This is a genomic window from Streptomyces sp. NPDC015532, from assembly GCF_043078065.1.
In the GTDB taxonomy this organism is placed as follows: domain Bacteria; phylum Actinomycetota; class Actinomycetes; order Streptomycetales; family Streptomycetaceae; genus Streptomyces.
Map to the genome: position 1 here is coordinate 327,707 of NZ_JBIBSY010000003.1, position 57,671 is coordinate 385,377.

Here is a 57,671-nt window from a genome sequence, read left to right on the forward strand (position 1 = left end):
TGGCGACGCCCCCGCCACCGGGGGTTAACCCGCGGTCACCCGCTTACGCCCCGCCGCGGCGCACCGGCCGGGGGGCCCCCCCGCCCCCGCCGGAGCCCCACCGCGACCTGTGTCTGCCGGGGGTCCGGGCCTGCCGTCCCACGGCGGCCGGTGCGGGCCCGTCCCCGGCGGCGGCGCCTTGTAGGCTCGTATGTGCCGGAGCCCGGCCCGACTGTGACGCGGGCCGGTCTCCGGTATCGCGCACCGCACCCCCGTACGCCGGCACTCGGCCCAGTGCCCGGCTTCGCGACGAGGCGTGAGCCCTGCCTTCGGGCCGCCTTGAGCCGGGCCACGTGTCCGGTCGCCGCCGATGGCCCTCTTGCTCGCGGTGGGTCGGCAGCAACTTCCGGCCATGGTCTATCCGGGTGGCCGATTGTGGTGCATCGTTGGGCGTGCGGGTTCCACAGCTCCTGGGTGTCGGCCTCCGCACGGGTCCTGCCTGAACCGCGGTTCCGGCCGGCCCGCCGCTCCTCCCGGCTCCCCACGGGAGGTTTCGCGGCTGCCCTCGACCCGCCCGGGCCGTCCGTCGCGCCGTCTCGCGCACGACGGAGCCGGCCCCGCGGCCGGCAGGGCAGGGCCCTGGTGCCGGGTGTCTACTGATCGGCGAGACGGTACGTGGCGCTGTCCGGGTCGGTCTTCACGAGGAGGCCGGCCTCCGCGAGGTCGCGGAGCGCCCGCCGCGCCCGCTTCTCCTGCTGGATCCGGTCCCCGTCGCCGATCCCGGCGTCCCGGAGCGCGGTGACCGCCCGCTGGGTGTCCCAGGTGCCGCCGAGTGCGCGGACGGACTGCGCGAGAACCTGCTGATGCGTCATGGGGCCCCACTGCCTCTCCTGCTGGGAAGGGGTACGTGCGCCGGTGGACGGCGACGCCGGCGGGCGGGCCGGGCTGTTGTCGGTGGCGCCGGTTACGGTAGTCGCACAGGCATCCGTTCCGAGCAAGTCGGGGATGCTGCTGAGGCCCCGCCCGGAGTGATGCCCGGTGCGGGGCCTGCTGCTGTCCCGGGCCGCCGGTGCTTCGCGCGGTCCCGCCGGGCGGCTGTCAGCTATAGGTCCAGCGCCACGCGTTGGAGCGGTACGAGCAGGTGATCCTCGTGCCGCCCGCGGTGGTCGTGCTGGCGCCGTGGTCGCTGTTGCGGCAGAACTGGCCCGCCGCATAGCAGTTGCCGGCGTTCGACTTGATCGAGCAGGTGCTGACGCCGGTTCCGCCGCCGCTGGTCGTGCTGCCGCCGGAGCCGTTGTTCGAGGCGGCGTGCGCGGTGACGGTGACCTTCACCTTGACGGTCTTCGTCGCGGTCACCGTCGGTGCCGGTTCCGGCTCCGCGGTCACCGTCGCGGTCGCCGTCGCCGTCGCGGTGACAGTGACGGTGGGCCGCACCTTGGCGGCCGCGACCTTCGTGGTGCCGCTCTTGTCGTCGCCACTGCCGGTGCCGCAGGCGCCGACGCCGAGGAGGACCGCGACGGCGATCACCGGCAGCAGGTGGCGCCTTCGTGCCTTACGGGCCCTCGTCGGCTCCGGCGCGGATCCGGCTGCTACAGGCATCCGCTCGTGCTCGTACGGCGGCTTGTCGTGCGACATGGTCCCCCCAGGGATGGTTCGTGGTGGGGTGACGATATCGAGGGATGTGAAGAAAGTGTGAGGTATGGGTGAAGGGGGTGACGTAGTTGTGATCATCGCGGGCGTCCGGGCCGCTCGGGGGCACCCGTCCGACCCCGTGAGGCCGGCGGACGGGCACCCCCGACGGAGGCGGTTCAGGGGCTCAACTCACCGCACAGGACTCATCCCCCAGCTTGAAGGCCGTCGGTTTCGTGTTCGCCCCCGTCCAGCTCCCCGTGAAGCCGAAGGCGACCGTCGAACCCGCCGCCACGTTCGCGTTCCAGCCGACGTTCTTCGCCGTCACCGTCACCCCCGACTGGGTGTAGTCGGCGTTCCAGAGCTGCGTGACCTTCTGGCCGTCGGAGAAGGACCAGCCCAGGTTCCAGCCACTCCAGGCCGTGGAGCCGGTGTTGGTGAGAGTCACGTCGGCCTGGAAGCCGCCCTGCCACTGGTTCGTGATCTTGTACGTGACCGTGCAGGCCCCCGTCGAGGGAGGTGTCGGGTCCGTACCGCCGCCCCCGTCACCACCCCCGGTGTCCGACGTGTCGCCGTAGACGATCCCGCGCCCGTTCGTCGCGACGTACACACGTCCGTAGACGCGCGGGTCCCCGGTGATGGCCGCGCCGGTCCAACCCCACTGGTGGGCGTCGTCGTTGATCCGCGTCCAGCTCGCGCCCTTGTCGGTGGAGCGGAAGATCCCGCGTACGCCCCCGATCTTCGCGCTGGTGTAGAGCGTCTGGTACGAGGCTCCGGTCGCCGCCTTGCCGAAGCCGACGGTGTCGGCCTGCTCGACATTCGACAGCTTGGTGAAGTTCACGCCGCCGTCCGTCGAGTGCCACAGCCCGTACGCCCCGTCGCTCGCGCCGCCCGCGAGCCACACGTCGCCCTTGGTGCCTGGCAGCGCCTTGAAGCGCACACTGTCCCCGCCGGGCAGATGGGCGGCCGAGGACGCCGTGAAGGTCGCGCCGCCGTCCGAACTGACGTAGAACGTGCCCGACTTGAAGCCGTAGAAGGTCTTCGGATCGGCCCGGTCCGACTCGACGACCGCGCCCGCGGGGATACCGCTCGACGCGGACCACGACGTACCGAACCCGGTGGTGTACTGCACCCCGGTGCCCGCCGGGCTCCACACGAAGCGGCTGCCGTCGGAGGCCGCGGCGACCGTTCCGCCGCCGGTGACACCCGAAGGGTCGCTGCCCGCGAACCAGTTGGCGCCGTTGTCCGTCGAGAAGCCGATGTGCGGCCCGGAGTCGAGGTTGCCGACGCGGACCACCGTGTTCGGGTTGGTCTCGGCGAAGTCGAGGCTGGTCGTGCTGGTGAGGTTCGGCGAGGTGTACATCATCGACGGGACCTTGGTGAGATCCGTGTGCCGGAAGCCGCCGATGTCACCGAGCGCGCTGAGCAGCGGAGCACCCGACGGGGGAGAGGCGAGGTCGTTGACGGCCGTCTCCTCCAGCCCCTGGACCATGGGCTTGACGGTGAACTGGCTTCCGGTGTCCCAGTTGGTGAGGTTCTCGGTGCCGTAGATCGTGGCGCCCGTCCCGTACATCATCCGGGCGGAGTCGAACGGGTCGATCTCCAGCCCCTCGGTCATCCAGCCGAGCTTGGGCGTCTGTTCGGGCGGCGAGGGATTCGCGCCGAAGGTGAGCCAGGGCACCGACGAGACGTCCATCGTGTAGCGGTTCGAGCGGTTGGGATACGACGTGTAGTCCCACGCCTTGGTCCAGGTCCCGCCGCTGTCCGTGGACCGGAAGATCTGGGTGTCCGGCCACCAGGAGCTGTACGCCGTCGCCATCACGGTGCCCGGGTGCTGCCGGTCGACACTCAGCCCGCTGAAGCCGTAATAGGTGTCGGCCTCCGCCACCGGGCTGATGTCCGTCCACGTCCCGGTCTTCGTCGCGTACCGCCACAACTGGCCCTTGCCGCCGTCGTACGGGCCGCCCGTGTCGCTGTAGGCGAGGTAGAGGTAGCCGTTCGCCGCGTCGAGGACACCCTTGTGGGCGAGGTGACCGGTCGGCTGGCCGGCGAGCCTGGACCAGGTCGCCCCGCCGTCCGTCGAGCGGTAGACCGCGTTGTCCTTGTCGGCGACCCCCACGTAGATCGTCTGCGTGGCGCTGCCCGAGGTACCGGTCGGCTCGTCGAAGGTGACCCAGACGACGCCCTGGTTGTCGGAGGCGTAGCCGCTGGTGTCCGTCGCGTCCTGGACGTAGTTGCCGGGGTTGGGGAAGCTGGTGACCTGTGACCAGGTCACTCCGGAGTCGGTGGACCGCCACAGCCCCTTGCCGCTGGGCGCGCCGAGATACAGCACGCTGTTCCTGCGGGGGTCGACGGCCAGCCGCTCGCCCATGCCCCGTCCGGGCATGTTGCCGCCCAGCTTGAAGGGCAGGTCGGTCTTCTGCCAGCTCGCGCCCCGGTCGGCGGAGCGCAGCACGGCCCCGTTGGTCGGGTCCCAGCTGTTGGTGTACGTGCCGACGGCCGCGTACACCTTGTCCGGGGCGACGGAGTCGGAGGCGAGACTGACCACTCCCGAGTGGCCCCACTCGTTCCAGCCGACCGAGTCGAGCAGCGGCGTCCAGCTCTTCGTCGCCTGCACCCACCGGTAGGCGCCGCCGATGTCCGTACGGGCGTAGGCGAGGTTCTTCTCGGAGCGGTTGAAGACGATGCCGGGGACGAAGCCGCCGCCGTCGACACGGGCGTTCTTCCAGGTGTACGTGTCGGCCGCGACCGTCGTCGTGGGGGTGCTCGCGGCCAGTGCGGGCGGGGTGCCGGCCAAGAGCCCGGCGGCGAGGGCGAGTACGGCCGTGAGGATGCGTGTTCTTCGCACGGGGGGAGTCCTCTCCGGTGCGCAGGAGGAGTCGGGAAGGGACGAAAGGACGGCCGGGCGGCCCTCAGTGCGGTGAGGGACCGCCCGGCCGGTGGCCCTGCCGTCAGGGACAGGACCGCGTACCCGGAGCCACAGCGGGGACTATTCGAGAAGCTCCGCGTACGAACCCATGGCGAGGGCGATGTCCGCCTGCGCCCAGAACCGGTGATACGTGAAGGAGGGCGCGGCGCCGCCCGCCAGATAGCTCTGGATCTTCGACCAGGCCGGGTCGTTCTTGTAGAAGGACCGCAGTGAGGCGAAAGTGGAGGCGGAGTTGACCGCGTCACCGTTCGGCATCGTGCCGGTGAAGGTGCTCGGCACGTACACGCTGTCGTCGAAGCGGTTGTAGTCGGCGCGGGTCTCCGGGACGGCGATGCCCAGACCGTCCTGGTAGTTGTTCCACATGCCGTCCAGGAGCGCCTTGGCCGTCGTCTTCGCCTGGGTGTTGCCGGACTTGGCGGCGTAGTACGACAGGGTCTTGGCGTACGCGGCGGCCACCCCCACGTCGTTCGTGTAGTCGGCGACGGTGACATGAAGTCCGGTGTTGGCGCCGGGACTTGAGGCGTTCCAGGTGTCCGGTGCGCCGGACCACTGGAGGGTGGAGGGGATCTGGTAGGTGCCGTCCGGGTTGATCGTGGTCTTGGACAGCGCCCACGTGACCCACTTGTCGAGGACCGCCTTGGCGCTCGCGTTCCCCGTCTGCTGGTAGTACTCGGCGACCCGCTCCATGGACCACGCCTGGAAGCCGAACCACTGGTTGGACGGCGGGTCGTGGTACACCGGCTGCTGGTCGTAGTACATGCCGTAGAAGGTCGGCGTCCCGGTGGGGGGCGTCGCGTAGCGGCCGGCCCAGCTGTTGGTCGCGCCGCCCGCGATGGCGCCCTCGCTCGACTGGAGCCAGCGGTAGAACTCCAGCTGCCGGGTCAGCGAGGTGGCCCAGTCCGAGGCGCCGGTCGCCGACTTGGGCTTCAGGTCGGCGTTGCTGCTGAGCGCGTAGGCGGCCAGCGGGTTCTGGTAGCCGCCGTGGGTGTGGCTGGATCCGATGCGCCAGGCCCAGCCCGCCGAGGTGTCGTTCGCGCCGCCCCAGGCGTAGTACCAGGAGAGCAGGTAGTGCGAGGCGTCCTTGCCGGTACCCGCGGCGCAGGTCGACGGGCCGACGCAATTGCCTATTTTCTTGAAGTACTTGTCGTACATGGCGTAGCGCAGGTAGTCGCCCATCTTCGCCGCCTTGCCGACGGTCGCCGACACGTCGGCGCTCTTGCCCTGGGCCTTGGCCCACACGTCGGCCCAGTACGCGGCCTGCACCGCACGCGCGTCGGCGTCCGGGGCGTCCGTGTACTTCCACTGCTTGGCGTACGAGGAGTCCCCGGTGAAGAGGTCCAAGTATCCGTTCTTCCCGCCGTACTTGAAGGCGTCACAGGTCGGCTGCGGCACCGTCTCCCACACCGACTCCTGCGCGCCGCGCTGGAAGGTGTTGATGTACGACGGGCCCGTGGCGGTCGGACCGGCCTCGCACTTGCCGGGCTCGTTGCCGTAGCCGTAGGTGTTGTCCACGTCCTGGAGCCAGTGCATGCCGTACACGTCGTCCGTGCCGTACGCACTCTTCAGCTCGGAGGCGATCGGGTCCGGACCGACCGATACACCGGTGTCGAGCTTGGCCGGGTACTCGTTCGGAGTGTCCAGCTCGGGCGCGTAGGTGGCCGGCTTGGAGGCGTTGTAGAAGGAGTTCGTGGGCTGGTCGGCGTGCGTGGGGATCATGTACGTCTCCATGGTCGTCCACGCGGCGTTGAACTTCGACCAGTCGCCGGTGACCTTCCCGTACATCGCCTGGAGCCAGATCAGATAGCTGTACGCCTCGGACGTCGTCTCGTGTCCCTGGTCCGGGGCCTCGACGATCAGCGTCTCCACCGAGTGATAGGGAATGCCCTCGGGGGAGAAGTAGCCGTTCGCCGGGTTGGTGATCTTGCCGTAGAGGTCCAGGAAGCGCGCGTCGTACGCCTTCGACGCGGCCAGTTCCGTCACGGTGACCGTGGCCTTGGCCTGACCGGTCGCCGAGGCCGTGAAGGTCGCGGCCCCGGTGCCCGAGGCGTCGGCGGTGATCGTCACCGTCTGGGCGGTGTTCCAGTTGGACGGAGTGAACGTCAGACTCGAACCGCCGGTGACGGACAGTCCGGTGTTGCCGTCCGTGCGGGCCACCGCGACCGTCACGTTGGCGCTCGGCTGGGTCGAGAGCTTGACCGCGAACGTCCCCGACTTGCCCTGCTGCACGCCGAGTTGGGTCGGTGAGGCGACGATCGCCGGACCCGAGGCGACCGTGATGCCGGCCGGCACGGACTCCGCCGAGGCACCCAGGCTGTCGTACGCCTTCGCGACGACGGAATGACTGCCCACGGCCAGTCCGGACGCCGACAGCGTGTACGGCGAGCTGGTGTCGGTGCCGAGCAGGGTCGTGTCGTCGTAGAACTCGACCTTGGTGATGGTCGCTCCGTCGGCCGCCGCCGCGGTCGCGGCCATCGGGACGGCGTCGCCCTGGGTGTAGACGGCGCCCGCAACCGGGCTGGTCAGCACGGTGAGCGGCGGCTGGTGCGCGCCGGCGCAGGTGGTGCCGTTGACGGCGTAGGACGCGGGGGCGGTGTTGGTGCCGCTGTAGGTGAACTGCGCGCCGGTGGTCACGGCGGTCCCGGCGCCGATCGTCCCGTTCCACGAGGCGTTCTTCGCGGTGACCGTCTTGCCGGACTGGGACCAGGTGCCGTTCCAGCCGTTGGTGAGGGTCTGGTTGCCCGTGTAGGCGTAGGTCAGGGTCCAGCCGCTGATGGCCTCGGCGCCCCGGTTGGTGATCGTCAGATCCGCGGTGAAGCCGGAGCCCCAGTCGTTGGTCTTGTAGTCGACGCTGCATTGAACCGTGGCCGCGTGTGCGGGAGTCGTACCGGTCGCCAGAGTCGCGAGCGGAAGGGCCAGAGCCGCCACTACAGCGGTCCACAGGCGCCGTGAGCTGCGGCGACGTCTCCATCGAGGGCTGGGATCCATGGTGCTGGTTCCTCCTTGCGGCTCGGAGAATGGGGGGAGGAGCAACAAGCCTTGAACCAGTGGGAGCGCTCCCATATTGGAGAGAGGGGTGTGAGGGGTCAAGGTGCTTGAAGAGTCGAAATGATTCGATTGATCAACAGTGCAACTCCTCTGTGCAACAACGGAAGTTGGCGCTAGCTTCATCGGCACCAGTGGGAGCGGTTCCATCAGTCGACGTGTCGATCAAGGCGCGCCAGATCTGCAAGGAGTCGCTTCATGCGTCACCCCCCGCGTTTGTCTCTTTTAGTGATCGGCGCCGCGGTCGCCCTCGTGGGCACGGCTGTCGCGCCGGTCGTCACGGCCTCGGGAGCAACTCCCGCGTGCACGGTGGAGTATTCGGTCACCGGCCAGTGGGACACCGGCTTCCAGGGCGCCGTGAAAATCACCAACAACATGGCCGCGCTGAGCGGTTGGAGCCTCGGCTTCGACTTCGCCGCCGGTCAGAAGGTCACCCAGGGCTGGAACGCCAAGTGGTCCCAGTCCGGTACGACGGTGACCGCGTCCAACGAGAGCTGGAACGGCTCGCTCGCGAGCGGCGCGAGCGTCAGCGCCGGGTTCCTCGCCTCCTGGTCGGGAAGCAACGCGGTGCCGACGGCCTTCAAGCTCAACGGCACCACCTGCAATGTGGACACGCAGCCGACGCCCACACCCACCCCGACCGACCCGCCGCCGACCGGCGGTGAGGCGCCGAAGCTGCACGTCTCGGGCAACAAGCTGGTCGACTCCGCCGGAGCCACCCGCAGGATGCTCGGGGTCAACCGCTCCGGCGGCGAGTTCATGTGTGTCCAGGGCTACGGCTTCTTCGACGGTCCCGTCGACGACGCCTCGGTCAAGGCGATCGCCGACTGGAAGGTCAACACGGTCCGCATTCCGCTGAACGAGGAGTGCTGGCTCGGCCTGTCCAACATCAAACCGGAGTACGCCGGCGCCAACTACATCGCCGCGGTCAAGGACCTGGTGGCCAAGGTCGAGGCGCACGGCATGACCCCGCTCGTCGAACTGCACTGGACGTACGGCCAGTACACCGGCAACTCGGCGGGCTGCGCCGACGTGCACGCCACCTGCCAGAAGCCGATGCCCGACGCGCAGTACACCCCGTCCTTCTGGGCCTCGGTCGCGAGCACCTTCAAGGACGACCCGGCCGTCGCGTTCGACCTGTTCAACGAGCCCTACCCCGACCGCGCGACCTCCACGACCGCCCAGGCGTGGACCTGCTGGCGCGACGGCGGAACCTGCCCCGGCATCTCCTACGAGGTCGCCGGAATGCAGGACCTGGTCGACGCCGTTCGCGGCACCGGCGCCAAGAACCTGATCCTGGCCGGCGGTCTCGCGTACTCCAACGACCTGAGCCAGTGGCTGACGTACAGGCCCAGCGATCCGACGGGCAATCTCGTCGCCGCGTACCACGTCTACAACTTCAACACCTGCGCGAGTGAGAGCTGCTGGAACTCGACCCTCGCCCCCGTTGCCGCCCAAGTGCCCCTCGTGGCCGGGGAGATCGGGGAGAACACCTGCTCCCACGCCTTCGTCGACACCGTCATGAAGTGGTTCGACGACCGGGGCCTGTCCTATCTCGGCTGGACCTGGAACACCTGGGACTGTTCCTCAGGTCCGTCGCTGATCTCGAACTACGACGGAACTCCGACGTCCTACGGCATCGGGCTGCGCGACCACCTGCGCGCCCTCAACGGATAAGGAACCCGCACATGAGCCGTGCACGAACAGCCATTCTCGGGGCGCTCGCCCTGATCGCCGCGGGGGCCGGCGGAGCCGCCGCGGCCGTCCCGGCCGACGTCGGCACCAACGCCGTCGCCTCCATTCCCTGCACCGTCGACTACAAGGTGCAGAGCCAGTGGGACACCGGCTTCACCGCCGCCGTCACCGTCACCAACAACAGCGCCGCCAAGTCCTCCTGGGCGGTCAAGTGGTCGTACGCCGGGAACCAGAAGGTCACCTCCGGCTGGAACGCGAAGATCACCCAGAGCGGGACGGCCGTCACCGCGGCCAACGAGACGTACAACGGGACACTGGCGACCGGGAGTTCGGTGAGCTTCGGCTTCAACGGCTCCTACAGCGGCACCAACGCGCTCCCGACCTCCTTCACCCTCGACGGCGTCACCTGCAACGTCGATGACGGAGGCGGCGGAGGGGGCGGCGGGGGAGGCGGCGGCACCGGCACCCGCGTCGACAACCCGTACTCCGGCGCCAAGGTGTACGTGAACCCGGAATGGTCGGCGAAGGCCGCCGCCGAGAGCGGCGGCAGCCGGATCTCCAACCAGCCCACCGGCGTCTGGCTCGACCGGATAGCGGCGATCAACGGCTCGTCCACCAGCATGGGCCTGCGCGCCCACCTCGACGCGGCGCTCGCCCAGAAGGGCAGCGGCGAAGAGGTCGTCCAGCTCGTCGTCTACGACCTGCCCGGACGGGACTGCGCCGCCCTCGCCTCCAACGGCGAACTCGGCGCCACGGAGATCGACAAGTACAAGGCACAGTTCATCGACCCGATCGCGGCGATCCTCGCCGACAGCAAGTACGCCTCGCTGCGCATCGTCACGACCATCGAGATCGACTCGCTGCCGAACCTCGTCACCAACACCGGCAGCCGCGCGACCGCGACGGCCAACTGCGACACCATGCTGGCCAACGGCAACTACGTGAAGGGTGTCGGCTACGCGCTCGCCAAGCTCGGCGCGATCCCGAACGTCTACAACTACCTCGACGCCGGCCACCACGGATGGCTCGGCTGGGACGACAACTTCGCCCCCGCCGCCACCATCTTCAAGCAGGCGGCGACCGCCGAGGGCGCGACCGTCGACGACGTGGCGGGCTTCATCACCAACACGGCGAACTACAGCGCGCTCAAGGAGAACAACTTCACCATCAACGACACGGTGAACGGCACCTCGGTGCGCCAGTCCAAGTGGGTGGACTGGAACCGCTATGTCGACGAGCTCTCCTTCGCGCAGGCCTTCCGCACCCAGCTCGTCTCGGTCGGATTCAACTCCGGTATCGGCATGCTGATCGACACCTCCAGGAACGGCTGGGGCGGGACCGCGCGGCCCGGCGGCCCCGGCGCGACGACCAGCGTCGACACCTATGTCGACGGAGGGCGCTACGACCGCCGTATCCACATCGGCAACTGGTGCAACCAGTCGGGCGCGGGCCTCGGCGAGCGGCCGAAGGCGGCACCGGCGACCGGCATCGACGCCTACGTGTGGATGAAGCCTCCGGGCGAGTCCGACGGCTCCAGCTCGGCGATCGCGAACGACGAGGGCAAGGGCTTCGACCGGATGTGCGACCCGACGTACACGGGCAACGCCCGCAACGGGAACAGCCTCTCCGGCGCGCTGCCGAACGCCCCGCTCTCCGGGCACTGGTTCTCCGCGCAGTTCCAGGAGCTCATGAAGAACGCGTACCCGGCACTGTGACCGGCTGACCGCGTGCGGTCCGCCAGGGGTCGGCTTCCCTTCCCCAGCCCCTGGCGGACCGCGAACACCGCCGTCGGGCGGAGCCCCGGTCCTCCGGTGGCGCTCGCCCTTCTTTTTTGCTGTTAGAGCAACACGACTGGCCGTTTCCGGGAGTGGCGGAGCAGGCTGTCCTCATCCCGAGAGAGAGGCTTGTCCCATGGCGGCGCAGGACCACGACCACGACCACGGCAGCGGCTACGGCCCCGCGCACCACCAGGGCGGGGCGCACGAGCACGGCGGGCACCCCGGCTCCGGGCCGAGCCACGGTCACGGGCAGGGCGGCTCCCACGACCACACCCACGTGGACTTCTCCCAGATGCTGCCCATGCTGGTGCAGGAGGCGGAGCTGTTCAGCCCGGCGTACCGCCAAGCCACCGAGTGGCTGCGGGAGCAGCGGCCCGATCCCGGGCTGATCGTGGACGCGGGCAGCGGTCCCGGGGTCATCTCCGGCCTGCTCGCCGAGAGGTTCCCCGGTGCGCGGGTCGTCGCCGTGGACGGCGCCGAGACCCTGCTGGCGGAGGCCCGCGCCCGTGCCGGGCGGCTCGGCTTCGCCGACCGGTTCAGCACGATCGAGGCCGAACTCTCCGAGGGCGTGGGTGACCTGGAGTACCCCGCGGACCTGCTGTGGGCCAGTAGGTCGCTGCACCATGTCGGCGACCAGCGGGCCGCCCTCACCGGCTTCGTCCGCAGCCTCGCCCCCGGCGGCACCCTCGCCCTGCTGGAAGGCGGTCTGCCGACGCGTTTCCTCCCGCGCGACACCGGCATCGGCCGGCCCGGCCTGGAGGCCCGCATCGACGCGGTGCACGACGAGTGGTTCACCCGGATGCGGGCCGAGCTGCCCGGATCGGTGGCGGAGACGGAGGACTGGGCCGCCCTGCTCAACGCCGTCGGGCTGCGCCACACGGCGACCCGCACCTTCCTGCTCGATCTTCCCGCCCCGGTCTCGGACGAGGCCCGCTCCTTCGTCGTCACCGCTCTCACCCGCAGGCGGGAGGGTCTCGCCGAGGGGCTCGACGCCGAGGACCTCGCGGCGCTCGACCGGCTCCTCGATCCGGACGACAAGGCGAGCGTGCACCACCGCTCGGACGTGTTCCTCCTGACGGCGATGACGGTGTACGTGGGCGTCAAGCCGGAGTAGTTCCCGGCGGACCTTGACATCGAGCGTGCTCCAAGTGATGAACTCCCGGAGTCCGACGCACGGTCGGCCCGCTCCGGGCCGGTCACTCCTGGGGGTACGCCATGACCGATTCTCCTGTCGCGCTCATCACCGGGGGCGGAAGCGGCATCGGAGCCGCCGTCGCCCGCAGGCTGCTCGACGCCGGGCACCGGGTGGCCGTCACCGGTCGCGGAGAGGAACGGCTGAACGCCTTCGCCGAGGAACTCGGCCGCCCCGAGGGGCTGTTGACGATCGTCGGACACGCGGCCGAGTACGACCAGGTGAGGGCCGCGGTCGAGGCGACGCTCAAGGAGTTCGGGCGGATCGACATCGTCGTCGCCAACGCGGGGTTCGCCACCCACGACACGGTCGCGGACGGGGACCCCGCCGGCTGGTCCGAGATGGTGCTGACCAATGTGCTGGGGCCCGCGCTGCTCATCAGGGCGTCCATCGACGCGCTGAAGGAGTCCCGCGGCCGCATCGTCCTGATCGGCAGTGTCGCCGGGCATGTGAACACGCCCGGCAACATCTACGGCGCGACCAAGTGGGCGGTGACCGGGCTCGCCGAGAACACCAGGCGCCAGGTCACCGAGTACGGCGTGGGCGTGACCCTGGTGTCGCCCGGCCGCGTGGAGACGCCGTTCTGGGACAGCTACGGCAGCCTCCCGCCGGGGCAGCTCCTGACGGCGGACCAGCTCGCCGACTCGATCGTCTGGGCGGTCGGGCAGCCGACGGGTGTCGACGTGAACACGGTCGTCGTCCGCCCGATCGGCCAGCCCGTCTGATCCCCGCCCGGGGGCGGGTCTCCCCGCCCCCGAGCCGCCCCCCGGGCCGTCCCCGTCCCTCGGACTCTCAGTTGTTGGCGAGGAACTGCCTGGCCAGTGAGTCCCCGAGCGACACGGCCGCGCTGTGGCTCTCGATGGGGGACACCTGCGCGTTCTTGAACAGGATGTACGTCACGCCCGAGTCGGTCCCGCCCGTCTCGGGGTCGGGGTCGATGCCGAGCGCGTTCGCCGTGGCGTACGACGCCTCACCGATGATCTGCGTCGGTCCGGTGTCGCCGACCACCGCGTACTCGACCTTGCCGTTGTAGACGACGGCGACCACGCCGCCGCCCTTGATGCCCGAACTCGTGTACTTCCAGATGCCGCTGGTGCTCGGCACGACGACGTAGGGCAGCGAGTCGGCGCGCAGCGGCCGGCCGTCGGACTGGTGGAAGGCCGTGTCGTCCTGGAACCAGGGGTCGGTGTCGCCGTTGCACTTGGCGGTGACCTGGCCGTCGCAGTCGATGTCCAGGTCGGCCTTCCAGAACACGGCGCCGTTCTTGCCGCAGACGGGGACGGTGGCCGAAGTCTCCTCGTCGGTCCTGTACTTGCCGCTCGATATCTGTGAGCAGGACGTCACCTTGGCGAGGAGGGCGGCCGCGCTGACCGAACCCTCCTGCGTCGAGCGGGGGTTGGCTGTGCCCGTTGCGCCGGCCGGGAGCGCGGTGACGGCGAGCAGCGCCGCTCCGACGGCCGCGGACAGGGTCAGTGTTCGAGTGCGCACTGTGGGGGAACCCTTCTGTTAGGAAACTTTCCTTACCGGGTTGCCTACAAAGTGGCCCCGCTTGCATGACCGCGTCAAGACCTGTCCCCGGGTTGGTCCGGTCCAAGGGGCACGAAAAAGCCGCCGGCCCGGATGCGATGAGCATCCGGGCCGGCGGCTTGGTGTCGGCGGCTTGGTGCCGGCCGGGCCGGCCGGCGCGCCGCAGCGGGCGGGCCGGTCAGCCGATGTCGAACGTGGCCGGGTCGGGGCCCAGACGGCGGTCCTCGTTCAGTGCCGAGATCGCCGCGATGTCCTCGGTGTCCAGGGAGAACTCGAAGACGTCGATGTTCTCCTTGATCCGGGACGGGGTCACGGACTTCGGGATCACGACGTTGCCCAGCTGGAGGTGCCAGCGCAGGACGATCTGGGCCGGGGTGCGGCCGTGCTTCTGGGCGATGGCGACGATCGCCGGGACCTCCAGGAGGCCCTTGCCCTGGCCGAGCGGCGACCAGGCCTCGGTCGCGATGCCCTGCTCGGCGTGGAACTCGCGGGCCGCGCGCTGCTGGAGGTGCGGGTGCAGCTCGATCTGGTTGACGGCCGGGATGACGGACGTCTCGTCGATCAGCTTCGCCAGGTGCTCCGGCAGGAAGTTCGAGGTGCCGATGGCCTTGGCACGGCCGTCGGCGTAGATCTTCTCGAACGCCTTGAACGTGTCGACGTACGCGCCCTTGGACGGCGTCGGCCAGTGGATCAGGTACAGGTCGACGTAGTCCAGGCCGAGCTTGTCCAGCGAGGTGTCGAAGGCGCGCAGGGTGGAGTCGTAACCCTGGTCGCTGTTCCACAGCTTGGTGGTGACGAAGAGCTCCTCGCGGGCGATGCCGGAGGAGTTGACGGCCTTGCCGGTGCCCTCTTCGTTGCCGTAGATCGCCGCTGTGTCGATGCTGCGGTACCCGGACTCCAGTGCGGTGGCGACCGCCCGCTCCGCCTCGTCGTCCGGCACCTGCCAGACGCCGAAGCCCAGCTGCGGCATCTCGACGCCGTTGTTCAGGATGATCGGGGGGACCTTGCTCACGAGCTCTCGATCCTTAAGTCGTCGGGTGGTATCCGTATCGTCAACGATCACGGGCCGTGATGCATTCCTGACCGGGCTCCGGGCGCGGGGAATCGAAGATTGGCTGAAATAGTCCGATCAATCACGCCGACGCTTGCGCCGGAGACCGATCCGGGCCTCTGCGCTCCTGCCCCGCGGCCCGCCCGGGGTCACGTCCGGTAGAGCGCCTCGACCTCGGTCGCGTACGCCTTCTCGATCGCCTTGCGCTTCAGCTTCAGCGACGGCGTCAGCAGGCCGTGTTCCTCGGTGAACTGGTTGGCCAGTATCCGGAACGTGCGGATCGACTCGGCCTGCGAGACGAGCGTGTTCGCGGCGACCACGGCGCGCCGCACCTCGGTCTCCAGATCCGGGTCGCGCACCAGATCGCCGGCGGACAGCGGAGGCTTGCCGCGCATCTGGAGCCAGTGCTCGACGGCCTCGGAGTCCAGGGTGACGAGCGCGGCGATGTAGGGCCGGTCGTTGCCGACCACTATGCACTGCGCGACCAGCGGATGGTCCCGCACCCGCTCCTCCAGCACGCCGGGCGAGACGCTCTTGCCGCCGGAGGTCACCAGGATCTCCTTCTTGCGGCCGGTGATCGTGAGGTAGCCGTCCTCGTCCAGGGACCCGAGGTCCCCGGTGGCCAGCCAGCCGTCGTGCAGGGTGGCGTCGGTGGCCTTGTCGTTGTTCAGGTAGCCCTGGAACACGTTGCCGCCGTTCAGCCAGATCTCGCCGTCGTCCGCGATGTGCACGGTGGTGCCGGGGATCGCCTGCCCGACGGTGCCGAACCGGGTGAGCTCGGGCGGGTTGGCGGTGGCGGCGGCCGTGGACTCGGTGAGTCCGTACCCCTCGTAGATGGTGACGCCGGCGCCCGCGAAGAACAGCCCGAGCCGCCGGTCCATCGCCGAACCGCCCGACATCGCGTGTCTGACCCGGCCGCCCATGGCGGCCCGCACCTTGGAGTAGACGAGCTTGTCGAAGACCTGGTGCTGCATCCGCAGGCTCGCCGAGGGGCCCGGGCCGATGCCCCACGCCTTGGACTCGACGGCGTCGGCGTAGCGCACGGCGATGTCCACGGCCTTCTCGAAGGGCGCGGACCTGCCCTCCTTCTCGGCCTTGCGGCGCGCGGCGTTGAAGACCTTCTCGAAGATGTACGGCACGGCCAGGAAGAAGGTGGGCCGGAACGCGGCGAGGTCCGGCAGCAGCGCGGACGCGTTGAGCTGGGGCTGGTGCCCGAACTTGACCCGCCCGCGGAACGCGGCGATCTGCACCATCCGCCCGAAGACGTGGGCGAGCGGCAGGAACAGCAGGGTGGTCGCCTCGTCGCCGCGCTTGGAGTGGAACACGGGCTCCCAGCGCTCGATGACGGTGTCCGCCTCGAACATGAAGTTCGCGTGCGAGATGACACAGCCCTTGGGGCGCCCTGTGGTGCCGGAGGTGTAGATGATCGTCGCGATGGAGTCGGGGGTGACCGCGCGGCGGTGCCGGTGGACCACCTCGTCGTCGATGTGCGCGCCCGCCTCGTACAGCTCGTGCACCGCGCCCACGTCGAGCTGCCACAGCTTGTGCAGCTGGGGCAGCCGGTCGACGACCGTGGCGATGGTCATCGCGTGGTCCTCGTGCTCCACCATGACCGCCGACACCTGGGCGTCGTGCAGCATCCAGAAGACCTGCTCGGCCGAGGAGGTGGGGTAGATGGGCACGACCTGGGCGCCGATCGTCCACAGGGCGAAGTCGAAGAGGGTCCACTCGTAGCGGGTGCGGCACATGATGGCGACCCGGTCGCCGAAGCGGATGCCCTGGGACAGCATGCCCTTGGCCAGCGCCAGGACCTCGTCCCGGAACTCGGCCGAGGTGACGTCGCGCCACTGTCCCTGCTCGTCCTTGCGGCCGAGGGCGACGTGGAGCGGGTCCACCTGGGCATACTCGAACACGGCGTCGGCCAGGCCGCCCACCGGCGGCGCCGACGCCAACGGGGGGTTGGTGAACTCGCGCAATACCGCTCCTCGTGGCCTCCGCACAGCGCCGTGAAAGCTACCCCACCACGCGAGCGGACGGGAGGGGGGCCGAACCGCCGACGGGTACGGCGTCCGCACAGGTCAGCCACGGAAATGCCGCACAAGGGGAAGGGTCGGACAGAATCCCTTACGGTTCCGTAGGTTTCGGGTCCGTAATCTCCACGGAATCGCTACGTCCGGGAACGGTGATCCGACGTCACGGAGAGTCAATTCGGAATCTCTGATTCCGAACGTTCCGGCCCGCCGGGACCAGGCGATCCGGCCCCGGACCAGGCGAGCCGGACCCCCGGGGGCGGGGCCCGCACGACAGGTCCTAGTGCTGCTGCCCCCGGTGCAGCCGGTCTCCGCCCGCGAGGATCGCCGTCGCGAGCGCGTCCGCGGCGTCCTGCGCGGACGGTCGCCGACGGCCGTGCACCAGGACGAAGTCGACCTCACCGAGCTCCGGGAGCCCGGCCCGCTCCGGCACCCGGACCAGGCCGGGCGGCACCAGCCCCCGCGAGTGGGCCATCACGCCGAGGCCCGCGCGGGCCGCCGCGATCAGGCCGTTGAGGCTCCCGCTGGTGCAGGCGACGCGCCACGGCCTGCCCTGGCGCTCCAGCGCTTCGAGGGCGAGCGCGCGGGTGATGCCCGGCGGCGGGTAGACGATCAGCGGGACCGGGCGGTCCGGGTCGAGCCGGAGCCGCTGGGCGCCGATCCACACGAGACGGTCGTGCCAGACGAGCTCGCCGCGCGGGTCCTCGGGCCGCCGCTTCGCCAGCACCAGATCGAGATGCCCGGCGGCGAGCTGTTCGTGGAGGGTGCCGGACAGCTCGACCGTCAGCTCCAGGTCCACCTCGGGGTGGTCGGTCCTGAACCCCTCCAGGATCTCCGGCAGCCGGGTCAGCACGAAGTCCTCGGACGCGCCGAAGCGCAGCCGGCCCCGCAGCCGGGTCCCGGTGAAGAACGCCGTCGCCTGTTCCTGCACCTCCAGGATCCGCCGCGCGAACCCGAGCATCGCCTCACCGTCCTCGGTGAGCTCGACGGAGTGGGTGTCGCGGGAGAAGAACTGCCGTCCGGCGGCGTCCTCCAGCCGGCGCACGTGCTGGCTGACCGTGGACTGGCGCACCCCCAGCCGCCTGGCGGCCCGGGTGAAGCTCAGCGTCTGGGCCACCGCCAGGAACGTACGCAGCTGGGAAGGGTCGTACACGGTCCCAGGTTATCGCGATACGTGATGACAGTCAGAGCGGTATGACGGATTCCCGATCGCGGTCCTGGAGGGGACGATGGAGAGGGCACGATCCGCCGACGACGATCACCCGCACCGAACCGAGCAACCGAGCAGTGGAGCACCGTGAAACGCCTGAAGTGGCCGAGCTGGATGCCGGTCGACCCCTACATCCTGCTGCTGCTCGGCACCGTGGGCCTCGCCGCCCTGTTCCCGGCGAGCGGCGGGGCGGCGGATGTCGCCTCGGGCGCGTCCACGGCGGCCATCGCCTTCCTCTTCTTCCTGTACGGCGCCCGCCTGTCCACCCGTGAGGCGATGGACGGCCTCAAACACTGGCGGCTGCACGGTACGGTCCTGATCTGCACCTTCGTGGTGTTCCCGCTGCTCGGCCTCGCCGCCCGCGGCCTGGAGCCGGTGTTCCTGACGCACGACCTCTACACCGGCCTGCTCTTCCTCACGCTCGTCCCCTCGACCATCCAGTCGTCCATCGCCTTCACCTCGATGGCCCGCGGCAATGTGCCCGCCGCCATCTGCGCGGGCTCCTTCTCGTCGCTCGCGGGCATCGTCATCACCCCGCTGCTCGCCGCCGTCCTCCTCGGCAACAGCGGCGGCGGCTTCTCCACGGACTCGGTCGTCAGGATCGTGCTGCAACTGCTGGTGCCGTTCATGGCCGGACAGCTGCTGCGCCCCTGGATCGGCGCCTTCATCACCCGCCACAAGAAGGTCCTCGGCCTCGTCGACCGCGGCTCGATCCTGCTCGTCGTCTACACCGCGTTCAGCGAGGGCATGGTGCAGGGCATCTGGAGCCAGGTCAGCGTCGGCCGGCTGGCGGGGCTCCTCGTCGTGGAGGCGCTGCTGCTCGGCGTGATGCTCCTGCTGACCTGGTACGGAGCGAAGGCCCTGCGCTTCGGCCGGGAGGACCGGATCGCCATCCAGTTCGCCGGGTCCAAGAAGTCGCTGGCCTCGGGTCTGCCCATGGCCGGCGTCCTGTTCGGCGCCCATGCCTCCCTCGCCGTGCTCCCGTTGATGCTCTTCCACCAGATGCAGCTCATGGTGTGCGCGGTGATCGCCAAACGCCGGGCCCGTGATCCCGAGGTGAGCGGTCGGCCCGGCCCGGACGAGCCGTCCGGTACCGGGGGCGCGACGGGCGCCGGCGGCACGGCCGGGGGAACGGGCCGCGCCAGCGGCTCGGCCCGCTCCTTCGGGTCCCCGCTCTCCCCGGTCGCGACGGGACGCTAGGTCCTGTCCGGCGACGGGACACAGACTCCTGTCCCACGACGGGACACGAGGACCTTTCCCACGACGGGACACGAGGACCTGTCCGACGGCGGGTGGGTTCCTAGCGGTCCCCGCTCACCCGGTCCATGGGGAGCCACAGGACGGTGTCCCGGGTCACCTTCCGTGAGGGCGGCGCCGCCAGTTCCCCATCGCTCAACGCGCGGTCGTAGACCCTTACCTCGTCGATCGCCCCGGTGAAGTAGGCCCGGCTGTCCATCCGTTGGCCGATGTGCACACCGAACGGCGAGTTCCGGCTCACCGATCCGGGCACGTCCGCCGTACTGACGGTCGTCCCGTCGATGAACAGGGTGAGCAGGCCCCCGCCGCGGCGCAGCGCCAGCTGGTGCCACCGGCCGTCGTTGAAGGCGCCCGCGGTGCGGACGAACGCCGTGGCCGGGGGCGACGCGCCGTTCCTGGTCGTGACGAGTCCGGTGATCCGGCCGGACGCGGGTTCCCCGCGCAGCCACACCTGGGGCTGGCTCGTACCGATCCCGCCCATCCACAGCAGCGGCTGTTCGCCGCCGGTGGCCGTGTAGCGGAACCACAGGGACGCGGTGAAGTCCCTCGTCCCCAGCGGCAGCCGGTCCTGGTAGGGCAGCCGTACGGCGTCGTCGGTGCCGTCGAACTCCAGCGCGCCGCCGAGGACGCCGGCGGTCCCGCCCGCGCCGCCGAGGACCGCTGCCCGCCGGGTGAGCGGAGCGAGGTCGGCCGTCGTGGGGTCAGGGCCCCGGCGCGGCCGGAGCCAGTCGTCGGTGAAGCGGGCGAAGCGGATCTCGTCGCGGGCGTCGACCGCGCCGCCCTCGTACATCAGGCCCACGGTGTCGCCGTCGACGCGCACCAGGTCGGAGTAGCCGGACCAGTCGGTGGTGACGACCGTTCCGCGGTCCACGCTGTCCCAGGTGCGTCCGCCGTCGTAGGAGGAGCGGATCGTCATCGTCCGGCGGCGGTCCGGGTCGGCGGGGCAGGACAGCAGGATCCGGTCGCCGACCCGCAGCGTCGAGCCCTGGACCTGGGGCGCGTAGAGGTCGGGGACGTCACGGAAGGGGGAGCGGAAGCTGTCGCCGCCGTCCCCGCTGACCGCCTGGGTGCGGTGCCCGAGGTCGGTGCCGTCCTGCTCGCGGCCGCTGACCAGGATCGAACCGTCGGCGCGCTCGGCGAGTGTCATCTCGGACGGCTTCTGCCGGAAGGTGCCGTCGGCCGCGATCGGCCAGGAGTCGCTCGCCCCGATGCCCCAGTGGTCGCCGCCGTCGTCGCTGGTGACGAGGGCGGCGTTGTTGGCGGTGACCCGGCCGCCCTCCCAGGTCTCGGTGTTGACGGCGAACACGAGCCGTCCCGCGTGCCGGCCGCGGGTGAGCTGGATGCCGTGCACCGGACCGGTGGCGTACCAGGAGTTCGCGTTCGCGGGCAGGATCTCGTCGCTCAGATCGCGCGGCCGTGACCAGCTCAGGCCGTCGTCGTCGCTGTACTGGAGATGCGGGGTGCGGTCGCAGGGCACCGAACAGCTCGCGCTGTCCGTGCGGCCCGTGTTGTAGGTCTCCGCCAGCACGATCCGGCCGGTCGCGCGGTCCACGATCGGTGTGGGGTTGCCGTGGGTGTCCCCGTTCCCGTCGTTGACGACCTGGAGCGGGCTCCAGGTGCGGCCGCCGTCGGTCGAGCGCTTCACGACGATGTCGATGTCGGCCGCGTCGCCGCAGTTCAGGACGCGTCCCTCGGCGAACGCCAGCAACGTTCCCGCGGTCGTCCGGACGACCGCGGGGATACGGAAGCAGGCATAGCCCGGATCCTGGGAGGCCTTGAACAGCACCTGCTGCTCGAACTCGCCTCGGGCGGCGGCCGGTTCGGCCCGCGCCGTGCCCGGGAGCGCGAGCAGCGCGGCGATGCCGAGGGCGGACGTCAGGGCGGCGGTGAGGCGGGTCCGGGAACGAGGTCCGGGCGGCCGGGCGCCTAAGGAGGGTCGAGTGCGAGTGCGAGTGCGAGTGCGGGGGTCGGGGCCGGGCCGGACGGAGGGGACGGGGTGCGGACGCGTCCGGGAGTGGCGTCCGGGGAGGGCTGCGAGGGCGGATCTCAGACGGGTGGCGAGGCGTGACGGCATGGTGCGACCTGCCCTTCGTACGGCGACTGGGCAATCCGGATTCTCCGGACATCCCACGTCCAACGTTCGCGCCGCAGAGGCTACTTGGGCTTCCAGGACCCCACAAGGAGCATGGGCCGGTCGTGTTCACGCCAGATTCGCGTGCCCGCGCGTCCGCCCGGCGGGGTGCAGTTCACGGGCTTGTCGACCCGGATTTCCGGTACGGACGGCTGATGCGGGCTAACGTTCCGTCATGACCGCACCCGAAACCGAACCCCGCCTCGCCCTCGACCCGGCGCGCACCGCACTCGTGCTCGTCGATCTGATGGAGCGCCTCGTGGCGTTGCCCCTGGAGCCGCACAAGGGGACCGAAGTTCTGGCCACCGCCGAGGAGTTGGCGGAATCCTTCCGGAAAGCGGGCGCGCTCGTCGTGCTCATCCGGGTCGAGCGGTCCGGAGTCGTGGAGCAGCCGCCCGGGAGCGGCCTGGTCCCCGGACTCGTGGCGGAGGGTGACCTGGAGATCGTGAAGCGGACCATCGGCGGGTTCCAGGGCACCGGCCTCGACGAGCGTCTGCGCGAACACGGCGTCTCCACCCTGGTGTTCGGCGGAATCGCCACCAACCTCGGGGTGGAGTCGACCGCGCGCGCCGCCGGGGATCTCGGCTACGGCCTCGTCTTCGTCGAGGACGCGATGGCCGCGTTCACCGCCGCCGAGCACGACGCCTCCGTCAGGCTGGACTTCCCGCGCCTCGGCACGGTCGTGACCGCCGGTGAGGTGCGCTTCTCGGTCCGGTGAACCCCGGGCACGGGCGAAGCCCGTCGCGTACGGCGGCGGTCGTGGTCCGGGCCGAGGCGGGGCCCCCTCCGGCGCAGGGGGCGCTCCCCGCCGTTCGGGGCCCCGCCGCCGTGTCGCGGGGGAGCCGGGGTCAGCCCTGTCCGGCCGTGGCCCGCAGGGTGACGCGGTGCTCGCCCGCGTACACGTTCATGTTGGCTCCGCGCAGGAAGCCGATCAGGGTCAGGCCGGTCTCCACCGCCAGGTCGACGGCCAGGGACGACGGAGCGGAGACGGCCGCCAGCACCGGGATACCCGCCATCACGGCCTTCTGCGCCAGCTCGAAGGAGGCCCGGCCGGAGACCAGCAGAACCGTCCGGGTGAGCGGGAGCGTGCCGTTCTGCAGGGCGCGGCCGACCAGCTTGTCGACCGCGTTGTGCCGGCCCACGTCCTCGCGGATGTCGACCAGCTCGCCGTCCTCGGTGAACAGCGCCGCCGCGTGCAGGCCCCCGGTCCGGTCGAAGACCCGCTGGGCCGCGCGCAGCCGGTCGGGGAGGCTCGCGAGCAGGTCGGGCTCCAGCCGCACCGGGGGAGTGGTGCCGCCCGCCGTGTCGTCGATGGTCCAGCGGGCCGTCGTACGGACCGCGTCCAGGCTCGCCTTGCCGCACAGGCCGCACGAGGACGTCGTGTACACATTGCGTTCGAGCGTGATGTCGGGGATGACCACACCGGGCGCCGTCCGCACGTCGACGACGTTGTACGTGTTGGAGCCGTCCTCCGTGGCTCCCGCGCAGTACACGATGTTCTGGAGCTCGTCGGCCCGGCCCAGCACCCCCTCGCTCACCAGGAAGCCCGCGGCCAGCGCGAAGTCGTCGCCCGGGGTGCGCATGGTGATCGCGAGAGGCTTTCCGTTGAGCCGGATCTCCAGCGGCTCCTCCGCCACGAGCGTGTCCGGGCGGGCGCTCACGGCGCCGTTCCGGACGCGGATCACCTTGCGTCGTTCCGTGACTCGTCCCATGTCCTGATCAGTCCCGCTTCCGTACGTGCGGCCGGCCGGATCGGCCGTCGCGATCGCCGGTTGGCGTTCGGGTCACCCGCGGGCGTGCCGCAGGGGCGACCTTCACGTTCTCATTGTCCTGCACCCGCTGAGCGGGCCGCGGGGTGCCTCGCCGGGCGGGCGGCCCGCTCCGCGCTCATGCCGCGGTCCGCAGCGCGAGCAGATCCGAGATGGCGTGCACGGTGCGCAGGGTCGGGACCGGTACCCCGGTGATCTCCGCCAGTTCCACGACGGCCGCGAGCAGCACGTCGAGTTCCAGCGGCTTGCCGCGCTCCAGGTCCTGGAGCGTGGAGGTGCGGTGGTCGCCGACCCGCTCGGCACCCGCCAGGCGCCGCTCGATGGACACCCCCACCTCGCAGCCGAGCGCCCGGGCGACGGTCAGCGTCTCGGTCATCATGATCTCGATGACCCTGCGTGTCCCGCCGTGCAGGCACATCTGCCGCATCGTGGCGCGGGCCAGCGCGCTGATCGGGTTGAAGGAGATGTTGCCGAGCAGCTTGAGCCAGATGTCATTGCGCAGGTCCGGTTCGACCGGGCACTTCAGCCCGCCCTCCCGCATGGCGTCGCTGAACGACCGGCAGCGCGCCGAGACGGACCGGTCCGGTTCCCCGAGGGAGAACCGGGTGCCTTCGAGGTGGCGGACGACGCCCGGTCCCTCCAGTTCGGTCGCGGCGTACACGACGCACCCGACGGTCCGCTCCGGGGCCAGTACCGCGCTGACCGCGCCGCCCGGGTCCACGCTCTCCACCCGGTGGCCGTCCCAGGGTCCGCCGTGCCGGTGGAAGTACCACCAGGGAATGCCGTTCTGGGCGGCGACGACCGCCGTGGTGTCGTGCAGCAGGGGCTCGATCAGCGGCCCGCACGCCGCGTACGAGTTGGCCTTCAGGCCGAGGAAGACGTAGTCGACCGGACCGATCTCGGCCGGGTCGTCGGTGGCGTGGGCGCGCGCGGTGAAGTCACCGCGTGGACTGAGGACGTGGACGCCGTGCCGCCTCATGGCCGCGAGATGCGGTCCACGGGCGACGAGGTGCACGTCGGCGCCCGCACGGTGCAGAGCGGCGCCGACGTAGGCGCCGATCGCACCGGCGCCGAGAACTGCGACTCTCACTGTGTGGTGCTCCGTTCGGTCGAGGGTACCGAGGAACTGCCGAACTCTGTCGACGAAATATTGTCTACAGGATGGAATGGTGGCCGACAAGGGCCGTGACCGGACCGGCGCCCGCGGCCGGCGCGATGGGGGCCGCCGCGATGGCCGGGCCGGGGGGCGGGGCGATGGGGGCCGGGCCGGAGCGGCGGCTCGGGAGGACCGGTGGGGGCGACCGTCGCTCCGGCCCGGGTGACCGCCGCCGGACGGGCCCGGGTTCGGGTGCCGCCGCCGAGTGATCGCCGGCGCCCGGTCGGGCGACCGTTCGTCGCGTCAGGGATACCGCTCATCGCATACGGTCGACGGGTTTTGGTCACGCCGCTTCACAGCCGGGCGACCGCTTTCTATCGTCCCGGATCATGAGCCCTCCTGTCGCACCCCCCGGTTGGAGCCGCTGGCTCGTCCCGCCGGCCGCCCTGTCGGTCCATCTCTCCATAGGCCAGGCCTACGCCTGGAGTGTCTTCAAGCCGCCACTCGAATCGGCGCTCGGTCTCAGCGGGACCCAGAGCGCCCTGCCCTTCCAGCTCGCCATCGTGATGCTCGGCCTGTCGGCCGCGTTCGGCGGCACCCTCGTCGAGCGCAACGGCCCGCGCTGGGCCATGACCGTCGCCCTCGTCTGCTTCTCGTCCGGCTTCCTCATCTCCGCCCTCGGCGCGGCCACCGAGCAGTACTGGCTGATCGTCCTCGGCTACGGCTTCGTCGGCGGCACAGGCCTCGGCATCGGCTACATCTCGCCCGTCTCCACCCTGATCAAGTGGTTCCCGGACAGGCCCGGAATGGCCACCGGCATCGCGATCATGGGCTTCGGCGGCGGCGCGCTGATCGCCTCGCCCTGGTCCGCCCAGATGCTGAAGTCGTTCGGCTCCGACTCCTCCGGGATCGCGGTCGCCTTCCTCGTCCACGGGCTGACTTATGCCGTGTTCATGACCCTCGGCGTGCTGCTGGTGCGCGTGCCGCGCGGCGAGAGGCCGTCCCCATCGGCTCCGAGCGCGCTCGACGGGGTCCAGGTCTCGGCCCGCAACGCCGTCCGCACCCCGCAGTTCTGGTGCCTGTGGGTCGTTCTGTGCATGAACGTCACCGCCGGGATCGGCATCCTGGAGAAGGCCGCACCGATGATCACGGACTTCTTCGCGGACACCTCCACCCCGGTCACCGCCTCCGCCGCCGCCGGATTCGTCGCCCTGCTCTCCGCCGCCAACATGGCCGGCCGGATCGGCTGGTCCTCGACCTCCGATCTGATCGGACGCAAGAACATCTACCGGGTCTACCTCGGGGGCGGCGCCCTGATGTACGCGCTCATCGCCTGGTTGGGGGACTCCTCGAAGCCGCTGTTCATCCTGAGCGCGCTGGTGATCCTCTCCTTCTACGGCGGAGGCTTCGCCACGGTCCCCGCGTATCTGAAGGACCTGTTCGGCACCTACCAGGTCGGCGCCATCCACGGCAGGCTGCTCACCGCCTGGTCCACCGCCGGTGTCCTCGGACCGCTGATCGTGAACCGGATCGCCGACCACCAGGAGGCGGCGGGCAGACACGGCTCGTCCCTGTACGGAACGTCGTTCCTGATCATGATCGGGCTGCTCGCCGTAGGCTTCGTCGCCAACGAGCTCGTACGCCCCGTGGACGCCCGCCATCACATCCCCGCACCGAGGGAGGCCGCCGATGTCGCACGACAGCAGCCCGAGTCCGCCTGACCGGCGGGTCCTGACCGCCTTCGCCTGGCTGTGGGTGGGCGCGCCCCTGTGCTACGGCGTCTACGAGCTCGTACAGAAGGCCACGCAACTGTTCTCGGGGTAGGTGTTCGGGCGTCCCAAGGTCTGACAGAAGCCGACAAGCCTGGCGCCGCAATCCTGTGGCTTCACCTGCCGCCGTACTCGTGAGTCATTGATCAGACTGGTGGATCCCGCTACCGAAGCACGAGGGGGACCACTCATGAACGGCTCACGGATCGCCGCCGTCGGTCATTATCAGCCCGCCAAGGTCATCACCAACGAGGACCTGGCGGGCATGGTCGACACCAGTGACGAGTGGATCCGGAGCCGTGTGGGCATCCGGACCCGCCATGTCGCCGGGCCCGACGAACCGGTCGACGAGCTGGCCGCGCACGCCGCCGCCAAGGCGCTCGCCTCCGCCGGTCTGACGCCCGGCGACATCGACCTCGTCCTCGTCGCCACCTCCACGGCCGTCGACCGCTCCCCGAACATGGCCGCCCGGGTCGCCGCCCGCCTCGGCATCCCCTCGCCGGCCGCGATGGACGTCAACGTGGTCTGCGCCGGGTTCACCCACGCCCTGGCCACCGCCGACCACGCCGTCCGCGCCGGCGCCGCGACCCGGGCGCTGGTCATCGGCGCCGACAAGATGACCGACGTGGCGGACTGGACCGACCGCACCACGTGCGTCCTCGTCGGGGACGGCGCGGGGGCCGCCGTCGTCGAGGCCTGTGCCGACGGCGAGGAACCCGGCATCGGACCGGTGCTGTGGGGCTCGGTGCCCGAGATGGGGCACGCGGTCCGCATCGAGGGCACCCCCTCGCGGTTCGCGCAGGAGGGGCAGAGCGTCTACCGCTGGGCCACCACGCAGCTCCCGCCGCTCGCCCGCAAGGCCTGCGAGAAGGCCGGCCTCGTGCCCGAGGACCTCGCCGGAGTCGTCCTGCACCAGGCCAACCTGCGCATCATCGAGCCGCTCGCCCTGAAGATCGGCGCGGTCAACGCCGTCGTCGCGCGGGATGTCGTCGACTCCGGGAACACCTCCGCCGCGAGCATCCCGCTCGCCTTCTCCAAGCTCGTCGAGCGCGGGGAGATCTCCACCGGCGACCCGGTCCTGCTGTTCGGCTTCGGCGGCAACCTCTCCTACGCGGGGCAGGTCGTCCGCTGCCCGTGAGACGGCCCGAGCCGTCCGTGAGGCGGCCCGAGCCGTCCGTGAGGCGGCCCGAGCCGTCCGCCGGACCCCCGCGTTCCCGGATGTGACAAGCCCAACTCCCATGCCTGTGGCGGGTTTGTGCGCCGTAGACTGTAGGCGAAAGACAATTAATAATCGACTTTCCTATCGCGGCGACGACGCTGCCCAGGGAGGGACCGTGATGTTGTCGACAGGCCTGCCTCAGGGAGCGGTACCCAAGCTCGAGCGGCCCGGCCCGCTCCGTGACCGCGTCTACGAGGCGCTGCTCGAACTCATCACCACCCGCGCCCTCCAGCCGGGCCAGCACCTCGTCGAGAGCGAACTCGCCGGTCACCTCGGCGTCTCCCGGCAGCCGGTGCGGGAGGCCCTGCAGCGGCTGAGCACCGACGGCTGGGTCGATCTGCGGCCCGCCCAGGGCGCGTTCGTGCACGAGCCGACCGAGGAAGAGGCCGACCAGCTCCTCACGGTCCGTACGCTCCTGGAGGCCGAAGCGGCCCGTCTCGCCGCCGCCAACGCGGATCCCGCCGCCATCAGCGCGCTGGAAGACCTGTGCGCCGAGGGTGAGCGGGCGGTCGCCGACGACGACGTCGACGCCGCGGTCGCGACGAACGCGCGGCTGCACGCCAAGGTCATGGAACTCGCCGGCAACACCGTCCTCGCCGAGCTCGCCGCGCAGGTCGACCGCCGGGTCCGCTGGTACTACACACCGGTGGCCCGGCAGCGCGGGCGGCAGTCCTGGATCGAGCACCGCGAACTGATCGCCGCGATGGCGGAGCGCGACGGACAGCGGGCCACCGCGGTCATGCGGGCGCACACGGAGCACACGCGGCAGATGTACCACGACCGCGAGAAGTAGCAGGCCGGCGGACGCCGCCGGCCGGTCGGCGGATGCCGTCTCCCACCGTCAGGCGGCGGGCGCCGTCACCACGCGGGGGCCGGTGCCGGAGGGCGACCAGCGGGCCTCCGCGCCGAGCATCACCACCAGCACCCCCACCAGCGCCAGCAGTTCCACGACCGCCGAGAACCGGATGCCGAGCAGCGCCGTGGCCGCCGCGACGGGTACCGCGACCGCGCGGAACGTCACCGGCCACAGCCGCAGCACCGAACGGAACGCCACGTCCCCGGCGAGGAACAGCGCGACCCCGCCGGCGAGCGTCAGCGCGGGCCCGGTGGCGGACTGCTCGGTGAGATGGCCGAGCGTCTTCTTCACACCGGCCGCGCAGTAGGCGATGCCGAGCAGCATGGGAAGGAAGGCGTAGTAGTAGGCGTTCATCGCCAGGCGCCAGCGACGGTCCGGCGGTGTCGCCGTGAACACGGCCTCCGCCGCGTGTTCGTCGCGTACGAAGTACGTCCACCACAGGGCACCGGCGAGCGCGAGCGCGAGGAAGGCACCGACGAACAGATCCACGGTGAGCGGCCGGCTCCCGATCCCGATGCCGATCGCGATGACGGACTCGCCGAACGCGACGATGAGCAGCAGCCCGTGCCGCTCGACGAAGTGGGCCGGGTCGAGCGCCCCCAACTGCGTGCGCAGCACCATGGCGTCGCGCCCGCCGCGGCGCCTGGCCCCGTGTTCGGCGAGGAACGGTGTGACGAACTGCAGGACCAGGGCCAGCAGCCACAGACCGTCGGCGCGCGGGCCGTCGAACAGCCCTGCCGCCGTGACGGCCAGCGCGGCGAGCGCGTTCGGCACCGCGTACCAGACGACATCACGGCCGTGGCTGCGGGTGTAGAGCGCGCTGTGCACGAGGACGACGGCCAGGAAGCCCAGGCCGAAGACCACACCGCCGTCGTCGAAGGCGCGAGGGATGGCCAGCGCGCACACCAGGAACGCGCCCATGCCCAGCATCAGCAGGATCCGCCGTGAAGGCCGGTCGGGCGGAACCTGGTTGGTGAGATACGCGTACGCGCCGTACATCCAGAACAGCACCACGAAGATCAGCGCGACGCGGGCCGCCGTCGCGAACGACAGATCGGCGGCGAGCAGCACGGTGAGCTGGGTGAGGGTGAAGACGAAGACGAGGTCGAAGAAGAGCTCCAGCGTACTGACGCGCCGCCCCGCCTCGTCGCCCGCCAACTGGGCGGTCGCGCCCGCCGACCGCGTGGTTCCCTGTGCCGCCGAACGCTCCGCCTCGGCCACCGGTGTGTGCCCCGGACCGTCCCCTGCCCTGTTCATGTGTCCCCCCGCGACAGATGGTCTGCGGAGATCGTATGCGGCTGTCTCGCCCCGAGGCGGGGTCCTTCGCCCTCCGATCTCTCTTTGTCCTGCGAGTGGAGAAAGTCTGCTGCAATCCCTGCAGTACTTCTTCCCACTCCCGGCAGGCGCTGCTACGTTCCCCTCGAAAGAACGACCGGTGACGGTGGCCGGAACCTGACCGACGCAGGTGCCGACCGAGGCGGGGAGGGGTTCGTGAGACGTATGACAGCGCGACCCGCGAACGCCCATCAGGCCCGGCTGCTCAGGCTGTTGCGCGACGGCGGCCCCAACTCCCGTGCCCAGCTCGGCGATCACATCGACCTCTCCCGGTCGAAGCTGGCCGTCGAAGTGGACCGGCTGCTGGAGACCGGCCTCGTGGTGGCCGACGGACTCGCCGCCTCGCGGGGCGGCCGCCGCTCTCACAACATCCGGCTCTCGCCGGCGCTGCGGTTCCTGGGCGTCGACATCGGCGCCACTTCGGTCGACGTGGCCGTCACCAACGCGGAGCTGGAGATCCTCGGACACCTCAACCAGCCCATGGACGTACGTGAGGGACCGGTCGCGGTCTCCGAGCAAGTGCTGTCCATGGCGGCGAAGTTGAAGGCCACGGGGATCGCGGAGGGATTCGACGGGGCGGGGATCGGCGTTCCCGGTCCCGTCCGCTTCCCCGAGGGTGTCCCGGTCGCCCCGCCGATCATGCCGGGCTGGGACGGCTTCCCGGTCCGCGAGGTGCTCAGCCAGGAACTCGGCTGTCCGGTCATGGTCGACAACGACGTGAACCTGATGGCCATGGGGGAGCAGCACGCGGGCGTCGCCCGCTCCGTGGGCGACTTCCTCTGCGTCAAGATCGGTACCGGCATCGGCTGCGGCATCGTCGTCGGCGGAGAGGTCCACCGCGGTGCGACGGGCAGTGCCGGCGACATCGGGCACATCCAGGCCGTGCCCGACGGGCGCCCGTGCGCCTGCGGCAACCGGGGCTGTCTGGAAGCCCACTTCAGCGGTGCCGCGCTGGCGCGCGACGCCGTCGACGCGGCCCAGCAGGGCCGTTCGGCCGAACTCGCCACGCGACTGGCGGCGAACGGCGCGCTGAGCGCCGTCGACGTCGCCGCAGCGGCCGCGGCGGGCGACGCCACCGCGCTCGACCTGATCCGCGAGGGCGGCAACCGCACCGGCCAGGTCATCGCGGCGCTCGTCAGCTTCTTCAATCCCGCCCTGGTGGTGATCGGCGGGGGAGTGACCGGGCTCGGCCACACCCTGCTCGCCGCGATCCGCACCCAGGTCTACCGCCAGTCGCTGCCCCTCGCGACCGGCAACCTGCCCATCGTCCTCGGGGAACTGGGCCCGACCGCCGGAGTCATCGGCGGGGCCCGGCTGATCAGCGATCACCTGTTCTCTACCGCGTAGACCACCTCCAGGAATCGGACCACCGGCGCCGGGTCGCGCTCCGTCGTACCGGAACCTCCCGCCCGGCACCCCAACCCCCGCCCGGCACCCGAACCCCCCGCCCGTACGCGCACCACCCGGCAACCGGCCCGCACGCCTGTCCGAGGGAACCGTCATGGCACCAGAACCACTGCTGCTCACCATGTCCGGCATCACCAAGTCGTTCCCCGGAGTCCGGGCCCTCGACGGCGTCGACCTCGACGTCCAGGCCGGCGAGGTGCACTGCCTGCTCGGCCAGAACGGCGCCGGGAAGTCCACGCTCATCAAGGTCCTGTCCGGCGCCCACCAGCCCGACACCGGCACCATCGTCTGGCGCGGCGAACCCGTCACCCTCAGGTCCCCGATCGCCGCCATGCGCCTCGGTATCGCCACCATCTACCAGGAACTCGACCTGGTGGAGGGGCTGTCGGTCGCCGAGAACGTCCACCTCGGACACGAACCCACCACGGGGGGGTTCGTCGTCCGGGGCAGGGCGGCCAGGACAGCTACCGCCCTGCTGCTCAAGCGACTCGGACATCCGGAGATCGATCCGGCCCGGCTCGTCGGTGAACTCTCCGCCGCCCAGCGGCAGATCGTCTCCATGGCACGGGCCCTCTCCCACGATGTACGGCTCATCGTCATGGACGAGCCGTCCGCGGCCCTCGACCCCGACGAGGTCGGCAACCTCTTCCGGATCGTCGGCGATCTCACCGCGGACGGTGTCGCCGTCGTCTACATCTCGCACCGCCTGGAGGAGATCCGCCGCATCGGCGACCGCGTCTCCGTCCTGAAGGACGGGCGCGCGGTCGCGGGCGGACTGCCCGCCAGGTCGACGCCGACGCGCGACGTCGTGGCACTCATGACGGGACGCAGCGTCGAGTACGTCTTTCCGGACCGGCCCCGCGCACGGCCCCCGGGCGATCCGGTGCTCTCGGTCCAAGGCCTGTCCCGCCAGGGGGAGTTCGCCCCGCTCGACCTGGACGTACGCCCGGGGGAAATCGTCGGCCTGGCCGGACTGGTGGGATCCGGCCGCTCCGAGATCCTGGAGACGATCTACGGGGCCCGCAGACCGACGACCGGCCGGGTCAGCGTGAGGGGAAAGCCGCTGCGCACCGGCAGCGTACGCGCCGCGGTGCGCGCCGGACTCGGACTGGCCCCCGAGGAGCGCAAGGCACAGGCCCTGCTGATGCTGGAGTCGGTCACCCGCAACGTCTCCCTGTCCTCCATGTCCCGCTACGCGCGCGGCGGCTGGATCGACCGGCGGGCCGAACGCGGGGCGGCCCGGGCGGCCACCCGGGAACTCTCGCTGCGCCCCGACGATCCTGGCCTCCCGGTCAGGACCCTGTCCGGCGGCAACCAGCAGAAGGCGGTGCTGGCGCGCTGGCTGCTGCGCGGCTGCCGCGTCCTGCTCCTCGACGAGCCGACGCGCGGTGTCGACGTCGGGGCGCGCGCCGAGTTGTACGCCGTGATCCGCCGGCTCGCCGACGAGGGTCTGGCCGTCCTGCTGGTGTCCAGCGAGATCCCCGAGGTGCTCGGGCTCGCCGACCGTGTCCTGGTGCTCCGCGAAGGGCGGGTCGTGCACACGGCACCCGCCCTCGACCTCGACGAACACCGTGTCCTCGACCTCGTGCTGGAAGGAGGCCCCGTGGCCAGTGAAGGGAGTCCGGCGTCATGACGCAGCACGTTTCCCCGCCCCGGGACGGCACCGGCAAGGTACCCGTCACGGGCGAACTCCCCGCGTGGCGAGGCATGGTGGCCCACGCCGACGTCCGCACGCTCTCGCTCCTCGGCGTCCTCGCGGTCCTCGTCGTCATCGGCGGCATCACCAGGCCCGACGAGTTCCTCGACACCCGCAACCTCCAACTCGTCCTCACCCAGGCCTCGGTGATCGGCGTCGTGACCGTCGGCATGACCTTCGTCATCACCTCCGGGGGCATCGACCTGTCGGTGGGCGCGATCGTCGCGCTCTCCTCGGTCTGGGCGACCACGGTCGCGACCCAGGAGTACGGCTTCACGGGCATCCTCGTCACCGCGGTCCTCGTCGGTCTCGGCTGCGGTCTGGTCAACGGCCTGCTCGTCGCGTACGGCGGGATGGTCCCCTTCATCGCGACGCTCGCCATGCTCGCCTCGGCCCGTGGCCTGGCCCTCCAGATCACCGACGGCCGGACCCAGATCGTCACCGTCGACGGTGTCCTGAAGCTCGGCGAACGCGACTCCTACGTCCTCGGCGTCCCTCCGCTCGTCCTGGTCTTCGCCGTCGTCACCCTCGTCGGCTGGCTGGTGCTGAACCGCACCACCTTCGGCCGTCGCACGGTCGCCGTCGGCGGCAACGCGGAGGCGGCCCGGCTCGCCGGCATCGACGTACGACGTCAGCGGCTCTACCTCTATCTGCTCTCCGGACTGTGCTGCGGCATCGCCGCGTTCCTGCTGGTCATCCTGTCCGGCTCCGGCCAGAACACCAACGGCAACCTCTACGAGCTCGACGCCATCGCGGCGGCGATCATCGGCGGCACCCTGCTCAGCGGGGGCCGCGGCACCATCACCGGCTCGGTGCTCGGCGTACTGATCTTCACGACGATCACCGACATCTTCGCGCTGAACAACCTCCAGAGCGACGTCCAGCAGATCGCCAAGGGCGCGATCATCGTCGCCGCGGTTCTGGTCCAGCGGCGCACAGCCAGCACGACCTGACACGGGAAGGGTCCACCGCCATGCCAGAACCCACGAGCCTGACCAGTCGCAGAGGACTGCTTTTCGGGACCGCCGCCGTCTCGGCCGGTGCCCTCCTCACCGGCTGCACCAGCAACGACACCAAGGACGCGAACCCCGCCGCGAACTCCGGGCCGGCCGCCGACGACAAGCCCGGCAAGCACGTCACGATCGGCTTCGCCGGTCCCCAGGCCGACCACGGCTGGCTCAACGCCATCAACGACAACGCCAAGAGCCGGGCGGGGAAGTACAAGGACGTCACCCTGGAGATCACCGAGGGCTCCAACGACACGGCCGCGCAGATCGGCCAGATCGAGACCCTGATCAACAAGAAGGTCGACGTCCTGGTCGTGCTGCCGGCCGACGGCAAGGCCCTGACCCAGGTCGGTCTCAAGGCGATGCGCGCCGGCATCCCCGTCATCAACCTCGACCGCATCTTCAACTCGCCCCAGGCGTACCGGTGCTGGATCGGCGGCGACAACTACGGCATGGGCCTCAGCGCGGGCCGTTACATCGGCGAGAAGCTCAAGGGCAAAAAGAACGCCAAGGTCATCGAGCTCGCGGGGCTCGACAACCTGGAACTCACCAAGCAGCGCACCCAGGGCTTCGACGCCGCGCTGAAGAACTACCCGAACATCACGAAGGTCGCCCGCCAGGCGGCCGAGTTCACCGTGGAGAGCGGGCAGGCCAAGATGTCCCAGCTCCTCCAGGCCCAGCCGAGGTTCGACGCGCTGTGGAACCACGACGACGACCAGGGCGTGGGAGCGCTGCGGGCCATCAAGCAGGCCGGCCGCGACGGCTTCCTCATGGTGGGCGGGGCCGGAGCGCTCTCCGCCTTCCAGGCCATCGACGCCGACGACAGCGTCCTGAAGGCCACCGTCCTGTACCCGCCGACCATGGCCGCGTCCGCGATCGACCTCGCCCGCACACTCGGGCAGGGCAAGGGCATCAGCGGGCTCGCCGAGTTCGAGATCCCCGCGTCGCTCACCCTCTACTCGGCCGTCGTCGACAAGGACAACGTCCAGCAGTACATGGCCACCGGCTTCAAGTGATGCGCGCCGCCGACACCGGGGCCCGGTCCTGTGGGACCGGGCCCCACCCCCACCGCGCCACGACGACGAGGAGGACCCCCGTATGGGACAGCCGGACCAGGGTGACGAGGCCGCGAAACCGCCCTTGGGCGTGGGCATGGTCGGTTACGCGTTCATGGGCGCCGCCCACTCACAGGGCTGGCGCACCGTGGGCCGTGTCTTCGACCTGCCGCGCCGCCCGGTCCTCGCCGCCGTGTGCGGCCGCGACGAACCGGCCCTGCGCGCGATGGCCGGCCGGCACGGCTGGGGAGCCGCCGAGACCGACTGGCGCGCGCTGATCGCCCGGGACGACGTCGACGTCGTCGACATCTGCACACCCGGCGACAGCCACGCGGAGATCGCCGTCGCCGCGCTGGCCGCGGGCAAGCACGTGCTGTGCGAGAAGCCGCTCGCGAACACCGTCGAGGAGGCCGAGGCGATGGCCGAGGCCGCGGCCGAGGCCGCCGCGCGCGGCCAGATCTCCATGGTGGGCTTCAACTACCGCCGCCTGCCCGCGGCGGCCCTGGCCCGCTCCATGGTGGCCGAGGGCCGCCTCGGAACCCTGCGGCACGTCCGGGTGACGTACCTTCAGGACTGGCTCACCGACCCGGAGTTCCCGCTCACCTGGAGACTCCGCAAGGAGAAGGCCGGGTCCGGCGCCCTCGGCGACCTCGGGGCCCACATCGTCGACCTCGCGCAGCACCTGGCGGGCGAGCCGCTCGGCGGAGTCTCCGCGCTCACCGAGACGTTCGTCCGCCGACGGCCGCTGCCCGCACGGACGTCCGGCGGGCTGTCCGCCTCCGGGCCGCTGCCGGGCTCCCGTTCGGGCGCCGTCACCGTCGACGACGCCGCCCTGTTCACCGCCCGCTTCGCCTCCGGAGCCCTCGCCTCCTTCGAGGCCTCCCGTTTCGCCGCCGGGCGCAAGAACTCCCTGCGCATCGAACTCAACGGCGAGCGCGGCTCGTTGGCCTTCGACCTGGAACGGCTCAACGAACTCGCGTACCACGACCACACCGAGCCGGCCGCCCACGCGGGCTTCCGGCGCATCCTCGTCACCGAACCCGACCACCCCTACCTCGACGCCTGGTGGCCGCCGGGACACAGTCTCGGCTACGAGCACACGTTCGTCCACCAGGCCCGCGATCTCGTCCAGGCCATCGCGGACGGACGGCCTCCCGCACCGTCCTTCGCCGACGGACTCCAGGTCCAGCGCGTCCTGGCCGCGGTCGAGGAGAGCGCCGGAAAGAACTCCACGTACACCCCCGTAGCGGTCTGAGGAGGCCCCGAAATGCCGCGCGAATTCACTCTCTTCACCGGCCAGTGGGCCGACCTGTCGCTTGAGGAAGTCTGCCGGCTCGCCCGCGACTTCGGTTACGACGGACTCGAACTCGCCTGCTGGGGGGACCACTTCGAGGTCGACAAGGCGCTCGGGGACCCCGCCTACGTGGAGTCCCGGCGCGCGCTGCTCGACAAGTACGGCCTCACCTGCCGGGCCGTCTCCAACCATCTGGTCGGCCAGGCCGTCTGCGACGCCATCATCGACGAACGCCACAAGGCGATCCTGCCCGCCCGCATCTGGGGCGACGGCGAGGCGGAGGGCGTGCGGAGACGGGCCGCCACCGAGATCGCCGACACCGCCCGCGCGGCGGCCGCCCTCGGCGTCGACACCGTCGTCGGATTCACCGGCTCGGCGATCTGGCACCTAGTCGCCATGTTCCCGCCCGTCCCCGAATCGATGATCGAGCGCGGCTACGAGGACTTCGCCACCCGCTGGAACCCGATACTCGACGTCTTCGACGCCGAGGGCGTCCGCTTCGCCCACGAGGTCCATCCGAGCGAGATCGCCTACGACTACTGGACAACACACCAGGCCCTGGAGGCAGTCGGCCACCGGCCGGCCTTCGGCCTCAACTTCGACCCCTCCCACTTCGTCTGGCAGGACCTCGATCCTGTCGGCTTCCTTTACGACTTCCGCGACCGCATCTACCACGTCGACTGCAAGGAGGCCCGCAAACGCCTCGACGGACGCAACGGCCGGCTCGGCTCCCACCTGCCCTGGGGAGACCCGCGCCGCGGCTGGGACTTCGTCTCCGCGGGCCACGGCGACGTCCCCTGGGAGGACGTCTTCCGCATGCTGCGCTCCATCGGCTACGCCGGGCCCGTCTCGGTCGAGTGGGAGGACGCCGGCATGGACCGGCTCCAGGGTGCGCCCGAGGCCCTGACCCGCCTCAAGGCCTACGACTTCGAGCCGCCGTCCGCATCGTTCGACGCGGCGTTCGGCGGCAACGGCTAGAGGGCGCCTGAGCCTGACGATCTGGGCCTGGGCCTGTCCCGGGGCGGCTTCCCTCCTGCTCGATCTAGGTCAGAATCTGACCTCCATGACCCGTAGCGTCTTCCTTGCCCGGCGGAACACACACCACGGAAGGCAGCGACCATGAGCGAGACCGTGACGGTCAACGAAACGGCGAGCCACGACCCGGCCGATGGGCCGACCGCGACCGGCGAGCGCGCCGACGTGCTGGAGGTGCTGGCCGCGCATCGGCGCTTCCTGCGTTTCACCACCCGCGACCTCACCGACGAGCAGGCCGGGCGCCGGACCACCGCCAGCGCGCTGTGTCTGGGTGGCCTGATCAAGCATGTCGCCGCGGTCGAGAGGACCTGGGCGCGGTTCATCCTGGACGGCCCGTCGGTGATGCCCGACTTCACCGACATGAGCGAGGCCGACTGGGCCCGGCGGGCCGACGAATTCCGGATGCTGCCCGGCGAGACGCTGGCTGGCGTGCTCGCCGACTACGCCGAAGCAGCCCGTCGCACCGACGAGTTGGTCGCCACCCTGCCCGACCTGGACGCCAGCCATCCACTGCCGAAGGCCCCGTGGTCCGAGCCGGGTGGGCGATGGTCGGCCCGCCGGGTGCTGCTGCACATCATCGCCGAGACCGCCCAGCACGCCGGCCACGCCGACATCATCCGCGAGTCCCTGGACGGCGCCAAGACCATGGGTTAGCCGGAGGCGCGGCGGATCGTATCGCCCCGCGGCAGGTCGTACCGCCTCACACGGCCGGGGGCGGTACGACCGGTGCCCCCGCAAGCATCCCGTCACCGATCGCAACCACCGCGACCCCTCACGTCGTCAGTGTTCTTGCCCGGCCCGGGCTGTACCCGGCCTGTCATCGGAGATCGCTACGATGCGCGCGGCGCCGCGCCCCAGGAGGCGCGGCGACGTTTCCGAGGGGGATACCTGTGTTTGTGCTGTCCATTCTGCTGCTCATAGCCGCGGTGGTGCTCTTTCTCGTCGGCCGTGGCCGCACCGCCGCGGGCAACTGGAAGCTCGGGGCGGCGCTCAGCGCCGTGGCGGGCGTGCTGGCGGGTGCCTTCGCCTGCGTCCATGTCGTGAGTGCCTCCGAGGTCGGCGTGCCGGTGACCTTCGGCAAGACCGGTACGCCCCTCGTCTCGGGCGTCCACTTCACGTCACCGTTCACCGACATCACGTCCTTCTCCACCCGCCCGGTGGATCTCGACCTCAACGGCAAGGACGTGGTCGAGGTCCGTTCCTCCCAGGGCGGTGTCCTCTACGCGGACGTCACCATCAAGTGGGCCGTGGTGCCGACGAAGGCCGTCGAGCTGTACCGGCTCGCGGGGAGCGAGGACGCGGTCGAGGAGCGCTTGGTGCTGCCCGACAGCCGCGAGATCATCCGTAATGTCTTCGCGAAGCACAGCAGCGAGGAAGGCTACGCGTCCGGGCGCGAGCAGATCAGCTCGGAGATCGCCGGCCTCGTCAAGGAACGACTGGCGCCCCGCGGCATCGACGTCACCTCCGTCAACCTGCGCAATGTGAGGCCGTCGGAGAAGTTGCAGGACCAGATCGACAAGAAGATCCAGCAGGAGCAGGCCACCGAGCGGGCCACCGAGTCGGCGCGTACGGCGAAGGCGGAGGCGGAGCGCAAGCGGATCGAGGCGGAGGGCATCGCCCGCGCCAACAAGATCATCGATCAGTCGCTGAGCGACAAGGTGCTGTACAACCAGTGCCTTGAGGCCTACAAGGAAGCCGCGAAGTCCAACCCGGTGTACGCGGTGCCGTGCGGTACCGACTCGGGCGGCACGCCGGTCATCGTGGACGGCACCAAGAAGTGACGTCCCCGTGAACAACGCCGCTTGCCTCGTTCCGGGGGCCGGAGCCGGAGCCGGAGCCGGAGCCGGAGCCGGGGCCGGACCTGTGTGGTCGGGCCCCTGAACCGGAAGCGGGCCTCCTCGCCGCGTCGCGAGGAGGACCGCTTCCACCCGGGCCCGCCGGTGCTCAGCCCACCGACTGCGGCTGCGGGACCGGGGTGCCCGCGGTGCTGCGCCCCGGCTGCCGCAGCAGCAGGGCGACCGCGGCCGCCACCATGGAGATGCCGCCGGCCAGCGCGTAGGCGCCGTCGTATCCCCAGGCGGCGACCACCATCGAGCCGAGTCCGCCGCCGAACAGACCGCTGACCAGCTTTCCGCTGTACACCAGCCCGTAGTTGGTGGCGTTGTAGTTCTCACCGAAGTAGTCCGGGGTCAGGGCCGCGAACATCGGGTAGAAGGCCCCGCCGCCGAATCCGGACAGGAAGGCGAAGAACAGGAAGAGCGCCTGGCTGTGGATGTCGCCGGCCCAGATCACGCCGAACTGCGCGAGTCCCAGGACCACGATGACGAAGACCAGGGTCTGTTTGCGTCCCCAGGTGTCGGACAGCCAGCCCACCACACCCCGGCCGACGCCGTTGACGACCGCCATCACACCCATCGACGAGGCGGCCACCAGCGGGCCGAAGCCCACCTCCCTGGCGAAGTCGACCTGGAAGGAGATCCCGAAGATCGACACACCGGCGGTCATCACCAGCGCGGTCCACATCAGCGGGAGCATGCCGGTCCTGACCGCCTCCTTGGGGGTGTACTGCTTCACGGCGGGAGGGTTCTTCGACAGACTCGCGGCCTCCTCGCCCGAACCGCCGTGGGCCGGCGGGTCGACGTCCGCGGGCCACCAGTTCTTCGGCGGGTCCTTGAAGAAGAACGCGGCGGTCAGCACCACGATCATCACGTAGCAGCCGATGAGATCCAGCACACGGTGGTAATTGGCCGTGTCGAAGCCGTAGTTGAAGATGAAGATGAACGGCAGGGAGCCGTAGGCGAATCCGCCGTTGACGAATCCCGTCCGCGCGCCACGACGCTCGGGGTACCACTTCCCGACCATGTTGATGCAGGTCGCGTACACCAGACCGGACCCGAGACCGCCGATCACTCCGAAGCCCACGATCGCCAGCCGGACATCGCTCAGATGCGACAGGGCCAGGAAGCCGGCCGCGCACATGACCGAGCCCAGGTACATGGCCCCGCGTGCCGTCAGGACGCCCCTCTCCCGCAGCCAGCCCGCCGGGAAGGCGATACCGGCCTGGAAGAACACCCAGACGCTCAGGATCCAGAAGGTGTTGCTCTGGGTCCAGCCATGGGCGTGCGACAGGGTGTCCTCGGCCGAGCCGTACGCGTACTCGAAGACACTGATGGCCATCATGGCGACCCAGGGCAGGTAGACCATGAACGCCCGCGAGTGGCCGAGGATGTCCCGGTCGGTCTCGCCGACCCGGTAGACACGGCCCCGGACGTCGGTGATCTCCCGGTACGCGCGCCCCCGGGCGCCGGGCCCGTCCGGCGGGTCCTGCGCCGCCACGGGTTCCGCCGTCATGACGCCATCTCCTCTCCGAGCGGCTGTGGATTGGGGACGACGCGGCGGGCCCCGGGCCTGTCCGGTGACTTGAGGAACAGGGCCAGCACGGCGGACGCCAGACCGATGGACCCGGCGAGCACGAAGGCGCCGTCGTAGTCCCACGCGCCGACGACGACCGCGCCCATGCCGGAGCCCACGAGGCCCGAGATCAGCTTCGAGCTGTAGACCATCCCGTAGTTGGAGGCGTTGTTGTTCTCACCGAAGTAGTCCGCCGTCATGGCCGCGAACAGCGGGAAGATCGCGCCGCCGCCGAAGCCCGAGACCATCGAGCAGAACAGGAAGAACGGCATGCTGCCCATCCGGCCGGAGACCAGCACACCGAACTGGGCGGAACCCAGCACCAGACACACGATGATCAGCGTGTGACGCCGTCCGACCCGGTCGGATATCCAGCCGATGATCCCGCGCCCGGTGCCGTTGACGATGGCCTTCAGGGACATCGCCGTGGCCACGATCCCGCCCGCGAAGCCCATGTCCTTGCCGAACGGGACCTGGAAGGCGATGCCGAAGATGTTGATCCCGGCCGTACACAGCAGACAGAACCACATCATCCACAGAACAGGGGTACGCGCGGCCTCCCTCGGGGTGTACTGCCTCACCGCCGGCGGGTTCTTCTCCAGCGCCCGCCGGATCTTGGGGTCGTCCGGCACCTTCAGCGGATCCACGTCCGGCGGCCACCAGCCCTTCGGCGGGTCCTTGAAGAACCAGCCGGCCGCCGCGACCAGCGCGCAGCAGAGCAGACCGACCCCCACCAGCACACCCCGGTAGTTGCCCAGATCCATGTACGAGGTGAACAGGAAGACGAAGGGCACGGACCCGTAGGCGAAACCGCCGTTGACGAAGCCCGTCTTGCCGCCCTTGCGCTCCGGATACCACTTGCCGACCATGTTCACGCAGGTCGCGTAGACGAGACCCGCTCCGATGCCGCTGCACATGCCGAAGCCGAGATAGGCGACCGCCACATGCGGCGCGAAGGCCAGGGACACATAGCCGAGCAGGGTGCCGAGCGCGCCCAGCAGCATCGCCGTACGGGCGGGGAGCCTGCCGCTCTCGCGCAGTTGCCCGGCCGGGAAGGCCACGGCCGCCTGGAAGAAGATCCAGACGCCCATCAGCCAGAAGATGTGTCCGCTGCTCCACAGATGTGCCTCGTGCAGGGTGTCCTCCGCCGAGGTGAACGCGTACTCCGCGGAGCTGATGCCCATCATGCCCGCCCAGGGCAGGAAGACCATCCAGGCGCGTTTTCGGCCCATGATGTCGATGTCGGTCTCACCGACGCGGTACACGCGTCCGTTCCGGTCCCGCACCTCGCGATGTGGCACCGATGTCGAGTAGCCGGTGGTTGTCATGTCGATCGAGATCCCCTTGCGTCGAAAGATCTGGTCAGCGCCCCCTGCCACATGCCTTTCGTGCGCTCACGGGTCCCGGGGGCGGCCGACGCGCACCGTCGGCCGGCCCCCTGCGTCCTCATGTCATGAACGACCCCCCAACAGCCCCGCCGCACGCGCCCAGCGGTACTTCGCGCCGAGGACGGCCACCGGCATCTCGGTCGTGTACGGGTAGGCCACGACCCCCCGCTCGTACAGGTACCGGCACGCCTCCTCGACCTCGACGTCGCCCGCGAGCGACGCCACCACGGGCTTCTCGACGCCGCGTTCGCGGAACTCGGCCACCACGCGCGCGGTGAGCTCGGCGAAGACCATGGGAGGGGTCACGACGGTGTGCCAGTAGCCGAGGACGAGCGCGTGGACGCGCGGGTCCTCCAGTCCGAGCCGGATCGTCGCCTCGTACGTCGACGGCGGCTCGCCGCCCGTGATGTCCACGGGGTTGCCCGCGGCCCCGAAGGGCGGGATGAACTCCCGGAAGGAGGCGTCGAGGTCCGGCGGGATCTCCATCAGGGACAGCCCGTTGTCGGTGACCGCGTCCGACAGCAGGACGCCGCTGCCGCCCGCTCCGGTGATGATCACGATGTTGTCGCCCCGGGGAGCGGGGAGCACCGGCAGGGCCCGCGCGTACTCCAGCATGTCGATCAGCCCGGGTGCCCTGATGACACCGGCCTGCCTGAGGATGTCGTCGTACACGGCGTCGTCGCCCGCGAGCGCTCCGGTGTGCGAGCCCGCGGCCCGCGCGCCGGCGGCGGTCCGCCCGGCCTTCAGGACGATGACGGGCTTCTTCGGGACGGTGGCGCGGGCCGCCTCCACGAAGGCGCGGCCGTCTTTGAGGTCCTCCAGGTGCATCGCCACGCACCGGGTGTTCGGGTCCTCGCCGAACCAGGTGAGCAGGTCGTCCTCGTCCAGGTCCGCCTTGTTGCCGAGCCCCACGATCGCCGAGACCCCCGTCTTCGTGGTCCGGGCGAATCCCAGTACGGCCATGCCGATCCCACCGGACTGCGAGGAGAGCGCGACACCGCCCTTGACGTCGTACGGCGTGCAGAACGTGGCGCACACGTCCTGCCAGGTCGAGTAGTAGCCGTAGATGTTCGGACCGAGCAGCCGTATGCCGTACCGCTCGCCGATGGCCGTGATCTCGTCCTGGAGCGCCTGTTCGCCGGTCTCCGCGAAGCCTGAGGGGATCAGGACGGCGTTGGGGATGTTCTTGCGTCCCGCCTCCTCCAGGACCCGGGCCACCGCCCTGGCCGGGACGGCGAAGACCACGACGTCCACCTCGCCGGGAATGTCCGCGACGCTCGCGTAGGCCTTGCGCCCCTGGATGTCGTCGGCCCTGGGGTTCACCGGATGGATCTCGCCCCCGAAGCCTCCGTCGACGAGGTTCTTCAGCACCGCGTGGCCGATCTTGCCCGGGACGTCCGAGGCGCCGATCACGGCGATCGACCGCGGCCGCATCAGCCGGTCCATGGAGGCGAGGATCTCGTCCCGGGTGTACCGGCGCCGGCCGGCCGGAGGGCCCGAACCGAGTATCACGCGGATGTCCGCCGCGATCGCGCCCCGCGGGCCGGCGATCACCGGGTTCAGGTCCACCTCGGCGATCTCGGGGAAGTCCGTGACGAGTTCGGAGACGCGGCGGATCTGGTCGGCGAGGGCCGTCCGGTCCACCGCGGGCCCGCCGCGCACCCCGTGCAGGACCTGCGCGCAGCGGATCGAGTCGAGCATCGACAGCGCCTCGTCCGCGTCCACCGGCGCGAGCCGGAAGGTGACGTCCCCCAGTACCTCGACCAGCACCCCGCCGAGCCCGAAGGCGACCACCTTCCCGAAGGTCGGGTCGGTCACCGCTCCGACGATGACCTCCTGGCCCGGAGGGATCAGCTCCTGCACCTGGACGCCGTCGATCCGGGCGCGGACGTCGTACGCGCGGGCGTTGCCGACGATCGCCCGGAAGGCCGCCCGGACCTCGGCCTCTCCCTCGACACCGACCAGCACCCCGCCCGCGTCGGTCTTGTGCAGGATGTCGGGGGAGACGATCTTCATCACCACGGGCCCGCCGAGGCGTTCCGCGTGGGTCACCGCCTCGTCCTCGTCGCGGGCCAGCTCCTCGCCGGGCACGACGATCCCGTAGGCGTCGGCGATCCGCTTGCCCTCCGGTGCCGTCAGCGCGGAGCGCCCCTGGCGCCGCACGCCGTCGAGGAGCGCCCGCACCCGCGCCACCCGGTCCTGAGCCGCCACCTCAGATCACCCCGCCCGACTTGAGCAGCCGCAATTCCTCGTCGCCCAGGCCGAGTTCGCCGATGTAGATCTCCTCGTTGTGCTCACCGAGCAGCGGGGAGGCGGTGATGTCGACGGGGGAGTCGGAGAGCTTGAGCGGGCTGCCGACGGTGACGTAGGAGCCGCGCTCGGGGTGCTCGACCTCGACGACCATGTCGTTGGCGGCGAGCGAGGCGTCCTCGATGATCTCCTTGGTGGACAGGATCGGTCCGCACGGGATGCTCTCGGCGTTGAGCTTCTCCAGCACCTGCCATTTGGGCAATGTCGTGGTCCATTCCTCGATGAGCTGGAACATCTTGGCGAGCCTGGGCAGCCGCGCCTGCGGGGTGGCCCAGCCGGGGTCCTCGGCCAGCTCGGGCCGGCCGATCAGCCGGGTGATCGGTTTCCAGCCGGTGGGCTGGACGATGACGTAGACGTAGTCGTTGGGGCCGCCGGGCGCGCACTTGACGGCCCAGCCGGGCTGGCCGCCCCCGGAGGCGTTGCCCGAGCGGGGGACCTCGTCGCCGAAGTCGTCGTTGGGGTACTCGGCGAGCGGTCCGTGGGCCAGGCGCTGCTGATCGCGCAGCTTGACCCGGCAGAGGTTGAGGACGGCATGCTGCATGGCCACGTTGACGCGCTGCCCGCGTCCGGTGCGGGTGCGCTGGAGGAGGGCCGCGAGGACGGCGGCGACCGCGTGGACGCCGGTGCCCGAATCGCCGATCTGGGCGCCGGTGGCCATCGGCGGGCCGTCCTCGAACCCGGTGGTGGCCATGGAACCGCCCATGGCCTGCGCGACCACCTCGTACGCCTTGAAGTCGGTGTACGGGCCGTCCCCGAAGCCCTTGATGGAGGCGTAGACGATCCGCGGGTTGATCTCGCGGATGCGGTCCCAGGTGAAGCCCATGCGGTCGATCGCGCCGGGGCCGAAGTTCTCCACCATGACATCGGAGCGGCGGATCAGCTCGGTCAGAAGCTGTTTGCCACGCTCGGTCTTGGTGTTGAGGGTGATGCTGCGCTTGTTGCTGTTGAGCATGGTGAAGTAGAGGGAGTCGGCGTCCGGGATGTCCCGCAGCTGGGCGCGGGTGATGTCACCGGTCGGCGCCTCGAGTTTGACCACGTCGGCGCCGAGCCATGCCATCAACTGGGTCGCCGAGGGACCGGACTGAACGTGCGTCATGTCCAGGACCCGGATGCCTTCGAGAGCCTTGGTCGTCACAGGTCACCTCACTTGTCCGTTGCCTTGAGCCGCCCCGGTGCTGCGGCGGTGGGCCAGGTTCGCACATTGCATACAGTCGACGAATACTGTATGAAGATTGTTATCCCGCATCCGATGGGTGATGTCCAGGGGTCGTGCACCACTTTCAGGACAGGAGCCGGAACGTGGACCTGTACGAACATCAGGCACGGCAACTCTGCGAAGAACACGGCATCTTGGTGCCGCGCGCCGAGGTCACCGACTCGCCCGGCCGGGCCCGCGACATCGCCCGCGCGCTCGGCGGCCGGGCCGTCGTCAAGGCCCAGGTGAGGACGGGCGGGCGAGGGAAGGCGGGCGGCGTCCGGCTCGCCGAGGACCCGGACGCCGCCGAACGCGCGGCGCGCGAGATCCTCGGCATGACCATCAAGGGACACCCGGTCCGCACGGTGATGCTGGCCCAACCCGTCGACATCGAGGACGAGTTCTACGTCTCGTACGTCCTCGACCGGGCCGCCGGACGCTTCCTCGCGATCGCCTCCGCCGAGGGCGGCACCGAGATCGAGGAGGTGGCGGCGCTCCGGCCACAGGCGGTGGCGCGCGTCCCCGTGGACCCCGCGGAGGGCGTCACCCCTCGAAAGGCCGCCGAGATCGTCCGGGCTGCCGGACTGCCGCCGCGGACCGCCGACGTCCTCGTCCGGCTCTGGCAGGTGCTCATGCGTGAGGACGCCCTCCTCGTCGAGGTGAACCCCCTCGTCCGCACCGCCCAGGGGCAGATCCTGGCCCTGGACGGCAAGGTCACCCTCGACGACAACGCCCTCTTCCGCCAGGCACGTTGGGAGGTGGAGGCGGCTTCACCCGACGACCCGCTGGAGGCCGCGGCCGCGGCCAGGGGCCTCAACTACGTGAAGCTGGACGGTGAGGTCGGCGTCATCGGCAACGGCGCGGGCCTCGTCATGTCGACGCTCGACGTCGTCGCCGGCAGCGGTGCCCGCCCGGCCAACTTCCTCGACATCGGCGGCGGGGCCTCCGCCCGGATCATGTCCGACGGACTGTCCGTCGTCCTGTCCGACCCCGACGTCAGGTCCGTCCTCGTCAACGTCTTCGGCGGCATCACCGCATGCGACGCCGTCGCCGACGGCATCGTGCGGGCGCTGGACGCCGTACGGCCGACCAAACCGCTCGTGGTCCGGCTCGACGGCAACAACGCGGCCCGGGGCCGCGCCGTACTCGCGGAGCGGGCGCACCCCCTGGTGCACCAGGCCGCCACCATGGACGACGCCGCCCGCCTCGCCGCCCGACTGGCCCACATCAGCTGAAGGAGCGGGACATGGCCGTCTTTCTCACCGATGAGTCCAAGATCCTCGTCCAGGGCATGACCGGCGCGGAGGGCATGCGGCACACCCGGCGCATGCTCGCCGCCGGCACGAACGTCGTCGGCGGTGTCAATCCGCGCAAGGCCGGCCTGGCCGTGGAGTTCGACATCCCTGCCGGGCAGGGCCGAGGAAGTGTCCTGCGGACCGTCCCCGTCTTCGGGTCGGTGCGCGAGGGGATCGAGGCGACGGGGGCCGATGTGAGCGTGGTGTTCGTGCCGCCCGCCTTCGCCCGTGCGGCCGTGCTGGAGGCCGCCGACGCCGGGATCGCGCTCGCCGTCGTCATCACGGAGGGCATTCCCGTCCACGACTCCGTCGCCTTCCTCGCGCACGCCGCCGCCCGGGGCACCCGTGTCATCGGCCCCAACTGCCCCGGCCTCATCTCGCCGGGGCAGTCGAACGCGGGCATCGTCCCCGCCGACATCACCGGGCCCGGGAGCATCGGCCTGGTCTCCAAGTCCGGCACCCTCACCTACCAACTCATGCACGAACTCAGGGACATCGGCTTCTCGACCTGCGTGGGCATCGGCGGGGACCCCGTCGTCGGCACCTCGCACAACGACTGTCTCGCGGCCTTCGAGAAGGACCCCGGCACCGAACTGATCGTGCTCATCGGGGAGATCGGCGGCGACGCCGAGGAGCGGGCGGCAGCGTACGTACGCGATCACGTCACCAAGCCCGTCGTCGGCTACATCGCCGGATTCACCGCCCCCGAGGGCCGGACCATGGGGCACGCCGGGGCCATCGTCTCCGGCTCCTCGGGCACCGCCCTGGCCAAGAAGAAGGCCCTGGAGGCGGCCGGAGTGCGGGTCGGCGACACCCCGACCGAGACGGCACGGCTGGTCCTGGCGCGGCTGGCGGAGCGAGCGACCCCGAGTGACGTCGCTCATGGCTGACGTGAGGTGACGGCCGGAAGCGGTCGGACCTCATGAGGTCCCCTGACGTCCTCTGACGTTCCCTGACGTGCCTCGACACACGCGACGACTGTTCGCGCCGGCCCGCGCGGCCTGCCGTCCGGCAGGACCCGGGCCCCCGCCCCCGACCGTGCACCGAGAGCGGAGACACCCATGACCACCCCCGACCCCACACCTTCGGCCCCCACACCCTCCACCCCCAGGCCCTCCACCCCCAGGCCCTCCACCCCCAGGCCCTCCACTCCCATGCCCTCCACCCCCAGGCCGTTCCCTCGCGACCCCGTCGCTCCCGCCCCCCTCGTCCTCAAGTCCGGCACGTCCTGGAGCGACGCCTGGCGGCGGTCCCTCGCCGTCGCCCCCGAGGCGTTCCGCGACGACCGGGTGCTCAACCTCTGGAACGGCGGCTGGCAGGCGGACGGCCGGGCGCTGCCCGCCACCAGCCCCGTCGACGGCGGCCCCGTCGCGGGCCCGCCGCGGCTCGACGGCGTCACCGCCCAGGCGGCCGTCCGCGCCTCGCTCGACCGGCACCGCGCCTGGCGCCACGTGCCCCTCGGTGAACGCCGGGCCCGCGTGGCGGCGACCCTCGACGCCCTCACCGAACACCGTGAACTGCTCGCCCTCCTGCTGGTCTGGGAGATCGGCAAGCCCTGGCGGCTGGCCCAGGCCGACGTGGACCGCGCGATCGACGGTGTGCGCTGGTACGTCGACGGCATCGAGCCCATGCTGGAGGGCCGGACCCCGCTCGACGGACCCGTCTCCAACATCGCGAGCTGGAACTACCCGATGAGCGTTCTCGTCCACGCGATGCTGGTGCAGGCACTGGCGGGCAACGCGGTCATCGCCAAGGCCCCGACCCACGGCGGTGTCGCGTGTCTGACGCTGGCCTGCGCGCTCGCCGTGCGCGAGGGCGTTCCCCTCACCCTGGTCAGCGGCAGCGGGGGCGAGCTGTCGGAGGCGCTCGTGCGCGCGCCCGAGATCGGCTGCGTCTCCTTCGTCGGCGGCCGGGACACGGGTGGGGCGGTGGCCACCGCCGTCGCCGACCTCGGCAAGCGCCATGTCCTCGAACAGGAGGGGCTCAACACCTGGGGCGTCTGGAACTTCGGCGACTGGGACGCGCTGACCGCGGTCGTCCCCAAACTCTTCGACTACGGCAAGCAGCGCTGCACCGCCTACCCGCGCTTCGTCGTCCAGCGCGCGCTGTTCGACGACTTCCTCGCCGCGTACCTCCCGGCCGTCCGCACCCTGCGCACCGGCCACCCGCTCGCCGTCGAGCACCCCGGCGACCCCCACCCCGCGCTGGACTTCGGCCCGGTCATCAACGCGGCCAAGGCCAAGGAGCTGAACGACCAGGTCGCCGAGGCCATCGACCGGGGTGCCGTCCCGCTGTACCGCGGCAAGCCGTCCGACGCCCGCTTCCTGCCCGGCCAGGACACGGCGGCGTACGTCCGGCCCGTCACGCTCCTGAACCCGCCCCCCTCCTCCCCGCTGCATCACGCGGAGCCGTTCGGACCGGTCGACACCATCGTCGTGGTCGACACGGAGGCCGAACTGCTCGCGGCGATGAACGCGTCGAACGGCGCGCTGGTCGCCACGCTGTCCACGGACGACGAGGCGACGTACACCCGTCTCGCCCCCCAGATCCGCGCGTTCAAGGTCGGTCACGGCAGGCCCCGCTCCCGTGGCGACCGCGACGAACTCTTCGGCGGCTTCGGCGCCTCGTGGCGCGGCGCGTTCGTCGGCGGGGAACTCCTGGTGCGAGCGGTGACCCGGGGCCCGGCGGGGGAGCGGCTGCCGGGGAACTTCCCGGAGTACCACCTGATGCCGTGAGGGTCCGGCCGGTCACCCGATGCCCTGCCGGTCCGGTCGCAGCGCGAAGGCGCGGTCCGAGGGCTCGCCGACCGAGCGCTCCACGGCCTCGACGAGCAGGGTGCGGTGCCGGAGCAGGGGCTCACGGCGGTCCGCGGGAGCGATCGCGGCGAGATCGTCGAGGCCCGCGACGAGGCGCCGGGTGACCTGCGGAGCACCCACCGCGCAGCCGCGGATCTCCGTGAACCCCAGGTCGACCAGCTCCGTCCAGCCCGGCACGGGCTGTACCAGCCGCACGTTCCCGCGCCGGTCCCGGTGGAGCGCCGCGTCGAGGGGCCGGCCGGCGACGGCGGCCAGGAACTGGACGATGCGGTCGATCGCCTGCACGGCCGTGGTCGGGTCGTTCACCGCGGCCGACAGCGCCCGCAGCCCGATGTCGGTCAGCTGGCGCAGCCCGAACGCGAAGTCCTGATGGAAGGTGCGCTCCACCCCGACCGACACGGTGTGGCTCAGCGGCCGCCCGGCCGGGGCGGGACCTCCGTGCACGGCGAACAGCGGTGTGCCCGGTACGACGAAGTCCCCGATCCGCGGGATCAGCCGCAGTACGACACCTTCCTGCCCGGCCGCCCGCACCAGCCGGGCGATGTTCACGTCCCGCAGAACGCCGGCCCGCCCGTGGTGGGCCACCTGGGCGGTCTCGGGCCCGAGCGCGTCCTCCTCGCCGGTCGAGCGGGCGACGGGCATGTGCGCGACGACCTTGAACGCCTCGTGGGTGATGTGGTCGATGACATGGCTGATGCGCATGAGCCGCAGGGTCTGGTTCACGTAGAGCACGAAGAGCAGCAGGCTCAGCCCCAGCATCGTGAGCGTCAGAACCGACTGGATCAGCGGGATCGACGTCACGTACCGCGCCTCGGCCTGCCCCTCGTACGAGGTCAGCACGAGGAGCGACAGCAGGAACGTGGCGAGGAAGACGGCGAAGGTCGCCTTGGTGATCCGGCTCCGTACGAAGATCCGCACCACGCGCGGACTGAACTGCCCGCTCGCCATCTGCACGGCGACCAGCGAGATGCTGAAGACCACACCGATGAAGGTCATCATCGCCGAGCTGACCACGGTCACCACGGCCTTGGCGTCGTCGGCCAGCCGCAGCAGATCGTCCAGGGTCTCGAAGTCGCGCGCCTCGTGCAGGGAGCCGACGATCGCGGTGTCGGCGGAGGTCGCCGCCGCCCACACCACGAAGACCAGCACCATGGCCGCGGTGGGCGCGAACCAGAACGTGTCCCGCAGATGTTCCCGCAACGGCGACAGCGTTCTCGGCCGCCGCCCTTCCCGCAGACCACCGGTAGTCATCCAGTCACCCATGGTGAGACTGTAGGCGCACCCCCACCTGGCTCCGTGGACCCGCTCCGGGGCCCGGATATGCAGGTGAAGGGCACTCCGAAACCTTGGTATTGTTATCCATGTCGCCGCGGGGAACACCTCCGGCCAGGCGGCAGACACCTTGTCCGGGTGGCGGAATGGCAGACGCGCTAGCTTGAGGTGCTAGTGCCCTTTATCGGGCGTGGGGGTTCAAGTCCCCCCTCGGACACTCACTGACAGGGACGTCCGCAAGATCGTCCCCAGTGCGTTCACGGAAGACCGGTTGAGTCACATGACTCACCGGTTTTTCGTCGTTCCCGGGGCCCTCGGGCCGCGTGTGGGGCAGGTCAACCTGTCACCCAACCCTGCATCAGACCCGACTTTGCCGCGCGGGAGGCCGGTGAGGTGGTCCAAGATGCCGTCGGCTTCCCAGCGGGCGAAGTAGCCGTAGACGCTCTGGTGGGGTGGGAAGTCGTGGGCCAGGTGGCGTCAGGGGATGCCGGTGCGGTCGACGTAGAGGATGGCGTTCATCAGGGCACGCAGGTCGTGGGTGGGGCGGATGAGTTCCCGGCGGGCGTCGTACAGGTCGCTGGGGTAGGGCCGTGAGGACTGCGTGATGCCTGGGTATGTGGGTGCAGTCGGCCTGGGGAGAGCGTGTGTGGGGGTGTCCGGTGCATCAGGGACACGCGTTGGTGATACCGGGTGAACCGGTGTTTTCCTATATGGGCCGATCGCCGGCGGGAAGGCCAGTTCGGCGAAGGCGACTGGGGACCTGGGACGGCGCATCGGCATCGCCGAAGCCGCGCTTCCCCTTGCCGTCTACCTGGCGAAAGCCGTCGAGGAACAGGGCGCGGATCGCGCGCGCCTGAACCAGGAAAAGGTGGCGGCCGAGAAGCGACAACAGGTCGTCACTGAGTGCACGCAGCGCACTCGCGACACCTGGCAGCCGTTCGTCGACGACGTGCGTGAAGCGATCGTCGCGGAGACGAGAGACCAGGTCGACCTCGACGCGAGCCTGCGCCAACTCGTCGGGCGACTGCAAGAGGCTGTGGCGGAAGGCGAGGGTCTCTTTCGAGCGGGTACCGTGCCGCTGCTCGAGACAGAGGCGTAAGCGAGTGGGCCACTGTGGCCCGACTCCAGGGAACGGGAGCGACGGCTGGACACCGGGGCAGGCGACACCCCGCTGAACGGCCAGATCAACCGACGGGCCAAGAGATGCTGTCGTCGTGCTGGCCGAAGACCTTGGTGAGCCGGGTGCGCGGGATGTCCGTGACGTCGAGGAGGTCGCGCAGGACGCGGCCGGGGCCCACACTGGGCAGTTGGTCGATGTCGCCGACGAGCAGCAGGTGGCAGCCGTCGCGGACGGCGGTGAAGAGGCGTCGGGCCAGCGCGAGGTCGAGCATCGATGCCTCGTCGATGATTACGAGATCCGCACTCTCCAGGACGCCGGCGTGGTCGAAGAGGGAGTCGCCGTCGGGCGTCCGGATGAGCCGGTGCACGGTCATCGCTGCTAGCCGCAGGTCTCTTCCAGGCGTTTGGCGGCCTTCCCGGTCGGGGCGGCCAGGGCGACGACCGCGCCGGCCTCGTCGGCGATCTCCACCAGGGTGCGCAGTGTGTGGGTCTTGCCGCAGCCGGGGCCGCCGGTCAGGACGGACAGGGGACTGGTCAGGGTGGTGAGGATCGCCTGGTGCTGCTCGTTGGTCAGCCCGGCAGTCTCCTGGCTGGTCAGCGCGGCCACGTGCTCCGTCCACCGGGCCAGGCCAGTCAGCGGGGATGTGGATCCGAGCAGCCGCCTTACATGGAGGGCGAGTTGCGTCTCGTCACGGTGCCGGCGGGGAAGCATGGCGATCTCCATGTCCGCGACCGTGTCGGTGCCGTCCAGCACGGGCAACGGCAGCGTCTCGGTGACCACCTCGCCCTGACCACGCAAGGCCTCCAGGGCGTGGCGCAGCACCGCGTCGTCGAGGATCTCTGCACTCGCCGGGTCGTCATCGCTCAGCAGCTGACGGGTGTGGGCGATCAGTACGCGAACCGGCAGATGGCAGTGGCCGCTTGCTCCTGCCTGGTCGAGTTCGTGCAGCAGGGCGGCCTGGAGCCGAGCGTCACTGTGTTTGGGGATGCCGACGGCGAGGGCGATCTTGTCGGCGTTGTGGAAGCCCACGCCGTGTACGTCCCGGCACAACTGGTAGGGGGTGCGGCGGACGATGTGCATCGGGTCGTCGTCGGTGTCGGCGTACGCGGTGTAGATCTTCACGGCGAGCGCCGGGGTGATCTGGAGCCCCTGCAGGAACACCATGATCTCGGCGATGTCCTTCTGTTCCTGCCAGGCCGCGGTGATCCGGACCGGCCGGACCTGGCCGATCCCGTGTACCTCAAGGAGCCGCTGAGGTTCGGCGTCGATGATCTTCAGGGTCTGCTCGCCGAAGACGTCCACGATCGCGGAGGCAAGGATCGGCCCGATCCCGCGGATCATGCCCGAGGCGAGATAGAGGCGGATCGCGCGCTCGTCGGCCGGCATCGTCCGCTCGCACCGCTCGGCCCTGAACTGCCGCCCATGGCGCGGATGGCAGGTCCATGCCCCGTGCAGCCGCAGACTTTCCCCGGGCCGCACCCCGAAGAGCGCCTTGCCGACCGCGGTGATGCTCTCCTCGTCGCCTCTTGTCACGCCCAGCCGCAGCACCGTGCGCTCGTCATAGCCGACATGCAGCAGATGATCGACCACGCCCTCGATCACATCCGGGGCATCCAGAGGCACTGGGTCGGGCACGCGCACCATCTCCAGGGGGACGTACGACTACGGATCACGTGGTGTTGCCGGGGTGCTGCAAGGTCAGCATGCGTCCCACCGCGGCGGCCTGTCGTGCGCTTGAAGGATTCTCCTCACTCCAACGAGTGACGAAACAGCCAGGCCGAGGCCGTACGACGGCATAACAGGCGTGGCGGCCGGACCGTGCGTTTTCAGCTGCCATCACACGTCCGACAGGCCCACCCGACAGCCGGGCTCTCGGCGTAGCACCACTCGCGTGACGTCGGTCAGGCATCCGGCAGTTGACTCAGGAGCGCAGTGAGACAACTCATGGGACAGATCACGCCACTCCACCTCGTACTGCGTTGCGCCTGCAACGCGCGATGCGAGAAGATGTTCGACGCATTGTGAGACGTGCGTGACGCACGGGCACGCCGTGGCGGCCGAGTCCTTGGTCGATCAGGGCTCACAACACGATTGACACGGGGGCGGGTGGATGAAGTTCGACATGGGGTCGTCGACCCTGGCGGATCTCGGCAAGAGCACGATCGGTTCGACGGAGGACCTGGGCACGCTGATCCGGTGGCTTGTCCAGGCGGCGGAGCCGCTGGAGGGGAAGTTCAACGGGGCGGGGAAGGCCGCGTTCGACTCGTTCAAGGCGCACACGGACGAGATCACCAGCGCATTGAACGGGTCCCTGAGCGCGATCCTGGGCGGCCAGTCCGGCATGGACACCGCGTTCGGCTCCGGTGATCTGGAGCAGGAGGACAACGCCCACCAGAACATGGGCCATTCCAACTTCGACGCCGCCCGCTTCGGCGCCCGATAGCCGCACCAAGGGGGAATTCGACCATGGGTCAGAACCAGGACCGTCGCTCGTACGACACAGGCGCCTCCACCGAGGTGCAAAGCAGCCTGCAGGGCATCATCGGCCAGCTGGAGCGCGTCCTCGGTGACCGCGACCGCGCGGTGCAGGCCGCGATGGCCGACTTCACGGCCGACGGCGTCGCCGACGAGTACCACGGCAAGGAAAAGCGCTGGAACCACGCCGCCAACGAGGTGCGCGACATCATCCGCCTGGTCCGCACGACGCTGGAGCAGAACGATGGCACCGCGCAGTCAACCATGGCCAAGGCGCGCGCGGCCGTCGACAACATCGGCTGAGTTGGGCCGGGCCGTCACCAAGTATTCGCATTTCAACGGGGGTTGGTATGTCGGGGTGGGACATCACGCCGTCCGGAGTCGGGGTTGTGGTCTCCCATGTGGGGGATGTGATGGGGGTCCTGGACGAGATCTTGCAGGGATATTCGGATGATCTGGAGGGTGCGGCCACCTCGGCCGGCACTCTCGCCCCGGGCGGGGCGAGCGGCGAGGGCAAGGGGCAGGGCGGGCTGGTGGCCGCAGCGCTGGCCGAGTTCGTCGAGGGTACGGCGGGCGACTTGCAGTTCATCGGCGTACGGATGGGGAAGTCGGTGACCGGCGCGGTGGAGGCCACCACCGCCTACGCGTCCGGCGATCTGGAGATGGCGGCCGAGGTGCAGCATCGGGCGGCTGGCCTGGTGGAGCCGGACATGCCGACCGGCTGGACGATGGGCCGGCTGTGATCGAGCCGGAGAACATTCCGCAGTTCACCGGTGATCTGGGGCAGTTGGACCACCACATCACCGCGTTGCGAGGCGAGGCGGACGGCATCCGGCAGGCCGGCGGGGCCGCCCACACCCAGTTCCAGCGCCTGTCCGCCTTCTACCACGCGCCCGAGGCGGAGGACCTGTTCGCCTCCACTGTGCCGGTGCGCGACCGTGCGGACGGCTTCGGCGACAAGCTCGCCACGGTCGCCGACGCGTTGGCGACGTATGCCACCGAGGTCGCGCCGATCGCCGCACGGCTCAAGCATTTGCAGAGCGAGGCGGCCACCTTCGTGGCGGGTCTGAAGACCAGCAGCGGCGCGTTCGACGAGAACTGGAGCCACGATCAGGACAAGGTCGACCAGCACCAGACCCTCATGAACGGGGTGGCCGAGGCCAAGGCGGCGTTCACCGCCGCCGAGATCGCGGCCAATAACAAGATCACCGCTCTGGTCGGCGGCACCCAGTACGTGATGGTCGGCGGCGGCAAGGCGCTGTTCATCCCGCGCGGTGTGGAACTCTACGGCTACACCGCCGACGCGCTGGAGCGGATGGAGAAGCTGCCCTGGGGCACGCCGGTGAGCAAGTCCCACAACTGGTGGGACCCCGATGACCTCGGCTATTACACCAAGAGCTTCGTCTGGGACGGGCTGATCGTCGACAACGTCTGGGGCACCATCGACGGTCTCGCCACCCTGACCGGCGTCCACGGCGGCGATGCCGCCGGAAACGCCTGGGAGGGCTTGGTCCGCGGGATTGTCGGTGCGGAAACGTATCTCATGGAATCCGGCGGGCAGAAGCCCACCGGCTTTCTGGCAAGTGACTTCGCCCAGGACAGCAAGGTGTACGCGAAGGAGTTCGGCAAGTCCTTCGTCGCCTGGGACATGTGGAAGGAGAACCCGGCACGCGCCGCGGCCACTGTCGTCTTCAACGGTCTGACCCTCGGCGTCGGCCCGCTGAAGGTCGCCTCTGCCGGACGGGTAGGCACCGCCGCCAAGGTCGCCTCCGTCACCGCCAAGATCGGCGACGCCATCGACCCGATCAACGCGGCCGTCAAGGTCACCACCAGAGGCATACCCAAGATCGCCGAGGTGACAGCCAACCTCCGCGGCCTGAACGGCATCCCGGACCTGCGCACCCCGCACAGCGCGCTGGAGCTCCCCAACGGAGCCAAAATCCTCGTCAAAGACGGCCAGTTCATCCGCGTCGACGACGCGGGAAGGGCCATCAGTGACACCCCGCTCCACGAACCGCCTGCCGACGCACGTGCCGCTCAGCACGAGACTCCCTCGGAGAAGGAGCTTGCGGGTGTTGGCGCGAGTTCCCGCGCCCGTGAAGCCACGGCTCACGTCAACGACGGCCCGTCGTCGCAGTCCAGCCACGGGACTTCTGGCAGTGGCGATACGTCTATCGGGCACAGCCGCGATATCCCGGACGGCACAGGCGCCTCGCATTCGGATGCCTCCGTGCCAGGCGGCGGTGACGCAGGAGGCCCACCAGTCGGCGGCGGTTCACATTTGCCCGACGGCCCCATGGAGCCTCGGGGCAACCTCCCCGACGGTTCCTGGGAAGGACCGCAAGGCCTGAGACTCAGTCCACAGGAGAACGCTGCCACCAGCCAGTTCATGGGACGGGCCTTGGCGACCGAGCCGCACATCACCGAGGCCATTCAAGCGGCTGCCGGTCACGTCGAGCACGGGAAGCTCAACGGTCTTGAGTACCGCATGAAGGGCGAGGATTCCCTCAAGCGCAAGGTCGCCACTGCCCTGCTCGAGGACGCCCGGCTGACACCAGAGCGTGCTCTGGCCAATATCAGAGATTCCCTTCGCTACACGGTCGAACTCCCCACCAGGGACTACTCTCACGGCGTTCAGCAAGCAGTTGACGAACTGCGCGCCCGGGGCTTCGAGAATGTCACGTTCAAGAACACCTGGGAGGGTTCGGGGTACAAGGGCATCAACTCCACCTGGCGGGAACCTTCGACAGGCCAGGTCTTCGAGGTGCAGTTCCACACCCCTGAGAGCTTTGCCGCCAAGATGGACACGCACGTCCTCTACGAGAAGGGACGCCTTCCCGGTATCTCCAGCGATGAATTCGCAGCCATTCAGGCTGAGCAGAACGAACTGTTCGACAGGGTTCCGGTTCCCCATGGAGCAGACTCGATCCGTCTCGACCACGATCTGCATGGCGCAGGGGGCACCGACGCACCCGACGTCGACTTGGGTCGACATGGTGACGAGTCTGTGCACGGGAATGGGCCGCCCCCGGAGCTCACTCCGGAGCAGCGAACATCTCATGACGCACATCTGCATGATCTTGCGCAGCGATACAGCGACGATTTCGACTGGCTGAAGCAGGACCCCGATCACAAGGGGAAGGTGAAGCCGTCGGAGATGGACGAAGCCCGCGTCGCGCTGGACCTACGCGAGAACGGGAAAGTGCCCACCGACATCCAGCGGCCTCCTGGAGCCAACCAGGGCGATCTCTATTCGCCGAGCACCGGAGAGTTCTACGACATCAAGGGAGTGCACTCCGACTGGCCCCCGCTCAACAACGTCCGCGACAAGTCGTTGCCGTTCAAGGGAGCGTACAACCCCGCGAACAACCAAGGGTGGGTGCGCAAGCTGGAGGATCAGA

Annotated in this window: 43 protein-coding genes, 1 tRNA gene and 3 pseudogenes (1 of these 47 cut by a window edge); 26 read left to right on the top strand and 21 right to left on the bottom strand. The window is 70.2% G+C overall.

Annotated features, from left to right (window positions below; translation table 11 throughout):
* Positions 1 to 632 precede the first annotated feature (632 nt).
* The 4 genes from ACF07B_RS12730 to ACF07B_RS12745 all read right to left on the bottom strand — a co-directional run bounded on the left by ACF07B_RS12730 (position 633) and on the right by ACF07B_RS12745 (position 7,522).
* Complete coding sequence (locus ACF07B_RS12730) at positions 633 to 851, bottom strand: hypothetical protein (protein ID WP_369484374.1); 219 nt, start codon at positions 849 to 851, stop codon at positions 633 to 635.
* Between the two features lie 226 nt (positions 852 to 1,077).
* Positions 1,078 to 1,578: a hypothetical protein gene (locus ACF07B_RS12735; RefSeq protein WP_392179201.1), complete on the bottom strand. Its 501-nt coding sequence runs from the start codon at positions 1,576 to 1,578 to the stop codon at positions 1,078 to 1,080.
* A 217-nt stretch (positions 1,579 to 1,795) separates the two neighbouring features.
* Complete coding sequence (locus tag ACF07B_RS12740) at positions 1,796 to 4,456, bottom strand: cellulose binding domain-containing protein (protein WP_392178950.1); 2,661 nt, start codon at positions 4,454 to 4,456, stop codon at positions 1,796 to 1,798.
* A gap of 141 nt (positions 4,457 to 4,597) precedes the next feature.
* Positions 4,598 to 7,522 (bottom strand): glycoside hydrolase family 48 protein, encoded by a 2,925-nt coding sequence (locus ACF07B_RS12745; protein WP_392178951.1) that lies wholly within the window; start codon positions 7,520 to 7,522, stop codon positions 4,598 to 4,600.
* Positions 7,523 to 7,777: 255 nt separating this feature from the next.
* On the opposite strand from ACF07B_RS12745, the gene ACF07B_RS12750 reads away from it, so the two are divergent.
* From ACF07B_RS12750 to ACF07B_RS12765, 4 genes are all read left to right on the top strand, one after another.
* A complete protein-coding gene (locus ACF07B_RS12750; RefSeq protein ID WP_392178952.1) occupies positions 7,778 to 9,256 on the top strand; it encodes a cellulase family glycosylhydrolase in 1,479 nt (492 codons plus the stop codon).
* Between the two features lie 11 nt (positions 9,257 to 9,267).
* The gene (locus ACF07B_RS12755) at positions 9,268 to 10,989 is read left to right on the top strand and encodes a glycoside hydrolase family 6 protein (RefSeq protein WP_392178953.1); all 1,722 of its coding nucleotides are present in this window, start codon (positions 9,268 to 9,270) and stop codon (positions 10,987 to 10,989) included.
* A gap of 196 nt (positions 10,990 to 11,185) precedes the next feature.
* Positions 11,186 to 12,166 carry a methyltransferase domain-containing protein gene (locus tag ACF07B_RS12760; protein ID WP_392178954.1) on the top strand — a complete coding sequence of 327 codons (981 nt, stop codon included), beginning with the start codon at positions 11,186 to 11,188 and terminating at the stop codon, positions 12,164 to 12,166.
* A gap of 101 nt (positions 12,167 to 12,267) precedes the next feature.
* On the top strand, positions 12,268 to 12,969 hold the full coding sequence (locus tag ACF07B_RS12765) for an SDR family oxidoreductase (RefSeq protein WP_392178955.1): 702 nt from the start codon (positions 12,268 to 12,270) through the stop codon (positions 12,967 to 12,969).
* Positions 12,970 to 13,036: 67 nt separating this feature from the next.
* Here the strand turns inward: ACF07B_RS12765 and ACF07B_RS12770 are convergent, their stop codons facing one another.
* The 4 genes from ACF07B_RS12770 to ACF07B_RS12785 form a co-directional block, all read right to left on the bottom strand.
* A complete protein-coding gene (locus ACF07B_RS12770) occupies positions 13,037 to 13,732 on the bottom strand; it encodes a glycoside hydrolase family 75 protein (protein ID WP_392178956.1) in 696 nt (231 codons plus the stop codon).
* A 217-nt stretch (positions 13,733 to 13,949) separates the two neighbouring features.
* On the bottom strand, positions 13,950 to 14,741 hold the full coding sequence (locus ACF07B_RS12775) for an aldo/keto reductase (RefSeq protein ID WP_384241430.1): 792 nt from the start codon (positions 14,739 to 14,741) through the stop codon (positions 13,950 to 13,952).
* A gap of 230 nt (positions 14,742 to 14,971) precedes the next feature.
* Positions 14,972 to 16,798 carry an AMP-dependent synthetase/ligase gene (locus ACF07B_RS12780; RefSeq protein WP_392178957.1) on the bottom strand — a complete coding sequence of 609 codons (1,827 nt, stop codon included), beginning with the start codon at positions 16,796 to 16,798 and terminating at the stop codon, positions 14,972 to 14,974.
* A gap of 334 nt (positions 16,799 to 17,132) precedes the next feature.
* Positions 17,133 to 18,005, bottom strand: coding sequence for a LysR substrate-binding domain-containing protein (locus ACF07B_RS12785; RefSeq protein ID WP_384241425.1), 873 nt, complete (start codon positions 18,003 to 18,005; stop codon positions 17,133 to 17,135).
* 144 nt (positions 18,006 to 18,149) lie between these two features.
* On the opposite strand from ACF07B_RS12785, the gene ACF07B_RS12790 reads away from it, so the two are divergent.
* On the top strand, positions 18,150 to 19,262 hold the full coding sequence (locus ACF07B_RS12790) for a bile acid:sodium symporter family protein (protein WP_392178958.1): 1,113 nt from the start codon (positions 18,150 to 18,152) through the stop codon (positions 19,260 to 19,262).
* A gap of 100 nt (positions 19,263 to 19,362) precedes the next feature.
* On the opposite strand, the gene ACF07B_RS12795 is transcribed toward ACF07B_RS12790, so the two are convergent.
* Positions 19,363 to 21,393 carry an exo-alpha-sialidase gene (locus tag ACF07B_RS12795; protein WP_392178959.1) on the bottom strand — a complete coding sequence of 677 codons (2,031 nt, stop codon included), beginning with the start codon at positions 21,391 to 21,393 and terminating at the stop codon, positions 19,363 to 19,365.
* Positions 21,394 to 21,625: 232 nt separating this feature from the next.
* On the opposite strand from ACF07B_RS12795, the gene ACF07B_RS12800 reads away from it, so the two are divergent.
* Positions 21,626 to 22,168, top strand: coding sequence for an isochorismatase family protein (locus ACF07B_RS12800; RefSeq protein ID WP_392178960.1), 543 nt, complete (start codon positions 21,626 to 21,628; stop codon positions 22,166 to 22,168).
* Positions 22,169 to 22,298: 130 nt separating this feature from the next.
* Here ACF07B_RS12800 and fdhD read toward each other — a convergent pair whose 3' ends face one another.
* Complete coding sequence (gene fdhD / locus ACF07B_RS12805; protein WP_362401510.1) at positions 22,299 to 23,162, bottom strand: formate dehydrogenase accessory sulfurtransferase FdhD; 864 nt, start codon at positions 23,160 to 23,162, stop codon at positions 22,299 to 22,301.
* Between the two features lie 175 nt (positions 23,163 to 23,337).
* Entirely contained in the window at positions 23,338 to 24,309 is a 972-nt protein-coding gene (locus ACF07B_RS12810) for a 2-dehydropantoate 2-reductase (protein WP_392178961.1), read from the bottom strand.
* 395 nt (positions 24,310 to 24,704) lie between these two features.
* Here ACF07B_RS12810 and ACF07B_RS12815 point away from each other — a divergent pair, with 395 nt between their 5' ends.
* The 3 genes from ACF07B_RS12815 to ACF07B_RS12825 all read left to right on the top strand — a co-directional run bounded on the left by ACF07B_RS12815 (position 24,705) and on the right by ACF07B_RS12825 (position 27,222).
* Positions 24,705 to 26,036: an OFA family MFS transporter gene (locus tag ACF07B_RS12815; RefSeq protein ID WP_392178962.1), complete on the top strand. Its 1,332-nt coding sequence runs from the start codon at positions 24,705 to 24,707 to the stop codon at positions 26,034 to 26,036.
* Positions 26,005 to 26,139, top strand: a complete 135-nt coding sequence (locus tag ACF07B_RS12820; RefSeq protein ID WP_362401501.1) for a hypothetical protein — start codon at positions 26,005 to 26,007, stop codon at positions 26,137 to 26,139. Before ACF07B_RS12815 ends, ACF07B_RS12820 begins: the two co-directional genes overlap by 32 nt.
* 135 nt (positions 26,140 to 26,274) lie before the next feature.
* Positions 26,275 to 27,222 (top strand): beta-ketoacyl-ACP synthase III, encoded by a 948-nt coding sequence (locus ACF07B_RS12825; protein WP_369483785.1) that lies wholly within the window; start codon positions 26,275 to 26,277, stop codon positions 27,220 to 27,222.
* Between the two features lies 1 nt (position 27,223).
* Here the strand turns inward: ACF07B_RS12825 and ACF07B_RS12830 are convergent.
* A pseudogene (locus ACF07B_RS12830) lies at positions 27,224 to 27,535 on the bottom strand (hypothetical protein); the annotation flags it as partial.
* Here ACF07B_RS12830 and ACF07B_RS12835 point away from each other — a divergent pair.
* Positions 27,422 to 28,096: a GntR family transcriptional regulator gene (locus ACF07B_RS12835; protein WP_384240423.1), complete on the top strand. Its 675-nt coding sequence runs from the start codon at positions 27,422 to 27,424 to the stop codon at positions 28,094 to 28,096. The pseudogene ACF07B_RS12830 and the gene ACF07B_RS12835 overlap by 114 nt on opposite strands.
* A gap of 48 nt (positions 28,097 to 28,144) precedes the next feature.
* Here the strand turns inward: ACF07B_RS12835 and ACF07B_RS12840 are convergent, their stop codons facing one another.
* Positions 28,145 to 29,416: a low temperature requirement protein A gene (locus ACF07B_RS12840; protein WP_392178963.1), complete on the bottom strand. Its 1,272-nt coding sequence runs from the start codon at positions 29,414 to 29,416 to the stop codon at positions 28,145 to 28,147.
* Positions 29,417 to 29,659: 243 nt separating this feature from the next.
* On the opposite strand from ACF07B_RS12840, the gene ACF07B_RS12845 reads away from it, so the two are divergent.
* The 8 genes from ACF07B_RS12845 (at position 29,660) to ACF07B_RS12880 (ending at position 38,769) form a co-directional block, all read left to right on the top strand.
* Positions 29,660 to 30,841, top strand: a complete 1,182-nt coding sequence (locus ACF07B_RS12845) for an ROK family protein (protein WP_369483814.1) — start codon at positions 29,660 to 29,662, stop codon at positions 30,839 to 30,841.
* Between the two features lie 154 nt (positions 30,842 to 30,995).
* Complete coding sequence (locus ACF07B_RS12850) at positions 30,996 to 32,534, top strand: sugar ABC transporter ATP-binding protein (protein WP_392178964.1); 1,539 nt, start codon at positions 30,996 to 30,998, stop codon at positions 32,532 to 32,534.
* Positions 32,531 to 33,550, top strand: a complete 1,020-nt coding sequence (locus tag ACF07B_RS12855; RefSeq protein ID WP_392178965.1) for an ABC transporter permease — start codon at positions 32,531 to 32,533, stop codon at positions 33,548 to 33,550. Before ACF07B_RS12850 ends, ACF07B_RS12855 begins: the two co-directional genes overlap by 4 nt.
* A gap of 20 nt (positions 33,551 to 33,570) precedes the next feature.
* Positions 33,571 to 34,620 carry a substrate-binding domain-containing protein gene (locus ACF07B_RS12860; RefSeq protein WP_362401480.1) on the top strand — a complete coding sequence of 350 codons (1,050 nt, stop codon included), beginning with the start codon at positions 33,571 to 33,573 and terminating at the stop codon, positions 34,618 to 34,620.
* Positions 34,621 to 34,702: 82 nt separating this feature from the next.
* The gene (locus ACF07B_RS12865; RefSeq protein ID WP_392178966.1) at positions 34,703 to 35,914 is read left to right on the top strand and encodes a Gfo/Idh/MocA family protein; all 1,212 of its coding nucleotides are present in this window, start codon (positions 34,703 to 34,705) and stop codon (positions 35,912 to 35,914) included.
* Positions 35,915 to 35,926: 12 nt separating this feature from the next.
* A complete protein-coding gene (locus ACF07B_RS12870) occupies positions 35,927 to 36,931 on the top strand; it encodes a sugar phosphate isomerase/epimerase family protein (protein ID WP_392178967.1) in 1,005 nt (334 codons plus the stop codon).
* Between the two features lie 141 nt (positions 36,932 to 37,072).
* Positions 37,073 to 37,642: a DinB family protein gene (locus ACF07B_RS12875; protein ID WP_392178968.1), complete on the top strand. Its 570-nt coding sequence runs from the start codon at positions 37,073 to 37,075 to the stop codon at positions 37,640 to 37,642.
* A gap of 242 nt (positions 37,643 to 37,884) precedes the next feature.
* Complete coding sequence (locus ACF07B_RS12880; protein ID WP_392178969.1) at positions 37,885 to 38,769, top strand: prohibitin family protein; 885 nt, start codon at positions 37,885 to 37,887, stop codon at positions 38,767 to 38,769.
* A 163-nt stretch (positions 38,770 to 38,932) separates the two neighbouring features.
* Here the strand turns inward: ACF07B_RS12880 and ACF07B_RS12885 are convergent, their stop codons facing one another.
* The 4 genes from ACF07B_RS12885 to frc all read right to left on the bottom strand — a co-directional run bounded on the left by ACF07B_RS12885 (position 38,933) and on the right by frc (position 45,232).
* Entirely contained in the window at positions 38,933 to 40,339 is a 1,407-nt protein-coding gene (locus ACF07B_RS12885; protein WP_392178970.1) for an OFA family MFS transporter, read from the bottom strand.
* The gene (locus ACF07B_RS12890) at positions 40,336 to 41,727 is read right to left on the bottom strand and encodes an OFA family MFS transporter (RefSeq protein WP_392178971.1); all 1,392 of its coding nucleotides are present in this window, start codon (positions 41,725 to 41,727) and stop codon (positions 40,336 to 40,338) included. Before ACF07B_RS12890 ends, ACF07B_RS12885 begins: the two co-directional genes overlap by 4 nt.
* 123 nt (positions 41,728 to 41,850) lie before the next feature.
* The gene (locus ACF07B_RS12895; protein WP_392178972.1) at positions 41,851 to 43,998 is read right to left on the bottom strand and encodes an acetate--CoA ligase family protein; all 2,148 of its coding nucleotides are present in this window, start codon (positions 43,996 to 43,998) and stop codon (positions 41,851 to 41,853) included.
* A gap of 1 nt (position 43,999) precedes the next feature.
* Positions 44,000 to 45,232, bottom strand: a complete 1,233-nt coding sequence (gene frc / locus ACF07B_RS12900; RefSeq protein ID WP_392178973.1) for a formyl-CoA transferase — start codon at positions 45,230 to 45,232, stop codon at positions 44,000 to 44,002.
* A 164-nt stretch (positions 45,233 to 45,396) separates the two neighbouring features.
* On the opposite strand from frc, the gene sucC reads away from it, so the two are divergent.
* The 3 genes from sucC to ACF07B_RS12915 all read left to right on the top strand — a co-directional run bounded on the left by sucC (position 45,397) and on the right by ACF07B_RS12915 (position 49,322).
* The gene (gene sucC, locus ACF07B_RS12905; RefSeq protein WP_392178974.1) at positions 45,397 to 46,527 is read left to right on the top strand and encodes an ADP-forming succinate--CoA ligase subunit beta; all 1,131 of its coding nucleotides are present in this window, start codon (positions 45,397 to 45,399) and stop codon (positions 46,525 to 46,527) included.
* Between the two features lie 11 nt (positions 46,528 to 46,538).
* The gene (gene sucD / locus ACF07B_RS12910) at positions 46,539 to 47,477 is read left to right on the top strand and encodes a succinate--CoA ligase subunit alpha (RefSeq protein WP_392178975.1); all 939 of its coding nucleotides are present in this window, start codon (positions 46,539 to 46,541) and stop codon (positions 47,475 to 47,477) included.
* Positions 47,478 to 47,741: 264 nt separating this feature from the next.
* Positions 47,742 to 49,322 (top strand): aldehyde dehydrogenase family protein, encoded by a 1,581-nt coding sequence (locus ACF07B_RS12915; protein ID WP_392178976.1) that lies wholly within the window; start codon positions 47,742 to 47,744, stop codon positions 49,320 to 49,322.
* 12 nt (positions 49,323 to 49,334) lie between these two features.
* On the opposite strand, the gene ACF07B_RS12920 is transcribed toward ACF07B_RS12915, so the two are convergent.
* The gene (locus ACF07B_RS12920; RefSeq protein ID WP_392178977.1) at positions 49,335 to 50,666 is read right to left on the bottom strand and encodes a DUF2254 domain-containing protein; all 1,332 of its coding nucleotides are present in this window, start codon (positions 50,664 to 50,666) and stop codon (positions 49,335 to 49,337) included.
* Positions 50,667 to 50,807: 141 nt separating this feature from the next.
* Between ACF07B_RS12920 and ACF07B_RS12925 the strand changes: the two genes are divergently transcribed.
* Positions 50,808 to 50,892 (top strand) — tRNA-Leu (locus ACF07B_RS12925).
* Positions 50,893 to 51,026: 134 nt separating this feature from the next.
* Here ACF07B_RS12925 and ACF07B_RS12930 read toward each other — a convergent pair.
* From ACF07B_RS12930 to ACF07B_RS12940, 3 genes and pseudogenes are all read right to left on the bottom strand, one after another.
* A pseudogene (locus ACF07B_RS12930) lies at positions 51,027 to 51,281 on the bottom strand (transposase); the annotation flags it as partial.
* Positions 51,282 to 51,381: 100 nt separating this feature from the next.
* Complete coding sequence (locus tag ACF07B_RS12935; protein ID WP_392179216.1) at positions 51,382 to 51,705, bottom strand: hypothetical protein; 324 nt, start codon at positions 51,703 to 51,705, stop codon at positions 51,382 to 51,384.
* Between the two features lie 154 nt (positions 51,706 to 51,859).
* A pseudogene (locus ACF07B_RS12940) lies at positions 51,860 to 53,439 on the bottom strand (AAA family ATPase).
* Between the two features lie 466 nt (positions 53,440 to 53,905).
* Here ACF07B_RS12940 and ACF07B_RS12945 point away from each other — a divergent pair.
* The 4 genes in view from ACF07B_RS12945 to ACF07B_RS12960 are tightly spaced (at most 47 nt apart) and all read left to right on the top strand, a layout consistent with a single transcriptional unit that may run on beyond the window.
* The gene (locus ACF07B_RS12945) at positions 53,906 to 54,238 is read left to right on the top strand and encodes a hypothetical protein (RefSeq protein ID WP_388140652.1); all 333 of its coding nucleotides are present in this window, start codon (positions 53,906 to 53,908) and stop codon (positions 54,236 to 54,238) included.
* 23 nt (positions 54,239 to 54,261) lie between these two features.
* A complete protein-coding gene (locus ACF07B_RS12950; RefSeq protein WP_392178978.1) occupies positions 54,262 to 54,573 on the top strand; it encodes a pore-forming ESAT-6 family protein in 312 nt (103 codons plus the stop codon).
* Between the two features lie 47 nt (positions 54,574 to 54,620).
* Positions 54,621 to 55,013 (top strand): DUF6507 family protein, encoded by a 393-nt coding sequence (locus ACF07B_RS12955; protein WP_392178979.1) that lies wholly within the window; start codon positions 54,621 to 54,623, stop codon positions 55,011 to 55,013.
* On the top strand, positions 55,010 to 57,671 hold the 5' portion of the coding sequence (locus tag ACF07B_RS12960; RefSeq protein ID WP_392178980.1) for a hypothetical protein. It continues 122 nt past the right edge of the window; 2,662 of the gene's 2,784 nt are visible here — the first part of the coding sequence; the start codon lies at positions 55,010 to 55,012; the stop codon falls past the right edge of the window. Before ACF07B_RS12955 ends, ACF07B_RS12960 begins: the two co-directional genes overlap by 4 nt.

Coding starts and splice junctions, on each gene's coding strand:
- ACF07B_RS12730 (WP_369484374.1), bottom strand. CDS start 851: ATGACGCATCAGCAGGTTCTCGCGCAGTCCGTCCGCGCACTCGGCGGC.
- ACF07B_RS12735 (WP_392179201.1), bottom strand. CDS start 1,578: ATGCCTGTAGCAGCCGGATCCGCGCCGGAGCCGACGAGGGCCCGTAAG.
- ACF07B_RS12745 (WP_392178951.1), bottom strand. CDS start 7,522: ATGGATCCCAGCCCTCGATGGAGACGTCGCCGCAGCTCACGGCGCCTG.
- ACF07B_RS12750 (WP_392178952.1), top strand. CDS start 7,778: ATGCGTCACCCCCCGCGTTTGTCTCTTTTAGTGATCGGCGCCGCGGTC.
- ACF07B_RS12755 (WP_392178953.1), top strand. CDS start 9,268: ATGAGCCGTGCACGAACAGCCATTCTCGGGGCGCTCGCCCTGATCGCC.
- ACF07B_RS12760 (WP_392178954.1), top strand. CDS start 11,186: ATGGCGGCGCAGGACCACGACCACGACCACGGCAGCGGCTACGGCCCC.
- ACF07B_RS12765 (WP_392178955.1), top strand. CDS start 12,268: ATGACCGATTCTCCTGTCGCGCTCATCACCGGGGGCGGAAGCGGCATC.
- ACF07B_RS12775 (WP_384241430.1), bottom strand. CDS start 14,741: ATGCCGCAGCTGGGCTTCGGCGTCTGGCAGGTGCCGGACGACGAGGCG.
- ACF07B_RS12795 (WP_392178959.1), bottom strand. CDS start 21,393: ATGCCGTCACGCCTCGCCACCCGTCTGAGATCCGCCCTCGCAGCCCTC.
- ACF07B_RS12800 (WP_392178960.1), top strand. CDS start 21,626: ATGACCGCACCCGAAACCGAACCCCGCCTCGCCCTCGACCCGGCGCGC.
- fdhD (WP_362401510.1), bottom strand. CDS start 23,162: ATGGGACGAGTCACGGAACGACGCAAGGTGATCCGCGTCCGGAACGGC.
- ACF07B_RS12815 (WP_392178962.1), top strand. CDS start 24,705: ATGAGCCCTCCTGTCGCACCCCCCGGTTGGAGCCGCTGGCTCGTCCCG.
- ACF07B_RS12820 (WP_362401501.1), top strand. CDS start 26,005: ATGTCGCACGACAGCAGCCCGAGTCCGCCTGACCGGCGGGTCCTGACC.
- ACF07B_RS12825 (WP_369483785.1), top strand. CDS start 26,275: ATGAACGGCTCACGGATCGCCGCCGTCGGTCATTATCAGCCCGCCAAG.
- ACF07B_RS12835 (WP_384240423.1), top strand. CDS start 27,422: ATGTTGTCGACAGGCCTGCCTCAGGGAGCGGTACCCAAGCTCGAGCGG.
- ACF07B_RS12840 (WP_392178963.1), bottom strand. CDS start 29,416: ATGAACAGGGCAGGGGACGGTCCGGGGCACACACCGGTGGCCGAGGCG.
- ACF07B_RS12845 (WP_369483814.1), top strand. CDS start 29,660: ATGACAGCGCGACCCGCGAACGCCCATCAGGCCCGGCTGCTCAGGCTG.
- ACF07B_RS12850 (WP_392178964.1), top strand. CDS start 30,996: ATGGCACCAGAACCACTGCTGCTCACCATGTCCGGCATCACCAAGTCG.
- ACF07B_RS12855 (WP_392178965.1), top strand. CDS start 32,531: ATGACGCAGCACGTTTCCCCGCCCCGGGACGGCACCGGCAAGGTACCC.
- ACF07B_RS12860 (WP_362401480.1), top strand. CDS start 33,571: ATGCCAGAACCCACGAGCCTGACCAGTCGCAGAGGACTGCTTTTCGGG.
- ACF07B_RS12865 (WP_392178966.1), top strand. CDS start 34,703: ATGGGACAGCCGGACCAGGGTGACGAGGCCGCGAAACCGCCCTTGGGC.
- ACF07B_RS12870 (WP_392178967.1), top strand. CDS start 35,927: ATGCCGCGCGAATTCACTCTCTTCACCGGCCAGTGGGCCGACCTGTCG.
- ACF07B_RS12875 (WP_392178968.1), top strand. CDS start 37,073: ATGAGCGAGACCGTGACGGTCAACGAAACGGCGAGCCACGACCCGGCC.
- ACF07B_RS12885 (WP_392178970.1), bottom strand. CDS start 40,339: ATGACGGCGGAACCCGTGGCGGCGCAGGACCCGCCGGACGGGCCCGGC.
- ACF07B_RS12890 (WP_392178971.1), bottom strand. CDS start 41,727: ATGACAACCACCGGCTACTCGACATCGGTGCCACATCGCGAGGTGCGG.
- sucD (WP_392178975.1), top strand. CDS start 46,539: ATGGCCGTCTTTCTCACCGATGAGTCCAAGATCCTCGTCCAGGGCATG.
- ACF07B_RS12915 (WP_392178976.1), top strand. CDS start 47,742: ATGCCCTCCACCCCCAGGCCGTTCCCTCGCGACCCCGTCGCTCCCGCC.
- ACF07B_RS12920 (WP_392178977.1), bottom strand. CDS start 50,666: ATGGGTGACTGGATGACTACCGGTGGTCTGCGGGAAGGGCGGCGGCCG.
- ACF07B_RS12945 (WP_388140652.1), top strand. CDS start 53,906: ATGAAGTTCGACATGGGGTCGTCGACCCTGGCGGATCTCGGCAAGAGC.
- ACF07B_RS12950 (WP_392178978.1), top strand. CDS start 54,262: ATGGGTCAGAACCAGGACCGTCGCTCGTACGACACAGGCGCCTCCACC.
- ACF07B_RS12955 (WP_392178979.1), top strand. CDS start 54,621: ATGTCGGGGTGGGACATCACGCCGTCCGGAGTCGGGGTTGTGGTCTCC.